Genomic DNA, 57,671 nt, shown 5'->3' on the forward strand with positions numbered 1-57,671 from the left:
CAGGTAGCAGGAACCGCGGCCGAGAGGCACAGTTGCGTAACAGAACATCCTGATCAGTTCAACCGCGCGCTCTCCTGAGCGCGCCCAGAAACCTCATGCTTTTTTCTTGACAGATGACTTACATGGAGGTGGACCACTCGGCAATTACTCATTAAGCAACACGTCAAGCGAATGTGTACCGTGTAGACCCCAGTGAACCTCCAGCTCCGCTGACTGATCAAGTCATCAGAGCCTGCATGGTGAAAACACCGCTCGGAAGATGGCGAGTTGATTTTCAGCGGAATTTGGATGTTCCTTCATGAATCGCAGTATTGGTTCGACTGTATTGGAGGTCAGCGCCAGCGGAACTCAACTCAGCATTAAGCAAAATCGCGCAGCCTTCGCCCGGAATCAGCTCTCCAGATATTCCCAGAAACTGTCGGCCAGCTCAGCGCCCAGTTCGTTCGCCATGCGCCGCGCCGCCCGCTCCACCTCTTCGACGAGTTGGTGTACATAACTGCGCGAACTGGAAATGGCAACAATCCCCAGCGTTGCCGACTGCCACGTCACCGCCTCATCCATCTCGGCCACGGAGATATTGAATCCCTGCCGCAGCTGATCCTTCATCGACCGCACCACCTGTCGCCGGTCCTTCAGCGACTGGGCGTGTTCAATCCGTAATTCGAGTGTCAATTGGGCAACGGGCATGACGTCACGCAGCCTCTTGGGTTTGACTCTCCGGGGTGCCTCATTCTAACCCCATTGTCCTTTGCCATAAATAGGGGTTCGTTGGAATGCGGCTTCATTTTTGTCAAGTGCCCTCGCCCGCGGTTTTCTTCCAGGCTATTGATCTGAAAGAGAAAAATCCTTCCCGCAGATTTGCAGGTAATTTCCTGCTCCCGGCGCACAATAGAAACAGCAATAAGAATGCAGTGCCGGGAACCTGCAGTCTCTCCGTTTCTCAGTCTTAGTCGCACGTTTGTTGCGCCTGTGCTAGGTCGTTTGTTAAGAGATATTTGGACGTAAGTTGATTACGCTCAGATATTTACGGATAGAGAAGCGCCGCAAAGAGCGGGTTCTAGGGCACTTCCTCCCAGAAGCCGGGTGGGGGTGGGGGGGGGTATAACGCAACCAGATGGTTGCATAACAGATTTATGCAATAGCACGAGACGGGAACGGGATGGAATCAAAGCGGGCCGCAAGAGGCGGTCTTCGCTATGCTTTGCACATGGGACTGCCGGCGGGCGATACGCAACTCGTGCAGATTATGGACGCGACGCTGGTCGATGCTGCGCGGCGGGCGGGCCCGTGGCTGGTATGCCGGCCGGGATGCACGCAGTGTTGCCATGGAGCATTTGCGATCAATGCGCTTGATGCCGAGCGGCTGAAGGCCGGGATGACGGCGTTGCATGCTGCTGACCCACAGAAGGCCGAAGAAATTGAGCAACGCGCGAAGGCCTGGATTGCGGAGCACGGGCCGGAGTTTCCGGGCAATGCGGCGACGGGAATGCTGGGGACGTCGGAAGAAGACCAGGCGCGTTTTGATGAATTTGCGAATGAGGCCGCGTGTCCTGCGCTCGATCAGGTGACCGGTTTATGCGATGTGTATGCATGGCGTCCCATGACATGCAGGGTTTTCGGGCCGCCGGTGCGGATGGGCGCCGGAGACGCGCTGGGTTGTTGCGAGCTTTGCTTTGTGGGCGCAAGCGAGGAAGAAATCGCAGCGTGCGAGATGCAGGTTCCACACGAGTTGGAAGAGGAGTTGGTGGAGGAGGCCGGTGGGACAGAAGAGACGGTAGTTGCGTATGCGCTGATGAGACAGGCACCGCGAGCTCCAGCCGCTGCACTCGCGTAGAATTCATTGCGTAGTGCAGGAGGTCGTCTTGCATTTCTTTCTTCGTGCCGCATTGCCGGCACTCGCCTGCCTTGCAATCCCAGCCGCTCTCGCTCAGCAGCCGCGCCTGCTCGTCGCCGAAAAAGGCGCCCAGAGCCTCGCCATCGTCGATCCGGCCAATGGCCGCGTGCTCGCATTAGTCCCCGAAGGCGGCATCACCGGCCACGAAGTCATCGCCTCCGCCGACGGCAAGCTCGCCTTCGTCCCGATCTACGGCAACTCCGGCGTCGGCGCTCCCGGCACCGACGGCCAGAACATCGCCGTCATCGACATCGCCGCTCGCAAAGTGGTCGGCAACATCGCCTTCGACCACGGCATCCGCCCGCACTGCCCCATGATCGGCCCGAAGGACGGCCGCCTCTACGTGACCACTGAACTCGACCAGACCATCACCATCATCGATCCGAAAACGCTCAAGATCGTCGGCACCTTGCCCACCGGCCAGCCCGAGAGCCACATGCTCGCCCTCTCCCACGATGGCCGCCGCGCCTACACCGCAAACGTCGGCCCCGGCACCGTTTCCGTCATCGACATCGCCGCGCGCAAAGTGCTCAAGATTATCACAATTTCCGCGAACACCCAGCGCATCTCCATCTCCCCCGATGACAAGTGGGTCTTCACTGCCGACCAGACCAAGCCGCAAATGGCCGTCATTAGCACCGCCACCAACACCGTCGCCAAATGGATTCCCATGGAAGGTATCGGCTACGGCGCCGCGCCAACCCCCGATGGCCGCTGGCTCCTGGTCGCGTTGCCCGATCAGAACAAGGTCGCGGTCATCGATTTGAAGTCGATGCAAGTCGCGCGCACCGTCGCAGTCGGCACTTACCCGCAGGAAGTCCTCGTCCGCCCCGACGGCAAGGCCGCCTATGTCTCCTGCGAGAAAGCCAACAGCGTCGCCGAAATCGACCTCGCCGCGTCGAAAGTCACACGGACCATTCAAACCGGCAAATACGCCGACGGCGTCGCCTGGGCCGGGCGATAAAGTAGCTGCTTTCAGAAAGAGAGAAACTGAGGTGCGGATTTATCCGACCGCCCGGTCCCACGTCTCCAGCGTCCGCTTGAACTCGCTCATGAATTTCCCCGCGTCCGCCCCATCGATCAGCCGATGATCGAAGCCGAGGCAGTAGTACTGCATCGAGCGGATCGCAATCGTATCGTTGCCCTCGCCATCCGTCAGCACCACCGGTTCTTTCTTCAGCGCGCCAATCGCCAGAATCGCCGCCTCCGGCTGGTTGATAATCGGAATCCCGAACTCATCGCCGAAGATCCCCGGATTGGTCAGCGTAAACGTCGATCCGCCCACCTCATCCGGCAGCAGCCTCTTCGTGCGCGCCCGTCCAGCAAGGTCGGCGATCGCGCGCGCGATGCTCGCAAAATCGCGCTTTTCCGCTTCGCGCACAGTGGGCACAATCAGCCCCCACTCCAGCGCCACAGCGATGCCGAGATTGATATTCGCGTGATAGTGAATCGCATTCTCGATCAGCGAGGCATTCAAAATCGGAAACCGCCGCAGCGCCTCAACCGCAGCCACCGCGATAAACGGCATGTACGTTAGCTTCGCCCCGTGGCGCTGTTCGAACCCCGCCTTTTCCCGCTCGCGCAGGCGCACAATCCGCGTCATGTCCACTCTGTACACCGAGTGCACATGCGGACTGGTGCGCTCGCTTTCCACCATGCGCTGCGCAATGATGGCGCGCATCTTCGTCAACGGCACAACGTCGGCCGTCAATGCCTTTGGCTGTGGAGCTTCAGCCTTCGGCTTCACTACTTGTTGCGGGGCCGGCTGCGCGCTCTCTGCCGCAGGTCCGCTTTCCGCGACGTATCGCAGAATATCTTCCTTGTTGATGCGCCCGTCTGAACCCGATCCCGGTACCATGCGCAGATCGATACCGTGCTCCTTCGCAATCTTCCGCACCAAAGGCGAAGACCGAACTCGCCGATCCGCCACTTGCCGTGAGGACAACTGCGTCTTCGGCGCGCCTTCGACCGCGATCGCGCTCGATCCTTCTGTGGGCTCCGTCAATTGACTCTGTGGTAAACCCTCACCCGCGCCTCCGATGACAGCGACAACAGCATTGATCTCGACCGTCTCGCCTTCGGCCGCTCTGATCTCCGTCAGCACTCCCGCCACAGAAGAAGGAATCTCGGCATCCACCTTGTCGGTCGAAATCTCGAACAGCGGTTCGTCTTTCTCGACCGCGTCGCCAACTTTCTTCAGCCACTTCGTGATTGTCCCCTCGAAGATCGACTCGCCCATCTGCGGCATCACGATTTCGATACCACCGCCCGTCGCTCGCGCCACTGCCGACCGCGCCTTCGTTGCCTGCAGTGGCTTTGCCTCGTCCTTGGCTTGCGGAGCGGAAACAGCCGCCTGCGTAGTCTTCGGTGCAGCAGATTTCTCAGCTCGATCTTCGGGAGCCGCAGCGGCCTTCGCTACTGAACCCCTTTCCCCTAAAACAGCGACCACGGTGTTGACCTCGACCGTGGCCCCCTCGGGAAACTTGATCTCGATGAGCACGCCGGCCGCTTCGGACGGAATCTCCGCATCGACCTTGTCAGTCGAGATCTCGAAGAGCGGCTCGTCCTTCTCCACGGGCTCGCCCACCTTCTTGAGCCACTTCGTAATGGTGCCCTCAAAGATCGACTCGCCCATCTGGGGCATGATCACGTCGGTTGGCATGAATCGTTCACTCCGCCGTGCGGGAGAAGCAGCACCCGTCCGGGTTCCTGCCGGATTATAAATTGCAGCCCATACCGTTCGGCTTGCGCTCGCCCCCGCGGTCTCTGCCTAGGCCCGCACCGGACGCTCCGGACCGCCGTGCAGCCGTTCCACCTCAGCCGGAACCTGCAGCGGTGTATCCTCTGCCGGCAACTCCTGTTTCGCCGCCGCCTGGGCCCGCAGCGCATCCAGGCTCTCCACCGCCAGCACCTGCTGCGCGAAGACCTGCCCGAACTGCCGCGCTGCCTGGTGCGCCATCTCCTCAAGTCCAGGCAAACTCACGCCCTCCGGAATCTCCCGCTCCAGGCTGGTCACCGGTTTGTCCGTAATGCCACACGGATTGATCAGTTGAAAGTCCCGCAAATCCGTCGTTACGTTGAACGCAAACCCATGCGAAGTAATTCCCCGCGAAACATGAATCCCGATCGCGCCGACCTTGCGCGCTTTGGCTGTGCCACTGCCCTCGTCAAATTTGCCCTCGTTCGCAGCAGCGTGAAGACCACACCAAACCCCCGTTAGTCCCGCAATCCGCCCAGCGCGCACGCCGAACACGCCGCACAGCCTGATCAGCGCCTCTTCCATCATCCGCACAAAGTCCACCGGCCCCAGCCGTCCGCCCTTGCCGTTCACCAGGCTGCGCAGATCGAAGATCGGATAACCCACGAGCTGGCCCGGCCCGTGATAAGTCACATCGCCGCCTCGATTGATCTCGTGCAGGGTCACGCCCCGCTTCGCCAGCAACTCATCCGAAGCAAGCACATTCTCCCGCCGCGCATTCCGCCCCAGCGTCAGCACCGGCGGATGCTCCAGCAGCAACAGCGTGTTGTCCACGCGCCCCGCCAGTCGCAAGGCCGCAATCTCGGCCTGCAGCCGCAGCCCCTCGTCGTACGCTACCCGCCCCAGATAGAGATACTCGATCATCGCTCCCTTCCATTGTAGGGATGCAGGCGACAGCACGCGCATCAGCTCCGGGAATCCGACGGGAAGATCAGTGTTGCGGCAGCGGTTCAAAGATGCCCGCGAACGCGCCCTTCACACGCAAAAACACCAGCAGCCACAGGATCGACACTACCGCCGCCAACGGCAATCCGCTGGGCGCCATCGTGATATGGAAGACATCGATGTTCACAATCTCCGCCGCCAGAATTGTCAACGCCAGCGGCACATATCGATTGATCAACAGCAGAATTGCCGGCGCCACCTGAAAGAATCCCACCGCGATACTGTAGTGCGACTCTGCCAGCGCAGTGCTAAAGTTCGCCATCGGTCCCGGCGGCATTGGTGGATTGGGCAGAAAGTGGAACATCAGATTTAAACCGAAAACAAGGAAGATTACTCCCAGCAGATAGCGGGCAATTGTTGCAACAATCTTCACGGGCAGCTCCTGGCTTTAAGATCTATCTCGGCCGAAATTCGCCACATTCGAGTATCCAATGGATGTTCGTCAAACGCCGCCCGATTCACAACTACCTGCACTCTCCGTCCACCCAGACTTGAGCTGTGTCTCGTCGTTCTGAATCTCGTTGCAGAAATGAATCCGCTGGCAAGGGATGCCGGCTTGGGACATGTACGGGCTGGAACCGTCTTCCCCAAGCGCTCCAACCCCATTGGACTAGTTCCCATTGGAGGTCTGGCATCTAGTCCATTTGGTTCCCCCAGACAAGAAGTTGATTGATCCCAAACCTGTTCTTTCGGCTTCAGTCGATTTCAGTGCGTTACCGGAATCGCCGCGTGGCAGGGATTCTGGGGCATCTCTGTCGCACCTGTCCGCACAAAGGACCGGGACTGCTTGAACCAATCAGGAAAATGAGTATCGATCCATTGGCGGCGTCACGGCGCCAATCACGCGCCGTGACACCATGAGAACTCGGCAGAGGGACCTGTAAGCCGAATTCTGTCGTGTGCGGTCATTCCTCTAGGCGCAGCGTTGCCGCATACGCTCATCAGCGACCTACCCGGAGGTTTCGGCCATTGCATGGAGCAGACCTGCGACAAAACATCGCCGCCGGAGAGTTCCACTCGAGCCGCCTGAACGCATCGGGCCGATGCGCAGCGCCGCATGACTCTTTGCGGCCGCTTCCCTCCCTATTTGGTCTTGCTCCGTGTGGGGTTTACCCTGCCTCCGCCGTTACCGTCGGAGCGGTGCGCTCTTACCGCACCTTTTCACCCTTACCTCGGGAACGGTAAGTTCCCGGGGCGGTTTGTTTTCTGTGGCACTGGCCGTCTGCGCGCCTTGAAGCGCACATCCCGGACGTTATCCGGCACACTACCCTGCGGAGTTCGGACTTTCCTCCCCCGGAACGCGCTTGCGCGTATCCCGGCAGCGACCGCCCGGTCCTCCTGCCAGCCCTAGTGTACCTTGAATCCACAACTCCAAACCGTGCCGGCCCGTTACCATGAAACCCATGCTGCGCGTGAAACTCCTTGAAACCGACGCCCGTTTGCCCGTCGTGGCGCATCCCGGCGAAGACCTTGGCTACGACGTTTTCTCTGTCGAAACTGTGCTGCTTGAACCGCACAAGACCATTCGCGTCCGCACTGGAATCTCTGTCGAGGCGCGCCACCCGCAGACCGGCGCACCGCTTGGCCTGCTGGTTCGCGACCGGTCTTCGATGGCTTCGCGGGGCATCGCCACCACCGCCGGCGTGATCGATGCGGGCTATCGCGGGGAAGTGCAGATCGTGATGACCAACCTGAGCACGGCCGCGATTGAGATCAAGGCCGGCGAGAAGATCGCCCAGATGATTCCTGTCCCTGTGCTGACTGGCCCCGTGCAGGAAGCCGAAGTGCTGGAGGAATCGGCACGGCTAGGCAAAGGATTCGGCAGTTCGGGGCACTGATTCCGGTCTCCAACCCTGCTGCCGACGGTTTCCTGCTTCTCCTCTTCACGGTCTCCTGTATCCCCCCACCCGGTATTTGGAACCTGGAGGGAGTGTTTTCAGCGGTTTAGGTTGGGCTGCGGCCTGCAGATATTTCCTGTGCAAGGAGTTGGCCGCAAATATCAGTCAGCAAATGGCTTAAGGGAAGGAGCGGAGGAACCGGGGGACAGGGATCAGGGAATAGGGAGTAACAGACGCGATGGCGGGATACATTCGGTTGCTCCTCGAGCGAGAGGATTCGATTGCAATTTCATTGTGCGCCGATCAGGGGAAATTACCTGCAAACGGGGGCGGCTGGAAGTTGCTGAAAAGTATGAGAGTTGGAAAATATTTTGGGATGCGGGGGTTGACAGGCCCATCCACCAGTTCGACCTGCCTTGATTTGCTGCCGCGCATACGCGCTATGTACGGTGTCGTACATAGTGCATCGGAGTAATCGCGATAGCGCTACGTTAGCCATACGATTTTGTTTGCAATCAACAAATAATTGAGATTATGTTGATTCGGTAGGGGCAAGCATCCCATTAAGTTTGTTGCCGAGGCTGAATTCTATGGGATCACCAAGCGATCCTCACGAGTCCTCTTCTGTCTTGTGCGAACTCCTCCGTCGCACGTTATCGCTCGTTGAGTACTACGGACATCTCGAAACCAATGAGGCCTCGCTGTTCGAGCTCAAGCTGGCGCTGATTCGCACCGTCGAGCGGCTTGAATTCGAGCAAGCCGGCAGAACCGCTGCCGCCCAAGGACGAGAGCCCGACCACGTACTTTCGTCGCGCAAAGCTCCCCACGGCGAAACCATCGATACAACTCACCTGGATAAAGAGCTAGATACAAAGCCACAGGGACTCCGGACTGGATAAGGCATCGGGATGCCGCCGCATTACACATCAGCGTGGATGCAATAACGACCAAGCCAGATAAACACCAATTGCACTGTCCAAAAGGCATAGAAATACTCCGCTCAGAAAAATATTTCCGCCGATGTAATGCGTCGTTTGCGAGGTTGTCACCGTGAATCCCTGTTGAATTGGGTACCACTTCAACAGGGCACCACTTGCCAGGATGACAATCAGATTGAGCAGGAGACAGCGCACAAGTGCCAGGCGCATTCGCAACCTCCTTCGAAGGTTTGGCGTTGAGGAAACGCCCTGAAAAGACCATACATACAACACACCTAGGATAAAGAGCCAGATGAAAGGCCTGATAGTGGCCTGCACCCTGACCGCGATCTCCATCTGTGACAGTGACGGTTGTGGTTCACACGAGTGCCTTCGCACCCGGCGCTTCTTAGAATGGTATGCAAGCAATGAAAAAAGGCACGGACAAGACCGATGTGTTTCCCGGCATTCTTCGGGGAGACGGAGATAAGGTCCAATACAAGTGCACGGTGGCGCTGGTGACAAAGCTCACCCCTGGCACGTCGGCGAATGCTGTCGCGAGCAGCCTCAGGATTGACTCAGCCGGCCAATCGCTGCCGGACGGGATGTATCGCCTCGATGTCCGCGGCCGAATTTTCAAGGTCCGGCGCGAAGGCGGCAAGTGGCCGATCTTGCAGCTCTGAGATTCCCTCTGAACAATTCGAGTGCCTCCGCAGTGCATACAATTTGAGAGTCGGGAGGCGGTATGGGCGTTTGGGCCACAGGCCTATATGCGGGAGACTTTGCGCTGGATCTACGCAGCACGATTGGCGCGGTTGCGAAGCTTCCGTTTGACAGCGACCGGCTGCTGGAGATTCTGTGCGGGAGCGAACCGGCCGCTGCGGACCAGGCTGATGACGCGGACCACACGACGTTCTGGCTGGTGGTCGCAGACCAGTTTGCGAAGCGGGGAATCGGGAGCAAGCGGGCGAGAGAGACTGCGCTGGAGATCATCGACAGCGATCGGGATCTTGCGACGCTGGAGAAGCCCGGGATGCAGCCTGCGGACCTGCGCAAGCGGAAGAAGGTGCTGGACGAAGTGCGCGAGCGCATACTGGCTCCGATCGCGCCCGTCAAGGCGCGCGAGACGATGAAGAAGCCGCAGGAGCTTCTGATGCAAACGGGAGACGTGCTGGTGTATCCGGCATTCGGCGGCAGGTGCAGGAATCCCTATTTCGTTGATCAGGACAAAGACCGGATGGGAACGGCAATGCCGTCGTGGCGCGCCGACAGCTGGGCCGCAATGGTGATGGTCGATTGCGGACGCGCATTTGATTTTCTGGCGTGGTATCGGCCGCTTACGCTGGCCGTGGCGATGGCGGAGAAGCCTGAACTTGCGTGGTTGCGCGGAGATTTGATCTGGAAACTGTGCCGTCCCGGTACCTGCACAGCTCCGCACTTCAAGCGGATGGGACTCGAGAAGACCGGTGCCATCGCCATCGACGGGGAAAAACTCAAGGCGTGCTTCGGGGAACTTCGTCCGGGAATGTCAGCCGCGGTGAGCGATATTTCGATAGCGAACCAGATCAGTGTTGGTCCGTATAGCAAAGCAGAGCGAATCGCCGAGCCGGGGAATCTGGCCAGTGTGAAGCCGGGAAGACCGTATGCGGCGATCGCGGGGCTGGGGCAGATTGTCCTGTAGACCAAATATGCAACCACGAGGTTGCGGATCGGTTTCCGGTGCAGGGGAAAAGGACTTGATCGCGCATTGTCGGCAGCGTTTTGCGCAACGCGAGAAGCCCAGACCTTCTCCGTGTGAGGAGAAGATCTGGGCGCTGCGCGGTGTCTATTTTCCCAATCCGTCGTTCTTGTGGTAGTTCGGGTAGGGTGGAACGGGAATCTCCGGGATCGGATGCTGCTTCAATTCCTCGATCACCATCTGCACGCCGGTTTCGAGCTGCTTGTCGTGGCCGGCGGCAATGTCCTTGGGCAGCTCTTCGACCATCACGTCCGGCGGGACGCCGTGGTTTTCAACTTCCCACTCACCCTTGAGTCCATAGATGGCGTAACGCGGCGCCATCACGAAGCCGCCGTCGAGCAGCGGAGGATATCCGCCGATGCCGACCAGGCCGCCCCAGGTGCGCGTTCCTACAAGCTTGCCGATCTCTGCCTTGCGGAAGTACCAGGGCATGGCGTCGCCGCCGGAGCCGGAGTTCTGGTTGATAAGCATGACCTTGGGCCCGAAGATGGCGCCGACCGGATCGTGAATCGGCTTGCCGTCGCGCTCGATCGCGCCCGAGAGCGGGAAGCGTTTGAGCACGTCGACAACGTAGTCGGCAATCAGGCCGCCGTCGTTCCAGCGCTCGTCGAGCACGAGGGCCTGCTTGTTGAGCTGCGAATAAAAGTAGCGATTGAAGTTGGTGTAGCCCGAGCCGCCGGTGTTGGGCATGTAGACATAGGCCACCTTGCCGCCGGAAAGTTCATCCACCTTGCGAATGTTCCCCTCGATCCAGGCGAGGTTGCGTAACCCTGTCTCATCGCCCACGGGAACCACGGTGACATCGCGTGCATCTTTGCCGTCGGCATTGGGGCCGACGTGAAGGATCGTCTGCTTGCCTGCCGTGCCATCGAAAAACTGGTAGAGATTGTCGTGCGCGTGGAGTTCGCGGCCGTTCACGGCGAGCAGGTATTCGCCCTCTTTGACGTAGACGCCGGGCATGGTGAGCGGCGAAGCGAGACCGGGTGTCCAGTTCTGACCGCCGTAGATTTTCGCGATGCGGTAGCGATCGTTCTCGATTTTGTAGTCGGCGCCCAACAGGCCGGCCTTCGGGCCTTCTTCGTGCGGCCGTGATCCGCCGACGAACATGTGGCCGATGTTGACTTCGCCGAGCATCTCGACCGAGAGGTACGTGAACTCGGCCCGCGAGGCGAGTCCATCGAGATAGGGTTTGTATTTGGCCTCGATCTTGGGGATCGAAAGACCGTGCGTGTTGGGGTCGTAGAGGAAGTCGCGCTGAATGCGCCAGGTTTCGTGGTAGATCTGGCGCCACTCCGCGCGCGAGTCGACCATGGTTTGCATGCCGCCAAGGTTCAGAGGCTTGCCGGGGCTGGCATTGCCGGGCTTAAGTTCGTCGGCCGGCGCGATGGTCCATCCACCTTTGCGTGCGTAGAGGATCTTCGATCCATCAGCCGAAATCTGCATGGCATCGATGTCGCTGAGGACCGACTCGGGCTGGCGTTTTTCAAGCGTGAAGCGCCAGACGGCGAGAATGCCGGAACCCTGGAAGCTTGAGGCGCGTCCGAAGGGCGGGCCCTCGAGCAGGTAGATCACGCCAGCCTTTCCGGTGGCGATGGCGCGATAGTTGCGCGGCGGAATGGGCAGAGACAGGATGCGGTTGCCAATGCCCTCGAGATCGACGGTCACCTTTACGGGCTTGTCTTTGTCCTTATCCTTCTCTTTGTCCTTGTCCTTGTCGTCGGATTTGGCGGTGTCTTTGTCGCTGCTTTTTTTGTCTTTGTCCTTGTCGTCGGCCTTGGCATCTTTTTTATCGTCGGCCACGGGCGGCTTGGGCTCGTCTTTCTTTTCTTCCTTGATTTTTTCGTCGTCGCTCTCGGGCGGAATCGGCGACGCTCCGTCCTTGGCGAGTACGACGACGTAGGGCGCGCTAGTCTGGGCGCGATCGAGCGAAGACAGGTCGATGCCTGCGTGCGACGGTCCATCGTCAGTCGACGCGATGAAGTAGAGATATTTGCCATTCAAGTCGAACGCGGGACTCGAGGCGTCGCTCATTCCATCCGTCACCTGCGTCGATTTATGCGTGTCGAGCGAGTAGAGAAAAATTGCATGGAGCTGATTATCCAGGTCGCGTTCATAGGCAATCGACTTCGAGTCGGGCGACCAGACCTGGCTGAAATTGAAACCGAACGCGCCGTAAATTGCCTTGTCGATTTGAACGGGCTTGCCGGAAGGGACATCGACGAGCCAGAGGCGGTTGTGCTTGTCAGTGAAGGCGATGTGCTTTGAGTCCGGCGACCAGATCGGACCGTAGAAGTAGCTGGGATCAGGTCCGAGATCGATCACGGTCGGAGGCTTGAACCCGGTCTGGTCGTGCAGGTAGAGCTGGTATTCGCCGGATGCATCGGAAAAGTAGGCGATGGTTTTGCCGTCGGGGCTCCACGAAGGATCGCGCTCCGCCACGCCGGATGTGTCGGTCAGGTTGCGGGTATCGCCCTTCTCCGCGGGCACGGTGAAGATCTCGCCATGCGCTTCAAATGCTGCACGCGCACCGGTGGGAGAGATGGTGGCGTTGCGGATTTCATCGGGATGAATGCTCTCGAGGTGCGGCGCAAGGCTTGCCAGCTCCCCATGCACCTGGATCGGCACCACGTGATCGGCGCCGTTGGCGGTATCGACGAGGTGAATGGAGCCGAACTGCTCATACACGAGGCCGTCCGGACCTGCCTGCATCGACTTCAGGTCGTAGCTCTTGTTGGGCTCAACCTGGCTCACCTGCTTCGTGCCGGTGTCGTATTTGAAGAGCGAGATAGGCCCGCTGCGGTCCGACAGAAAATAGATGGAATTGCCGACCCACACGGGGTTCGAGTCGTTGGAGTTTTCGCGCGGCACCTTCACGAGGTCCAGCGTTTTGAGGTTCACGATCCAGATTGGCGTGGTCTGTCCGCCGTGGTACTGCTTCCAGGCTTGCTCCCACTTGGTGATCGGCTGGTAGGCGATGGACTCGCCGTCGCGAGAATAGGAGCCCTGAACGCCGGAAGGCAGCGGCAGAGGCTCGGGGATGCCGGAGCCGTCTGCGTGCACCGTCGAAAGCTTCAGGAAGTCGCGAAAGCTGGTTGCGCCGTTGGTGATCAGCACGCGCTTGCCGTCGGGCGTCCAGCCTACTACCTGGCTCCCGGCGGGATGCCACGTAATGCGCCGCGGCACGCCGCCACCGGAAGGCATCACGTAGACATCGACGTTTCCATTGAGATGGGCAGAGTAGGCGATCTCCGATCCATCGGGCGAAAAGAACGGCCCGGCGACAACCTTGCCGTCGGAGGTGAGCCGCTCGGCCTCGCCGCCCTGCCGGTTCACGGTCCAAACGTCGTCGGCATAGAGAAAGGCGATCTTGTCCTTCGAGAGAGAGGGGTTCCGCAAAAGCAGCGGCGATTGACCGGTGGCAGAACTGGTAGTGGATTGGGCGAATGCAACGATGGGGGAGAGAATGGTCAGCGCCAGCACAAAAAGCGCGAACCGGGTACGAGCGGAAATCATCAGGCCCTCCAAGGCGTGAGGTCAGACAGATTTGGGGACGAACGTAATTTGGAAAAGCTGCGCCACAGTATCGTACGACGTCGGGCGGGAAAACGATCCTCGAATTGTGACGAAGGGTACGGTCCTTTTTCGACGGAATCGGCCGTGCAGAAACAAACCAAATCCCAGCCGAATGGCCGGTTGCTCGGATTGGCAGTGATTCGACGTGCTTTCCGCATCTGCCTGCGAGGAAACCGGTATGTGCGGAAACCGTCATTATTTACGTGAGGGTCGCATGCGTGGCTTTGTCTGTGCATCACTTTTCAGAGTCGCTGCAACCCTGGCGGAAGTTGCGCGGGTTATGCTTGCCACGCGTGTCCCTTGGGCCTGAAATCGTGGTGAATCGATCCAACCCGCAGCGCACAGCTTCCATCGCGTGCCTGATAGCTCTAGGGGCTTGCGCGACCGGCGCGCAAACCCTGCCTTTGCAAGACCGGTCTATTACGCCAAAGCCATTGGCGCCTCTGAGCGGCAACGATGCCGTCGTGCGGGACGGCCTCTTCCGCATCGACGTGGTTGCCGAAGATTCTGCAGGAAACCCGGTTTCGGACCTCGCGCCCCAGGATTTCACTCTTCTCGACAGCGGCCAACGGGCAAAGATTCGCACGTTCCGCAACGCTCTGGCCTCGTCTGAACCGGCGCCCGAGCTGATCTTCGTCCTCGACACCATCAATCTATCGCCTGAGCAACTCACGCAGACCGAAAGCGCAATATCGCAGTTCCTGCGCCGGAATAGTGGACACCTGGAATTCCCGTGTCTTCTTTATCGACTCACGCGCGACGGACTGTTTTCCTCACTGAGGCCGGTGAAGGACGGGGCTCTTCTGGAAGAAGAACTGGAACAGACGAGATCCCAAATGGCAGTGTGGAGATTGGGTCCAAATGATGAATCCAATTTGCGCCGCTCGTTGGAGGGTAGGTTGGTGCCCAATCGCCTCTCTCTACGCGCGCTCGGCTCCACTGCCATCGATCAGAGAGATGTCCCTGGCCACAAGGTTGTGGTGTGGATTGGTCCCGGGTGACCTGTGAATGGCGGCGACACGGGTTTCGACGAGGCAACGGAGTTTTCTACACGGCTGCGGGAGGCGCGCATCACGCTGGACAACGTTAACGTGTGGCTCAATCCAGTCCCGGCCTTCGATTATCACGACTACCTCGAAGCGCCCCGGACGCAAAAGGACATGCGACCAGAAAGGATGGCTCTGCAGGTGATTGCGATGCACACTGGAGGCCTGGTGGTGGACTCGTCGGGCGACCTGGACGGAGACATCGAGCGCTGTGTCCGAGAGTTGCGAAGCTTCTACACTCTCACTTTCAATCCTCCGCACACCTACACGATGGACGAATACCACGACCTCCGTGTGCAGGTCGATCGTCCTGCCCTGACGGTTCGCAGTACCACGGGCTATTACAACGAGCCTGTGTATTTCGACAATCCCCGGCCTGGGATAGAAAAGGTCACCGTCGCGCAGCTTGAAGAACTGGTGCGTTCGCACAGCGACCTCCTCCGAAAGCTGGAGAATGTCGAACTCTCCCAACGGATGAGTAAGCGCCGGCTCGATGCCCTGTTGAGCGTGATCCGCAGCGAACGAGAACGCCAGGCGCTGACGGCGGATGCCGATCTGTCATTCGCGCTTGCGCCGCCGCCCGATGAAATTGTGGATCGCCCGCCGCCTCCGATGGAGGAGCAGCGCGCCATTCTCCGGCGAGCAATCGACTACCTTCAAAATGCCATTCCCAAACTGCCCGACTTCTATGCTTTGAGAAACACCGAGCGCTTTGAAGAGCCTGTCGGGAGCGAAAGTGAGAGCTGGAAGATGCTGCACCAGGACCAGACTCTGCACTTTGCTACCGGGGAGCACGCGACGGTCCTCTATCGGAACGGACACGAGGTGGTTGAGAAGAAGAAGAAACTAAGCAAACGCCGGGTTGTCCGCGGGGTACGCGCGCGCGACCTTGAATCGACGGGCACATTCGGTCCCATTCTTGCGTACGTGATGACGGCCGCGACTGCGAGTTCAAGCACCCTCACGTGGAAGCGCTGGGAGCGCCGCAAGGACGGAGATCTGGCGGTGTTCTCCTACAGAGCCGTCAGCACCAATATCACGCCCGAGCTCACGTATTGCTGCCTTCCTGAAGGTAGCGGGACCACTCCCTACCAAAACAGGCCCGACGACTACGGCGAATTCGCGGTGAATCCCGAAACCGGAGCCATCATGCGCATCGTGACCACTGCAGATCTCGACGAAGAACGGGACCCTGACGTGCCGCTCATCCGGTCGCAAATCATGGTCGAGTACGGTGCGGAGGAGCTGGGCGGCAAGACCTACATCTGTCCCCAGCGAAGCGTGGAGGTCTCCCGCGGCCGCTCCGAGCGCGAACTCCACGAGTGGGGCATGGGCTTCAGTCTGTACGGCTACTTCGAAACCATGATCAACGACGTGAGCTTCGGCGGGTACCACAAGTTCGGGTCGGAATTCCGCATTCTGCCCGGATTCCAAGAGACCCAGTAGATAACGCCGTAGATCACCCATGCCTCGCGATTACCGGCGCTTCGGCTGCCTTTGTCTTCACGCCGATCAGCACCTGTTTTGCGGCGCGTATCCCGGACCGCACGGCCGCATGGACGGTGCCCCAGTGGCCGGTGGTATCGGTATGTTCTCCGGCAAAATAGAGTGTCTGCTCCACCGGCGTTGCCATCTTCAGAACGGCGTCCAGCGCGCCAGCAGGCACATAACTGTACGCTCCGCAGCTCAGCGCATCGGCCTGCCAGTCGTGCGTCGCGCAGCAGACCAGTTGGCTGCGCAGCAAAGAGAGCGGGAGCGCGAAGATCTTCGCAAGTTCCTTGCATGCGGCATCGCCCACCTGTTCGCGCGTGAACTGGTCGAACGAGGCGGATCGCGGCCCACCGATCCAACCGGTCAGCGTATTCGTTTCCCAGGGATTTCCCGTACACCACACCGGGGGCATGGCATCGTCTGCGAAGAGGAAGCTCAGATTTGGCAATTTCACCGGGTCCAGCGTCGCCCACCAGCGCTCGCGAAACACGAGGCTGAAGCGCCGCACCGGTCCCATGGCAAGCTGGTTTGCCGCGAGCAAGGTGTCCGGGATCGGATCAAACAGAACGCCCAGGTGCTGCAAGACCCCCAGCGGCAGCGCAATCACGGCCTGCTCGGCCAGGTATTGGGCCAATTCGCCGCCGTCGCGCGCAAAGACCGAAACCTGCCCGCGCTCCCACTCGATCTTCTCCACGGGCCGCGACAACTCGATGCGGCCACCGGCCTCGCGCACTTTGCCAGCAAGGAACTCCGGCACCCGATCGTATCCCTCGCGGACGCGGAAGAGCTTGTCGCTTCCAATCTCTTCCTCAGCCTGCTGCTGAACGGCGAGGGCGTGCACGCCAATCTTGCGATAATCGGCGGCGTTGAAGCTCTGCACGTAATTGACGACTTCTTCGCGCTTCTCCGGCGGGAGCTTTGCGAGTGGCGGGTAATCGGCAAATGCGAGGTCGGTCCCTTTCCATTTTTCGAGCCCGTGGAGGAAGCGAAAAACCTCGCCCTGCTCCGCGCACTTTCTGAGCTTGCCCCGCCGGTGGCAAACGACCTTTCCATCCAGGGCATAGGCCTCGAGCCCGGCCTCATGGATCAACTCCCAAAGCTCCGGCGGATGCCCATGAATGAACTCCGCGCCGAGTTCGAGAATCTCGCCCCGGTCGCGCAGGGTGCGGATGCGACCGCCGACGCGATCGCGTGCTTCGAGCACGAGCACCTTGCGGCCGGCCTCAGCGAGGAGCCGCGCCGCAGTTAGTCCCGCCATACCCGCGCCAACCACCAGGATGCGCTTCGATCTGCCTTTCATATCGCTTTAGATGCGGCGGCATTTCAGCGGCACGTGAAATCGTAGACCTCCTTCACGTCTCCCGAAACGAAGGAACTCCGAAAATGAATGAACCCCAGACCCCCCATCCCCGTAGATAATGGGGTCGCGGGTCTGCGGTCTTATCCGCTGATTCCGAAGGAGAACACGATGCGCAAGTTTGTCGTTCGATTCGCTGCCTGTGCGGCTCTGGTGCTGGGAGTTGCGGCCCTGGCCGCCCAGACACATGCCGGCAAAGCTGCTCCCGGCCAGATCGTGATCGTCTTTAAAGACGGACACCGCCAGACCTTCAATCTTGCCGACGTTGCGCGCCTCGAGTTCTCCGGAACGGGCGGAGTTCCCATCAGCGAGGTGGCTCCCACACCGCCGGGCGCTCTGCCCCGTGGCCATTTTCTTGGGAAGTGGGAGGTCGGCGATGGTTCCGGAGGCACCTTTTACATCACATTGGACGAGAATGGGAGCGCTTGGCGGAGCCTCCACAGGGTGCATGGACATTGGGCGTATGTGAATGGAGAGGCAAGGGTTACCTGGGACGATGGGGCCATGGACGCGATCCGCAGAATCGACGGGAAAGACCAGAAATTCGCCTATCGCGCAGGCAAAACGTTCACCAGCGAACCAGACAATGTGACCGATGCCCATAACACCAGCCCGCGGCCGATCTAACTGATGCCGATCTAACAAGCCTGGTCCAGTCTGAAAGGGCAAGGTCCAGCCAATCGGCCCGCGTCGTCCGGTCGAAATTGCGTCTACTCCGATCCAGAGCGGGCTGCGGAAACGTATCCGGAACCATGATCCCTGCAGTTGCGTACCAATCTCCGGAAGCAAAGCCGACACCCCGAATCTGAGGCCCGGCAGCGCTCTTGGCCGTCTAAACAATATCGCAGCGAGATTTCAGCAAGTAGTCCCGTCTCCACCATGACGCTGAAGCCTGACTCAGTCTCTTGTCGCCGCCTGATACGCAGCGATGCCTGCGTACACTGAGAGCAGGATCACAAACCGGGGCAGGAAGAGTCGAATCGTACCTCCATGAGCATTCTCGAAGCCTTCAAACTCGCACTGCAATCCCTGTGGGGCAATAAACTGCGCTCCATCCTTACGCTGATCGGTGTCGTGATGGGCGTGGCTTCGGTCATCATGGTGCTTACGCTGGTGCAGGGCGCCAAGCGCTACATCTCCACCAAGCTCTCCGGTTACGGCGCGGATGTGTTTACGGTGAACCGCATGTCGAGCGTGATTCTTTCCGCCGACGAGTACTTCAGCTTTCAAAAGCGCAAGATCATCCGCATCGAAGACTACGACGCCGTCAGGGATGGTTGCGACGACTGCAGCGAAGTGGGCGCATCGCTATTCAAGAACACCAACGTGGTCTACAACGGGCACTCCAGCAACAACACCGGCGTCCGCGGCTACACCGCGTCGATGATGACCCTGAATAACATCGATATTGCCCTCGGCCGCGGCTTTACACCGGCAGACGAGGAGCATGCGTTCCACAGCTGCATCGTTGGCTATGACATCGTCGACAACCTGATTGGCAGCGACGATGCGCTGGGCAAGGAGATTCGGGTCGACGGCATTCCCTTCACCATCATCGGCGTGGGCGACCGGCAGGGCAAAACCTTTGGCCAGTCGCAGGACAACTGGGTCGCCATTCCGATCACAACGTATCAGCAGATTTACGGCTACAACGATTCGGTGGACATTTACGCGCGCGCCGGCGGCGGTTCGCAGGGCATGGTGCGCGCCGAAGACGAGGCCCGCGTGATTATGCGTTCGCGCCGGCATAACGCTCCTGGGGCGCCCGACGATTTCGAAATCCAGACCAACGATACCTTCCTCGACATCGCCAATCAGCTGCTGGGCGTTTTCGCATGGGTGGTGATGGGGCTTGGTTCCATCGCGCTTGTGGTCGGTGGAGTGGTCATCATGAACATCATGCTCGTGAGCGTAACCGAGCGGACGCGCGAGATCGGCGTGCGCAAGGCGCTCGGCGCCAAACAGCGCGACGTGCTGATGCAGTTCCTGATTGAGAGCGCTTCACTGGCTTCAGTCGGGGGTATCTTCGGAATTCTTCTCGGCGTGCTGGTGGGCAAGCTGATCACGGTCTTTGTAGGGTTCCCGACCGCTGTGCCCATCTGGGCAATCTTTCTGGGCCTGTTCCTGGCCACCAGCGTAGGCATTTTCTTCGGCGTCTATCCCGCCAGCAAAGCCGCAAGGCTCGATCCGGTTGTGGCGTTGCGGGCGGAAATGTGAAAAAACAGTCCAAAGTTCAAAGTTCGAAGTTCTTAGTTCGCAGTTGATAAAGAAGCGCCGCCGAGAAAAAGAGAGTGGAATGTTGATCGGATTTCGTGATTTGTAGTTTGGCAGAAATCAATGCAGTTGGCGGTTTCAGTTTACGAATTGACGAAGCAGTTTCCGCGCGAGGAGATTTACGGCCTGACCAGCCAAATGCGACGCTCGGCTGTATCCATTCCCAGCAACATCGCGGAGGGACAAGGTAGGGCAAATTCAGGTGAATTTAGGCAATTCATCGCAATTGCAAGGGGTTCCAACTGCGAGCTTCAGACACAATTGGAACTTGTCCTGGCGTTCAAATTAGGGGATCCAGCAATCATTAACTCGGCGCAACAATTGTCGGACGAGGTTAGGAAAATGCTATTTGGCCTTCATGCCTCCTTGGATCCAAAGTCAAAGCACGCGAGAACTGCGAACTAAAAACTTAGAACTACGAACTCTTTCACCGTTGCGGAGCAACCCATGCGTGGACAACAAACCGGCGAATCCGTCAAGATGGCGCTCAGCACCATTCGCACCAACAAGCTGCGTTCGGGTCTGACCATCCTGGGCATCGTTATCGGTGTCACAACCGTCATCACCATCTCCTCGGTGATCAGCGGATTGAACAACCGGGTACAGGACTTTGTAAGCTCGCTTGGCAGTAATGTCTATTGGGTTTTCCATCTCCCCATAATCGGCGTGCGCCCGACCACGGAGATGCTCAGTCGCCCCAAGCTCAACATCGATGAAGTGTACGCGCTCAGGAAACTGCCGCACATAGTGGCGGCCGATGGCGGTTACCAGCACGTCAGGTCGCAATTTCGGGTTGGCGATGTCAGCGTGAAATACAACGGCAAGAAGATTGCCGGAACCATCCTCCAGGGCTCCACTTCGGAAGTTGGACAAGTTACGGACCTTAACTTTCTTCAGGGTCGCCTTTGGAATGACGCAGAAGACAAGAAGGCCGAGCATGTAGTGGTGCTTGGGCACGACACATGGGAACAACTCTTCGGCGATCAATACGCCGTCGGCAAAGAAGTCAACATCGAGACAGGCCTGTATACGATTATCGGCGTCCTCGACAAGCAGAAGCAGCCCTTTGGCGGCGGCAAGAATCAGGCCGACAATATGGCTTATTTCCCGCTCGGCACCTTCCACAATCTTCACCCCGAAGACAAGGACATGTGGGTGAGCGTGAAATACGACGACCCGAAAAACAAGGCTCTGGTCGAAGAGGAGATCCGCGAATCGCTGCGCATCGCGCGCAAGCTGAAAGTGGATCAGCCCGATAACTTCGAAATCTTCGGGCCCGACTCGCTCTCGAAGTTGTGGAACCAGCTCACGGGCGGCCTCGTGCTCTTCATGATCGCCGTTTCGAGCGTCGGACTGATGGTGGGCGGCGTCGGTGTGATGAACATCATGCTGGTGAGCGTGACGGAGCGCACCCGCGAGATCGGAGTGCGCAAAGCCATCGGCGCAACCAAGCGCACTCTGCTGGTGCAATTCACCACCGAGGCAGTAACGTTGTGTGCTGTGGGCGGGATCATCGGAATTCTTTTGGGCGCGGTTCTCACGTGGATCATCTACTTTCTGCCCATCGGACTGCCTGCCACCATGTCCACGATGTGGGTGGTCACCGGCTTTACCGTTTCGTGCGCAATTGGCCTGATCTTCGGCATCTATCCCGCGTGGAAGGCGGCCAACCTGGACCCGATTGAGGCCCTGCGCTACGAGTGAAAAAGTTCAAGGTTCTTAGTTCTTAGTTCTTAGTTCTGAGTTGGTAGTACTTAGTTAGGAGTTCTGAGTTGGCAGTTCACAGTCGGGCCGCCTATCATCATGCGACCGTGAACTCGTAACTCAGAACTGTGCACTCTTAGAAATCAGGCAAAGCATGGCCCGGGGACAGACGCGGGAGTCCGTCAAGATGGCTCTCGACACCGTGAGAACCAACAAGCTGCGCTCCGGATTGACCATCCTCGGCATTGTCATCGGCGTCACCACGGTCATCACCATCTCCTCGGTCATCACCGGCCTCAACAACCGGGTGAATGACTGGGTCACCTCGATGGGCTCCAATGTCTTCTGGGTATTCCACATGCCGCTCATCGGCGTGGAGCCAACGACGGAAATGCTTACCCGCAAGAAGCTTAACCTCGAAGAAGTTCTCGCGCTTCGCACGCTGCCGCACGTGATCGCGGCCGATGGCTCGTACCGCCACGTCAATGAGACCTTTCACGTGGGCGATGTCGACGTGAAATACAACGGCAAGAAAGTTGCAGGCGCGTTTCTGATGGGCTCCACTGCGGCGTTGGAATCCGTATCCGAACTCACCATGCAGGAAGGGCGTTTGTGGACCGACGCGGAAGATCAGCGCCACGCCCATGTCTGCGCTATCGGCCACGACACCGCCGAAGAGCTGTTCGGCAACCTCGACCCGATCGGCAAAGATGTAACTGTTGGGCCCAGTCAATACACGGTTATCGGCGTAATCGACAAGCGCAAGGAGCCCTTCGGGTCAGGCAAAAACCCCTCGGATAATGGAGTGTATTTCCCGCTCGGCACCTTCCATAACCTCTATCCCGAAATTACGGATATGTACATCAGCGTCAAGTACGACGACCAGCGCAACAAGCCTCTCGTGGAGGAAGAGATTCGCGAAGTGCTGCGCGTGTATCGCAAGGTCAAGGTCGAACAACCCGACAACTTCGATATCTTCGGACCCGACTCGCTCTCCAAACTCTGGAGTCAACTTACAGGCGGTCTCGTGCTCTTTATGATCGCGGTCTCGAGCGTCGGTCTGATGGTGGGCGGCGTCGGCGTGATGAACATTATGCTGGTCAGCGTTACCGAACGAACCCGCGAGATTGGCGTGCGCAAGGCTCTCGGCGCGACCAAGCGCGCGTTGCTGCTGCAGTTCACGACCGAGGCGGTTACGCTTACGGCGCTGGGCGGAATCTTTGGCATCCTGCTCGGCGCCGTACTCACGTGGATTATTTATCTTCTGCCCATCGGTCTTCCCGCAACCATGTCGACCCTGTGGGTCACGATTGGTTTTAGCGTCTCCTGTGTGATCGGGCTGGTCTTCGGCATCTATCCCGCCTGGAAAGCCGCAAACCTCGACCCCATCGAAGCGCTGCGGTACGAGTAAAAGACAGTTCAGAGTTCGTAGTTCTGAGTTCAGCGTGCCGAGGGCAGCAGCAGCAAATCAACTGTGAACTACGAACTCGGAACTCTAAACTCGCTTGGAACTGGCTTCCGCTACACTAACCGTGTGAACACGCACATCCTTGCTCTGGCCGTTCAAACATTGACTACGGTGCTGGCCGTTGCAGGGATCGGATACTTTCTCTTCGCCATCGTCGCTGCCCGCGTGTACATCGCGGCACGCCGCGCACCACTCCCGCCCTTGAATCCGGGCGTGTCGATCCTCAAATCGCTCAAGGGCCTCGACCCCGGCATGCTCGATGCGTTCCGCTCGCACTGCCTCCAGACCTACACAGGCGGATACGAGATTCTTTTTGGCGTCTCGTCACTCGACGATCCCGCGGTGGATGGTGTGCGGCAATTGCAGAGTGAATTCCCCGAGCGCGCCATCCGCCTCATCGAGTGTCCGGCACGCCTCGGAACCAACGGCAAGGTCAGTACGATCGCCCAGCTCGCGCCGCAGGCGCGCTGCGAATATCTCCTCGTCAATGATTCCGACATTACTGTACGCCCGCGCTACCTTGAGCGCGTGATGGCTCATTTCGCGCCGGTGACGCCGCAGCCATACGCGCAGCCGCCCAAACCCGTCGGACTCGTCACGGCGCTCTATCGCGGCCGCGCACACGGCACGCTCGGCTCGCGGCTCGAGTCGCTCGGCATTGCCACTGACTTCATGCCCAGCGTCCTGGTTGCCCGCATGATCGAGGGCGGCCTGCGCTACGGCCTCGGTTCCACGCTCGCCGTGAGCCGCGAGGCTCTCGAGAGGATCGGCGGGTTCGAAGCACTCGTCAATTATCTCGCCGACGACTATGAGTTAGGCGAACGTATCTACAAAGCGGGCTATCGCGTAGCCCTTTCTGCCGAAGTTGTCGAAACCAGCGTGCCCGCCTACGCCTGGCGTGGCTTCTGCGATCACCAGCTTCGTTGGCTGCGCACGGTGCGCGATGCACGTCCCGGCGGCTACGCAGGCTTGCTGTTCACGCAGGGATTCACTCTTGCCGTCGTCAACGTCATCGCCAGCGGCATAAGCCCACTCAGCCTGTGGCTGCTGGCGCTTTGTTTTTTCCTCCGCATCTCGCTGGCCATGACGGTGGGTGCCGAAGTTCTCGGCGATCACCAGGTGCTGCCCAGCCTTCTCCTGCTGCCCCTCCGCGACCTTGTCGCCACCGGCTTGTGGATCGCAGGCTTAGCCGGCAACACCATCGTGTGGCGCGACGAGCGCTTTACCGTGAGGGGCGGCAAATTAAGCACCTGAGATGCCGTTCAGAGTCCGTAGTTCTTAGTTCAAACGCGAATGGAAGTTTCGGCGCACACAGCAACTGTGAACTCTGAACTAAAAACTCTGAACTGCTTCACTCATAGCGCAGCGCGACCAGCGGATCGACCTTGACTGCTTTCAGTGCGGGTCCAAGACTCGCCGTCAGAGATACCGTAACGAGAAATACGGTGATGGCGAAAAACGTGAACGGATCGTAGAAACTCACGCCATAGAGAAAGTCAATGGATCCGGGGAAAGCCAGCGTCCGATGCAATACCAGCGAGAGCGCCGTACCTCCTGCGAGGCCCGCAACCATGCCGACAACAACAGGCCGCAGCCCTTCGACGCCGATGGCGCGGAGAATGCGCCTGGCGTCGCGCCCAGTGCGATGCGCACGCCGATCTCCCGGGTTCGCTGGCTCACTACGTAGGCCATCACGCCATAGATTCCGATGCCCGCCAGCGAAAGCGCCAGCAACGCGAGAATGGCTGCAAGCATGGCCAGGGCGCGGGCCAGCGTTCTTTGCGGATTCAGCAGCATCGTCTGCACATTCCACAAAGAAATACTGGGCAGAATATCACTGTCGAACGAGCGTAGCCGGCTCCAAACGGCTGCAAGCGCGGTCTGCTGATCGCCGCGAACGCTGAAGAAGATGGGATAGATCGACGCCGGATCCGTGGCCAGATAAACATGCGATGGATCGATCCGCGTGAGATTTGTGAATCGTACATCCCGGGCAATACCGATGACTTCAAACTCGGTCAGCTTGCCGTCGAAGTGCAAATCAAGCTGAAAGTGCTTGCCCAGCGGATCCACATTCGGCCAGAACAGCCGCGCCGTGGAAGCACTGATGACGGCAACGTGCGCGCCGGTGATTGATTCCTGCGGCGTGAAATTCCGGCCGCGCAGTAGCGCGATTCCCAGCGTGTTTAGGTAGTTGTCTGAAGCATAGCTCGCCAGCGTGCGCGCCTCGCTCGATCCTTCGAGTACGTCGCGATTCTTCACGAAGATCGGCGGCGTCCACGTGCCCATCATCGGCCCCGTGCCGTAGGAAACGCTCGCTACCTCGGGCACAGTCTTGAGCCAGTCAGCCATGCGATGAAGCGCGACCGCGGCCTTGACAGGGTCGTCTCCGTAGTCGGCGCGCAGCAGGTAGACGCGATGCGTTTCAAATCCCGGCTCCGCCGCCTGCGAACGTAGCAGTCCGCGAATCAGCAGGCCTGCGCTGCTGAGCAGCAACATGGAGATCGCGACCTGGCCGCCGATCAGCAAGCCGCGAAGTCGCGAGCGCGAGACACCACGACCGAATGAAGTGTTCTCATCCTTGAGGGAGGTATTCAGGTCGGGCCGGGTGAATTGCAACGCCGGTGAGAGCCCGAAGATGAACCCTGTCGCGAGCGACAGGCCAAGCGCATAGATCAGGACGCGTCCGTCGGGACTGAGATTCAGGCTGAGAACAAAGTCGCTTCCAAGCTGACGCACGAGTATCTGGTTGAGCGCAACCCACAGGAGCTTGCTGGCAGCGGCCGCAAGGCCAAGTCCCACAACGCCACCACCAAGGGCGAGCAACATGCTTTCAGTTAACAGGTGGCGCACCACGCGCGCACGGCTAGCTCCCAGCGCGAGGCGGACGCTGATCTCCTTTTGCCGCGCAGCGCCGCGTGCAACCAGCATGTTGGTTATGTTGGCGCAGGCTACCAGCAGAACCATGGCGAAGATCACCATCATGGCGCCGACGCCGGCCTGAAAGCGGATGTCATTGGTGTTTCCAAAAAAAGCGGTGCGCTCCAACGCAACAGACAAGGTCCGATCGCGCATCGTGTAGCCTGCGTCAAACTGCCTCACCAGCGCATCCGTCTCGGCTTGTGCCTGCGCGGCAGCAACACCGGGATCGAGCCGCGCCAGCACTTGAAATTCAAAGTCGGTGGCCTTGTGCAGCCAGTCCTGGCCGGGAACAAGTTGCTGCTGCATCGAAACCGGCGCCCAGAGATCAGGAACCTGCGGGTTGAGACTCGTGCCAGTAAACGCGCGCGGCGTAACGCCGATAATGGTGAAGGCAGCGTTGCCAATTCTCACCATGCTGCCCAGCACGCGAGGATCGCCGCGAAATTGCCGCAGCCAGTATGCGTAGCTCAGCACGACAACCGGATCGCCACCAGGTGCTGGATCTTTCTCCGCTGCGAATACGCGGCCGATTTCCGCGTTGATTCCGAGTGCCCCGAAGTAGTTACCTGAGACGATCTGCGCTTGCGCAGGCTCCCATTGGCTGGTGCCGGTGGACTCGTCGCCCGGCGCAGCAACAAGAACCTTCACCAGCGAGCTGGTAGCAATCACGCTCTGAAATACGTTCTGCCGGTCGCGAAGGCTGCTGTATTCCGGGTACGAAAACGCGTACTGGTTATCCGATGAAACCGCTCTGGAGCGTCCGGCGCATCCTGACCACGCTGCCTGCATCGGCGACCGGAAGTGGTTTGAGCGCCACCGCATTGTAAGCCGTGAACAAGGTTGTATTGACGCCCACCCCGAGTGCGATGGTGGCGATGGCGATAAACGTGAATCCCGGGCTGCGTGCCAGAGCACGGCCGGCGTGGCGAAGATCCTGCAAAGTGTGTTCGATCCAAATCAACGTTCGCGCGTCGCGATGCGCCTGCTTCGCCTGCTCAACGCCGCCATACGCGCGATGCGCAGCCATCCGCGCCTCTTCCGGCGACATGCCGCGGCGTTCGAATTCATCCCCGAGCAAAGCCAGGTGCGACGCGACCTCGCGGGCCAGCTCTGCTTCCGCCTTGCTGTTGCGAAAGAGATTCCGGAAACCGGCAACCATTCGTCTCCACTGCGCCATCGTCACAACGCCCCCACGAAATTTCTATCTATCGATTTTGTTGCGCGAATCACTGAAGAGCTCTGCCTACTCTTCGCGAAGCGCGACCATGGGGTCGACCCGCATCGCACGGCGAGCGGGGATTGCACAAGCGGCAAAGGCCACAAGCAGCATCAATATTGAAACGGCCGCGAACGTTGCCGGATCGTTGGGCCGCACGCCATACAGCATGCTCGCCATCAGCCGTGTCACAGCCATTGACGCTCCGATGCCGATGATCGCGCCCACCAGCGCGAGCACCAGTCCCTGCCGCACCACAAGCCGCATCAGGTTGGTTCTCTGCGCGCCGAGAGCCATGCGAATGCCTAGTTCGCGCGTGCGCCGCGCCACTTCATACGAAAGCAATCCGTACAGCCCGATGCACGCCAGCACGAGCGCGAGGATCGCGAAGAAGCTCGATAGGCGCGACATCAGCCGTTCCTTGAAGAGCGTTTGCTCAATCTGCTGCATCTGCGTGCGCACGTCGAAAAGCGGCAGGTTGATGTCGGCCGCGGCAACGGCCCCTCGTACCTGCTTCACCAGCGCCGTGGGATCGCCGGTCGTGCGCAGCTCAAAATGCGCGCTGTTGCCCACCAGCGGCTCGAACATCGTAGGCTGGATCTCGCTTTGCGGGCTCTCGTAGCGTGTGTCGCCAACCACTCCGATAATTCGGTAGCCCGGTTGCGGCGTCTTTGCAGGCTCATCTCCCTGCGAGTTGCCGAAGTGCCTTCCCATCGGATCCTGGTTTGGAAAAAACTTCGCGACAAACGCATGGTTGACGACAACCGGCACAGCCACTCCCTGCGTTGCCGGCAGTGCGGAACTCGCAGCCGCCGCTGCATTCGCTTTCGCTGCGGCCCGCGCCTCCCTGACTTTTTCTGCGTCGGCAAAGTCCTGCGCGGTGAACGATCGGCCGGCCAGCATGGGAATCCGCATCATCCTAAAGAAATCCGCTCCCACTGAGAGCACCTGTGCTTCCACGTTCGATTTCGGCGGCGCGCCATCGAGATGGATATCGGTGCTCGACCAGCTCCGGCTCAGGAGCGCGCTCTCTGAATAGCTCGCCGAGACGACTCCGGGCAAAGCCGCGAATCGTTCCTGCAATTGCCGGTAAAGCTGCGAGGTCTGTTGGTCGTTGTAGCCCGCAAGGTTGGGATTGATGCCGAACAGAAGAATGTTTTGCGTGTCGAATCCAGGATCGATCGACTGCAACTTCTGCAATGTCCGCACCAGCAATCCCGCGCCGACCAGAACCACGATCGAGAGCGCGACCTGCGCGACCACCAGCGCATCTCCCAGGCGAAGACGTTTGCCAGCTTGCGGTGCTGCGCCGGAACTCGACGAGGCGTTTTCACGGAGGGACGGCGTGAGGTCGCCTCGCAATCCGCGCAGCACCGGGGCCAGGCCGCACAGCAGTCCTGTGGCAAGCGTCAGGCCCGCCGTAAACGACAGCACGCGCCAGTCGGGAGTAGTGGTGTACGCGAAAGGCTCGTTCGCCCCGTTCGACACAAACTTCGTGATCGCCTCAACAGCCCATACGGCAAACAGCACTCCCAGTGAGCCACCTGCGAACGATAGCAACAGGCTCTCGGCCAGCAGCTGGCGTGCGATACGCGAACGTCCAGCACCAAGCGCCTGGCGCAAGGCGAGTTCCTTCTGCCGCCTTGTTGACCGCGCGAGGATCAGGCCCGCCACACTCGCGCACGCAACCAAGAGAATCAACCCAACCGCGATCATGATCAGCGTAAGCATGGGTGCAATCTGGCTGCTCTCTCCATCCAGCGCTTCCTGCGCAGGTAGCGCCCGGATCCTCGGCGCATCCGCTTCCTTGAAAACAGGCTTCGCTCCGTGCATCGTTTCCACACGGAACAGCGTTGTGAGTTCCGCTTGCGCCTGCGCCATCGAAACGCCGGGCTTCAGCCGGCCGGCGATCAACACCCACCAAGTGCCCGGATCGGCGAGCCGGTTCTCGTTATCCCACCACTCGCTCCGCACAAGTCGGGCAAGGGACAGCGGCATGAAGAAGTCCTGATGTTTGCCGGGTGTCAGGCTTTTGAAGGCGGGTCTGGCGATCCCAACGACCGTGGCATCGACGCTGTTGAGCCGCACCACGCGTCCGACCACGGATGCATCGCCGCCGAAGGCGCGCTGCCAGTAGCCATAATCCAGAACGATCGCCGGCGACGCGGATTGTGAATCATCGGCGGGCCCCAGCGTTCGCCCCAGGAAGGCGCTTTGCCCAATAGTTTGAAAATAATCTCCGCTGACAAAGAGACCGCGGGTCATGTTTGCCGGCCCGTTGCCGCTGAAGTTTACCTCGATCGGGCCCGCGAACGCGGCAATCTCTGCCAGCGTGCGCGCGTTGCTGCGCAACGCCTGAAAGAACGGCACAGAGAAGGAGCAGTCCTGCCTGCAGTCGCCGTAGCTGCTCCTGCTTTCAATCTTCGCTTTATTCTGCGCGCTCCACTCCAGGATCACGAGATGTTGCGGATCTGCGGCGGGCAGCGAACGCAGCAGTACTGCGTCAATCTCGATGAAGATCGCGGAATTGGCGCCTATGCCGAGCGCCAGCGTCAGGATGGCGACGGCAGCGAAGCCCGGCGATTTTGCCAGTACCCGCAGCGCATAACGAAGGTCCTGCGCGGCTTGCTCGGCCCAGAGAAAGGACCGCTCGTCGCGATGGGCCTGCTTCGCCTGCTCAACGCCGCCGTAGGAACGTTTCGCCGCAAGCCGCGCATCTTCCGGCGACATGCCGCGACGCTCGAAGTCCTCCGCAAGCAAATCCAGGTGTGACGCAACCTCGCGCGCAAGCTCCTGCTCCACGCGGTTGTTGCGGAACAGGCTGCGGAATCTGGCGAGGAGTCTTCGCAGGCGAGCCATGGCTACAGTTCCTCCGCAAGAAGCTTTTCCACCACGCCCGCCATCTGCCGCCAGCGCGCTGTCTCTTCGTCGAGCGCTTTCATGCCGGCCTTGGTGATGGTGTAGTACTTCGCTTCGCGGTTATTTTCAGTTTTGCCCCAGGATCCGCGCGTCCAGCCATGCTGTTCGAGCCGCACCAGCGCCGGATAGATAGTGCCCTGGTTCAGATTCAGCTGGTCGCCTGAAACCTGCTCGAGTCGGCTAGCAATGCCATACGCATGCAGCGGGCCCATGGTGGCGAGAGTGCGCAGGATCATCAAGTCGAGGGTGCCTTGCAGGATTGGTAACGTCATCTTCTTCACTTGGCATCCAAGTAGACGACGTATTGTACTTGAATGTCAAGTGGAAGCTTTGATTTTATGGCGAGTTGCAGCCTGCGTGGGATTTCGCTGAATCGCGCGGCGTGCGACTTCGGATCGACGCAGGAAAAGGTGCGCCGCTCATCCGGTTGCACGACCGCCTTGGCAGGGCTATTCTGCATTCCGCAACAGATTCACATAATCTCGCTTTCTTCCGGGACATTGGTCTGCTAGATTTGCCTTCACGCGGCCTGAGCTTTTTATCCCTCCAATCTCGAATGAAGCGGCCGCGCAAGGAGAGATCGAATGCACATCCCCTCACGAATTGCCACCCGCCTGCTGCTCTGTTGCGCCGTGGCCGCTGCTCCCGCCTTTGCTTTCGCCCAGGCAGCCCCTGCCAAGCCCGCAGTCGGCGCACAAATGACTCCCGCAGCTACCTACGGAAAGCTGCTCAGCGGCATGGAGAAGGAATTTGTCGACGCCGCCGAGGCCATGCCGGAAGACAAATTCAACTTCGCTCCGCCGACGACCATGGGAGACTTCAAAGGCGTGCGCAGCTTCGGCGCGCAGGTAAAGCACGTAGCCCAAGCCAACTGGTACTTCTTCGGCGGCGATATGTCCGAGGCTGACGGGAAGGCGAAGTCGGATGCAATTGAGAAGCTAACCAGCAAAGCCGATATTGTGCAGGCGCTCAAGGATTCCTTCAAACAGGCGCACACCTACATCGGCGGCATTACCAACGAAAATGCGTTTGTGATGACGGCGCACGGCACGCGCGGCGGCATGGCTGCCTTCGGCATTGCCCACATGATGGATCACTACGGCCAGATGGTTGAATATTTGCGCATGAACGGCATCGTTCCCCCGGCCAGCCGCGGCAGCATGTAAATCTGCAACTGTGAATCTCTGAACCTTCGCGGGGCGACGGCGCATCTTGCATTCAATATGAAAGATGTCGCCTCGCCCGTGCGGAAATCACCAATGCGCACCGCCACGCTCGCGCCAAGCGAGAGACTTCGCCCTTACATACAGCGTTTTCTCATTGTCGAGTACACTTCCGGTTGGTCCAACACGTTGCTCCCCGGTCCTGGGATGGTTGCCGCATTCCGGTTCAAAGGCAATTGCCTCGTCAACGATTCTAAGGTTCCCAATGCACTGGTAACCGGCCTTTGGGATAGAACCCGCACCCTGACCCACGCCGGCAGTTGCGCCAATGTGCTCGCCATGTTCACCCCGACCGGCGCGGCCGCGCTCCTGCGCGAACCCCTTGAGCATCTCTTCAACCTGACAATGCCCCTGGATTCCCAGGCGCGGCGCTCGCAACTGTCCCTTGTTGAAGAACAGCTCTACGAATCTTCACACCACCCGCAGCGTGTAAAAGTCGTCGAAGGCTTTCTCCTTGAGCAACTGCGCAGACGCACGCCCGATCTGCTGGTTGCCGCTGCTGTCCAGAGCATCCGCGCAACGCGAGGCTCGCTCCGTATCGATCGCCTCGCCCGCCACATGGGCCTGAGCCAGAGTACGCTCGAGCGTCGCTTCTGCCGCGAAGTCGGTACGTCCCCCAAGAAGTTTGCAGCCCTTGTGCGCCTCCGCCACGTGGTGCAGCTGCGCCGCGCGGGCGTCAGCCTCACTGGCATTGCGCATGCCGCCGGATATGCCGACCAGCCTCATTTCATTAAGGATTTCAAGCGCTTCACTGGGCAGGCACCGGAGTCCTTCTTCGCGACAGCCACCGCCTTCTGTTAAGCAATTGCGGACGATTCCCAAGGCGCCGAATTTGTACAATTCGGCGGCGGCCCTCAGCGCATAGCCTGACAACCTGAGAGGCATATCCGTGCTCGATCGCTACGCAACCCGGATGCACATGCCAAGGCGCGCATTCATTTGTGCGACGGTGTTCGCAGCCGCGGCTGCCTGCATGCCGGCGCAAAGTCCATCCGACACAAATCCAGGAGAACCTATGAAGACGTTTGTCATCATCTTTCGACAGAGCCCGCCATCCCCGACGCCCGAAGAGCGTCAGCGCATCACCGCAGACGTGGTGGAGTGGGCACAGCGCATCAATTCCGAAGGCCATGAACTCGACCCGCGCATCCTTGCACCCGAAGGGTCTGTACGCGGCGAGCACGGAAGCGCATCGCTTCCTGCGAACGAATGGCCGGTTACGGCACTTCTGTTTCTTCAGGCGCACGACCTCGAAGAAGCTGCACGCATCGCGCAATCCCATCCCGCGCTACGGAATCGCGCCGTGGTTGAGGTGCGTCCGTGGAGCCCGCCCGTGCGGCCCGCAAAACAATCCTCGAAGTGATAAGGGTTGCTCTGACGCGCATTGCGATACAAGACTCAATCACCTGGGAGATCACAAAAAAATGAATTTGCTTGTTCTCGGAGCGACTGGCGGGATCGGAATTGAGATTGTTCGTCAGTCCATAACGCGCGGCCATGCGGTAACGGCATTCATCCGCAGACCTGAGCGCCTCAGGCCTTTCGACGGCCGCATCTCCATCGCCACCGGAGACATGCTGAATGCATCGGAACTTGCGCGCGCCATGCGAGGTCAAGATGCCGTGTTATCTGCGTTTGGTCCGCGGGTACCCATCGCGAGCACCGACGCCCATCTTCTGCGCCACTTCGCAGCATCCCTCACCAATGCCATGAACGAGGCCAACGTTCGCCGCGCCATCGTGGTGTCAACGGCCTTCCTGTTCAAGGACGCCCTGCTGCCGCCGGCCTATCTGTTCGGTCGTTTGTTTTTTCCCAGCGTCGTCACGGACGCCACCGGCATGGAAGCCATGTTGTGCGCCAGCGGTCTCGATATCGCGATTGTCCGGCCGCCGCAGTTGACTGACAAACCACACACCGGAAAGTTCCGCGTGCGCGAGGGACACCTGCCCGCCTTCGGGTTCTCCATCCCGCGCGCAGATGTGGCCGACTTTATGATCTCGACGGCCGAAAATGGTGCATTCGCAAAATCCGTCGTCGGCGTCTCAAGCTAAGGTCGCCCTCGCGATATCGGCTTACTGCTCGCGAATTGCGGAAACCGGATTGACCCGCATCGCGCGGTGCGCCGGCAGATAGCATGCCAGCAGTGCCATCGCCCCCAGCAGCGCAACCACAGCGATCACTGTCGACGGGTCCGTTGCGCTGATGCCGTACAGCATTCCATCGATGAAGCGTGTCAATCCGAACGCAAGCGCCAGTCCCAGCGCCAGACCCGCAATCGTCAGCCGCACTCCCTGCATCAACACCAGCCGCAGCACATCGGCCCGCGACGCACCAAGCGCCACGCGAATTCCAATTTCATGCGTGCGCAGTTGCGTGCGATACGCCACTACGCCGTAGATTCCCGTCGCCGCCAGCACCAGCGCAATCATGGCGAACATGCCTGCGAACGTACTCTGCATCACCGCAAACATGCTCGACATCTGCGCGGTCTCGCGCATGGTACGGACATCAAACACCGGCAGCCGCTCGTCGACCTCGTGGATCGCCTGCTCCACAGCCGGAGCCAAATCCGCGGGATTACCCCTCGTCTTCACCTGCACGGTCAGTTCGGGTTCAGACTCCTGGAAATAGCTCAGGTAGATCATGGGTTCAGGCAGCTCGTTCATCAGATTGTGCTTCGAGTTCCGCACCAGACCCACGACCGTGGACAGTTGGCCCCAGATCTTCAGCCTTTTCCCCAGCGGATCCTGCCCTGGCCAATACCGGTTCGCTGCTGTTTGATCCACAACCACCACACGGGGCGCTGTCTCATTGTCGTCCATTGTGAAATCGCGCCCCTCGAGAATCGGTATGCCGAGGGTCTCGAAATACCTCGTCGTCACTTCAGCCCTGCGCAGTTCCAGAGACTCATGGGGACGCGGGACATATCCTTCGGGATATGCATCCACTGTTTTGCGGTTGAAGTTAAATGGAACCCAGTCCGTCAGCGATGCAACCGTCACCCCCGGCACTGCTGACACGCGATCGAGAATCTTGTGCCGGATCACGCGCACTTCTTCATCCGAATAGCCCGCTATGTTCAAGCCGACGGAAGCGGTGAGGATATGGTCCTGCTCAAACCCGGGATTGGCGGAGCTGATGTTTCTGAGCGTATGCAGAAAAAGTCCGGAAGTCACCAGCAGCGCCAGTGAAAGAGCAATCTGCGCCACCACCAGGCCGCTGAGCAAACGGCGATTGTGCGATCCGCCTGATACACTGGCCGACTCTTCCTTCAGCGCCTCGGCAGCCGGCACCCGCGACGAACGGAGTGCGGGAAACGCTCCGCAGATAGCGCTCGCCAATAGTGAAAGCAGCACAATGACAATCACCACATCGTGATCCACCGTGCCGTTGAGGACAACAGGATTTGCGTTTGGCGGAATGAATCGCGCAAAGCTTTTCGCCGTCCACGCCGTCAGCAGCAACGCCAGCGCTCCGCCGGCACACGACACAAAGAATCCCTCCAGCACCATCTGCCGTACCAGTTGAATCCGTCCCGCGCCCAGCGATTGCCGTATCGCGATCTCGCGGCGGCGCGCGACAAAGCGTACCAGCGCCAGCGTGGCCACGTTGGCGCACGTCAGCAGCAGCACCACCCCGGCAATTGCCAGCAGAATCGGCAGTGTTGTGGCCATATAGACGTTGGCGCCAAACGGTGACCGCCACATCGGATCCAGAGTAATGGTGTTCACGCCCAGGTGATCGTTCGGATACGCGGCAACGATCCGCTGCATAATGGTTTGCAGATCCTGCGTTGCTCGATCCCGGCTTACTCCCGGCTGCAACCGTCCAAGTACGTTCAGCCATGTCGCGCTTCGATGCGTCATGCGCCACGCATTTGAGCCGATCGGATTCAGCGTTGCCCACAAATCTTCACGGATGCCGGGCATCGCTCCGATGAACCCCTCCGGCGCCACGCCGATCACAGTTACGGGATGCCGCGCGATCTCTAACGTCTTGCCCACAATCGCCGGGTCTCCTGCATACCGTGTCTTCCACAACGAGTAACTCAATACCACGTAGGGAACGGCATCGGGGCGCGTCTCTTCTTCCGGCAGGAAGAAGCGTCCTAGGATTGGATGGATGCCCAGCAGGTCAAAGAAGTTCGAAGTGACGTTGCCAACGTAAATCCGCTCCGGCGTCGTTCCGCCCGTCAGCGTGAGCCAGTCGTGGTTATACCCGAGGATGCCGACAAAGCTGCGATTCTGCTCCCGAAGGTCTCGGTAGTCGGGATACGAAAGCGGCGGCGAAGGCGAAATATTCCATTGCCCGCGCATCACGCTTACCAGCGCGCCGGTATCCCGCGCCCCGGGGATGGGATGCAGCATCGTGCCATCGATCCAGCTAAAGACCGTACTGTTCGCACAGATGGCCAGCGCCAGCATTAACCCTGCAGTAATTGTGAATCCAGGACTCTTGCGCAGTTGCCGCAAGGCAAAGCGTACATCCTGGAGCAGTCCACTCATGGACGCCTCCTCAAGGAATCTTTGCTCTTGGGGAATTAGAGTACTGCTGGAAGCGGCTGCATGCAGTGCGCCAAAGCACGCTGCAAAGCAACTAGCTTATCTTCTGCTATTTAAAACGAGACACGGGCGCGATGAAAGTCTTCCGCTGTCCATCCCCACTTTATACTGTCGGTTTTCGAACAGCTGCGCGAATCCGAAAACTCTAATTTTTCTCTCCCTGGGTTGTCCAGAACTGCAACTGCGCTGCCCACGCCGCCGCCGGACTCCGCGGAACCGAAGCCAGCCTGCTGGTATTTCCGATCCTTGCCTGCCTCTTTTACCTGTTTCACAAACGCTATCCGAAGCAAGAGATTGATTCCGGAGCGTGCGAAGAGCAAATTGTCGTCCTCAAAAGTATGTCCCCGCCCTGATGACTTAGGACGGGGTGTGAGGGCTGCAATTCAGCCGGGATCAAAGCAGGCTGGGGAAGGTGGTTGAGGTGGTGATGCGGGTTGCCGCAACGACCCCTGTAAAGGTGGCGGCCTTGCTCCCATCGAGGTTATATCCCACCAGCGTGAAGCTACCGGAGTAGCTCTTGCCATCTTCGCTGACAGTTAAGCGCTCGGTGATTTGCGCTCCTCCCGTCGGATTGCCGATGCCGGCGGGCGCATTCGCCGTATCGTTACCGAGCCAGGGCAGGTGGTTGACGTAGTAGGAGCGAGTCCCCGACCTTTGCCAGACGCCCAGGCAGAAATTTCCATCCTGCGGCGGTCGAGCCGATTCCATGATCTCCGTCTTGTCGCTGTGGAAGACGGCGAATGCGTTGTCGATCATCGGGTACGCGTCAGGTGGGATCGCCGTGCCGTTGATCGTGTGCGCGGTGAAGATGACATGCCACATACCGACGATCGAAGGGCCGTCGTTGTCGTCGTCGTCGAACAGCGCGGCATGCATGAACTGCGCCGAGCCAAGCTGGGGATGCCAGGCTGAGGGTTTGACGTAATTCTTATTGAGACCACACTGTGCCAGGACAGTTGGCACCATCACCATCGCGAGCACAAGCGCACTCATCGCCGACATTAGACTGCAATTTCTTGTCCTCATTTGATCTCTCCTCGGCCGGGGAATTTGCCGGCAGTGCACCGAAGCTAATCGCGCGCCATGCTTCTGAGGCAATGAAGAGGTGGTAAAGCCCGAGGTGAAGATTTGGTAAAGGAATATCTGCTTAAAAACGAGCGGAATACGCGCTATGCTTGTAGACCCGTCATCCCCACATCGCGCGCGGAGGGTCCCGTGCCAACTCAAGCCGTCGGGCCCATGTACCAATTCGGCGATTTCCGGCTCGATTGCGGCCGCTTCGAGCTGTTCCGCAACGGCCATTCCCTGCGCGTCGAACGCAAGCCGATGGAGTTGCTCATCCTCCTCGCAACGCGTGAAAGCCAGCTCGTTACCCGCGCCGAAATCGCCCAGCGCCTGTGGTCGAGTGAAGTCTTCGTTGACACCGAGCACGGCATCAACACAGCCATTCGCAAGCTGCGTTACCTCCTGCGCGACGACTCCGAAGATCCCAAATTTATTCAGACCGTCACCGGTATGGGCTATCGCTTTATCTGTGCCATCGAAGTCTCAGAAGAGGCCCGGCCCGACGCGGTCCAGCCGGTAGACCCGCCAGCTCCAGCCAACCCCGTTCCAACCAGCGAGGTAAGAAAGGACGAACGCCGCAAGAGAGTCCCAGCCTGGCTCCTGCCCGCCGCTGGCATACTGGTTCTCTCCCTCGCTGGCGCAGCCTGGTATTTGCTCCGCCCCCTGCCCCAGCCCCGCATCACCGAATACAGGCAGATCACCCACGACGGCGTGCAAAGGTGGGTTGCGGGAACGGACGGAATGAGGCTCTTTGTCGTGAGCCTTGCCGGAAAAGTGAAAGCTGCTCAGGTTGACATCTCCACAGGAGAGGCGACGAACCTGCCAATTGCGATGGAGTTTACCGTGCCTGGTCCCGTATCCCCGGATGGAGAGACTCTACTGGTGTTTCAAGGGACGGATAGAACCCTTTGGACTACCAGCACCCAGGGGGGCTCGCTTCGCCGGCTGTCGGATAAGTCGATAGATTCGGTTGTTTGGTCTCCCGACGGAAAGTCCCTGATTTACACCTTGGAAAACGGAGATGTCTATGTCATGCGAAGCGATGGAACCGACGTTCACAAGTTAACTTCTGTGGGAGGTCCGGTCTTTGACATCGACTGGTCGCCGGATGGCAAGACGATCCGGTACACGAAGGATGATGCGTTGTGGCAGATGACTTCCAGCGGATCCAATCCACATCGCCTGCTCCCCGACTGGCCCGCTTCCCAAGGGATTTACTGCGGCCGTTGGACCCCCGACGGAGAATTCTTTCTCTTCGTGGCGGGACGCGCACGTTTACACGAGTGGGGTTATAAGATGCAAATGGGTCAATTGTGGGCACTCGATGAGCGTCGCAGGTTGTTTCGGCGTCTCCCCGCCGAACCAGTCAAGCTGACTGCGGAGGCGATAGGTTGGTGGGACCCGATTTTCAACAAGGACGGGCAGAAGATATTTGCGCGCGGCCTGACACCGCGGGGCGAACTTCTTCGGTATGACCCGAAAACCAGGATGATCGAACCCTACCTGGGCGGCATTTCCGCGGAGTTCGTGACCTTCTCACCGGATGGCAAGTCCCTTGCCTACGTCACCTTCCCTGAGGGCATTCTGTGGCGCGCCAATCGGGATGGCAGTGGGCGCGTCCAAATGACCGACCCACCCATGTACCCCATCCTGCCCCGATGGTCGCCGGACGGACGCCAGATTCTCTTCATGGCTTCGCCGGGTTTGCATGGCAGTGATGTGATGTTCATCATGCCTGCCGAGGGCGGAAAGCCACAGAGGCTGCTCCCCAGGGAGAATGGATCGGAGGCGGATCCGAACTGGTCTCCCGACGGCCGCAAGGTTGTCTTTTGGGACGGGGTCCATAACGACATCCGCATACTCGACATCACCAGCCATCAGGTCATGGTTCTCCCCGGATCCGACGGTCTATTCTCGCCACGCTGGTCTCCGGATGGCCGCACCATCGCCGTATTTGACCCGCCTAATAACCGAACCAAGCTCTTCGACTTCGCAAGGCAGCGCTGGTCAACTCTGGTAGACATGGGGCCGGGCGAATTTATTGAGTGGTCACCCGACAGCCGCTACATTTACTCCCTCTGTCTCGGCGACAGTCCGGGAGTGTGCCGGATCAATATCGAGAAGAACCGACTGGAGCACGTGGTTGATATGAAGGGGTTTCGCCCGACTGGATTAATCAACGCCTGGATAGGATTGGATCCCTCGGGCGCGCCGCTGATTCTTCGCGACGCCGGCCTGGCCGAAATCTACGCCCTCTCGTTTGAAGTCAAATGAGAAACTGAATCTCAACAGTTCTGCCGATGGAGTTGTTGATCCTCCTCGCCTCACGTCCCGGCCAGCTCGTTACCCACGCCGAAATTGCTCAGCTTGGAAAATACGACCGCGATTTTGACCATGTACCAAAATTATTTGAAAGTCTCCGCCTTCCGTGCTTTCCTCATCCCGCTTTCCCCGCCCCTGTCGCGCCTGACCGCAATTCTCTTGCAAGCCAACAGTCGCTCTTTGTAGTAAAACGGTTCTCTGATACGAAAGATCACCTGGTTCCATTTGGGAGGTTTGGAAATGCTTTCGCGTAGAGAACTGATGATTGCTTTGATTGCGACTGTAAGCACCGCCGGCGCGTTCGCGGCGGCTGACCGTTTGCCGCTGCTCGGCTCGTCCGTGTTTGACTGGAAATCGGTTCCGGCCAAGCCGACGGAAACGGGTTCGGTGAGGTCTTTCTTCAAGGTGCGTACACCAACGCTGGAACAATTGGAGGTGCATGTCACCACGCTGAATCCCGGGAAGTCACCGCATCCGCCGCATCGCCATCCGAACGAGGAGATGATCATTGTGCGTCAGGGCACCGTCGAGGCGCTGGTGAATGGCGACTGGAAGCGGGTTGGACCGGGGTCGGTAATCTTCTTCGCTTCGAATCAATTGCACGGTCTGAGAAACGTGGGCACTGATCCAGCTGTGTATCACGTGATCAACTGGAAGACGGCTGCTACTCCAACTGATACCCATGAATGAGAACTTGTGGCCCTAAAGCAACTGGTCAATCGCCGGGATGAATGAGGGGGCAATGAAAGTGACATCCGCACGTCGTATTTTGGTTTGCCTCAGCAGCTTGATTCTTTCCTTCGAGGCCGGAGCTTGTGTAGCGCAGGCGGGAGTTCGCCGACTCGGATTTTTTGAAGGACAGACAGACATTGGCGCAGTGTCGCCTCCGGGAGTCGGCACCTACGACGCCGGGAACGGAGTCTACACGGTCGCCGCGGCGGGCGCCAACTTGTGGACGACAGTCGATGCGTTTCACTTTGCTTGGAAGAAGGTATCGGGCGATGTTTCGCTGACGGCCGATATGGCGTTTCCTTCGACTAAAGGCAATCCCAGTCCTCACCGGAAAGCGGTGCTTATGTTTCGCCAGACGCTTGATGCAGACGGAGTGTATGTGGATGCGGCGCAGCATGGGTCGGGCATGACGGCATTGCAGTACCGGCGCGAGCGGGGCGTAACCACGCAGGATATCGAACTGAACATCGAGTCGCCCCGACAGGTTCGGCTGGAAAAGCGCGGCGACACGATCACGATGTTTCTGAGCAATCACGGGGAACCGCTGCACCAGGTGGGAGCATCCATCAAGCTGCATTTGGACGGGACCTTCTATGCCGGGATCGGAGTTTGTTCGCATAACAGCGAAGTGGTCGAGACGGCGACGTTTAGCAATGTGAAGCTTGAGAAGCCCGCCGAGACGACTGCGCAACCGGTTCTCTTCAGCACGTTGCAAACAATCGGTATTGAAGACAACTTCCGGCGCGCGATGGTGGTGGCAACAGGACCTGGTCGGATGGAGGCTCCAAACTGGAGCAAAGACGGCAAAACCTTGATCTTCAATCGCGACGGACACATCTGGGCGATTCCGGCTGAAGGCGGACCGGCCAGGATGATCAACACGGGTGCGGCGACAAACTGCACCGGAAGCCATGGATTGTCGCCGGATGGAAAGTGGCTGGCGATCAGTTGCAGCATGCCGGGAAAGCCCGAGACACGCGTGTATATCGTGCCATCTGATGGCGGGGAGCCGAGGCTACTCACGCAGAATCCCTCGTCCTATTTTCACAGTTGGTCGCCAGACGGAAAGACGATCGCCTTCACGCGGCCGAATCACGCGGGAGGCGGCAATATCCTTTCGATTCCTGTCGAAGGCGGAGTGGAAACGGCATTGACGACAGGAAGCGGGATCAGTGATGACCCGGACTACTCGGCGGACGGGAAATGGATCTATTTCAATTCCGATCGCGCAGGCGGTCTGATGCAGATCTGGCGCATGCGCCCGGATGGGAGCGGCGCGGAACAAGTGACATCAGATGAATTCAACAATTGGACGCCGCACCCTTCGCCGGATGGAAAATCCATTGTGATTGTCGGTTACGACAAGGATGTGAAGGGCCATCCGACAAACAAGGATATCGCCCTGCGAATCCTGAACATTAGCGATGGCAAGGTTCGCGTTCTGGTCAACCTGGTGGGCGGCGCAGGCACCGACAACGTGCCCGACTGGGCGCCGGACGGGCTCCATCTGGCTTTTGTAAGTTTTCAGATGCTGCCGGAGGGAGATTCAGGTCCGAGCCAGTGACGGGTGGCGGCTGCGATTCAGGAATATCCACATCTGCAAAGAACCGTGATCGGCCGAATCTTGCGGGAGAGCTTGCACCGGTCAGGGTCGGCATCTAAACTCATCCGGTGCAGTAACATTGGGGAATCGAGGGCTGTCCGGATGCACCGCCGCGTGGCCCTTGTCTGCATGAGTTTTCCCGATGGAATTCGGCAGAGCACAGGTCGCCGAATGAATCGAGAGCGCCAGGATGGTGAGGCCGGAGGTCAAAGGAATGCGCGTCGGCATCTTCACACGTGAGTATCCGCCCCTGGTATATGGCGGCGCCGGCGTTCACGTCGATTACCTGAGCCGGGAACTCGCCAAAGTGATTGCAGTTGAGGTGCACTGCTGGGGTCCCCAGCACTCTGACGTGGGCAACTTACACGTTCGCGGAGCGGAGCCATGGCCTGAGATTTCCAATGGCACTGAAGGAAAATTCAAGGGAGCACTCGAAGCCTTCAGCCTGAACCTTACACAGATCAAGGCTCTCGAGGGAATCGATATCGTACACACACACACGTGGTACGTGTCGATGGCCGGATTCCTTGCAAAAAAGCTCTACGAAGTTCCGTTCGTCCTTACAACACATTCCCTTGAACCGCTGCGGGCCTGGAAGGCCGAACAACTTGGCAGCGGGTATGCGATGAGCTCGTGGATGGAGCGGACGGCTATTCTGGATGCCGACGCCGTCATTGCAGTCTCGCAAGGGACGAAGGAAGACATCCAGCGAGCATACCCAGAGGTCGATCCAGCGCGCATTCACGTTATTTATAACGGGATCGATCTCGCGGAGTATCAGAAGACCGCGGAGACCAAGGCTCTGACGGATTATGGTGTTGATCCGGCTGTTCCCTATGTGCTGTTTGTGGGGCGAATTACTCGTCAGAAGGGCGTCACGCATCTCGTTGATGCCATTCGCTACTTGCCCGCCGAGACGCAGGTAGTGCTGTGTGCCGGGGCGCCGGATACGCCGGAGATCGCAACCGAACTTCGAGACAAAGTGAACGCGGCTCGCAAACATCATCCGCGCATTGTGTGGATCGAAAAAATGGTGACCAAACGGGAGACGATCCAGCTTTACAGCCACGCACGTGCCTTTTGCTGCCCGTCCGTTTACGAACCGTTTGGCATCATCAACCTTGAGGCGATGGCTTGCCGGTCGCCGGTCGTTGCGAGTTCCACCGGGGGCATCAAAGAGGTGGTTGTCGATGAAATGACGGGCTATCTCGTTCCGTTTGAACAGGATCCTGTAACAAGCTTTCCGCGCGATCCGGAGAAATTCGCGAAGGATCTTGGGGCCAGGATTAACGAATTGCTCCGGGACGAGGAAAAATGCAAACGGTTTGGTAATGCGGGCAGGCGTCGGGTTGAGGACATCTTCAGCTGGACGGCGATTGCGCATCAGACCATTGACCTCTATCAGCGCCTGATCGAGCAAAAGAAGAAGCAGTAAATAGGCCACTCGATTGGGTAGATAGAAAAAATACTGCTGTAATGCGGAACGGCGAGAATCTTGCAGAACATGATTGAGCGGTGACAACAATGCGATCGGACGGACGCAGACGCGTCATTATCGAAGGAATTACGCCACAGGTGGATTGCGGGCGCTTCGCGGCCAAGCGGACAGTGGGCGATCAGGTGCACGTCGAAGCCGACATTTTTACGGATGGGCACGATGCGATTGCGGCTTCGTTGCTTGCTCACCGGGAGGGCTCCGACGAATGGACGGAGATTCCAATGAAACCCCTGGTGAACGACCGGTGGGAAGCTTCATTCCGGGTCTCAGAGCTGGGACGCTACGGCTACAAGGTCCTGGGGTGGGTCGATCATTTTGAGACGTGGCGGCGCGACCTGCTGAAGCGCATCAAGGCTGAGAGTGATGCGACCGTGGACTACTTGATCGGTGCGGAACTTGTGACACAGGCGGCACAAAGAGCGTCTGGCGGGGACCAGGTATGGTTGCGCGAGCGAGCTGCTGTTTTGCGCTCGGGATTGTCGGCCAGCGAACTCCGAATTCACGCAACCGATCCCATGCTGCACGAGCTTGCGCTGCGTTATCCTGACAAGCGGTTCGCCAGCGAGTCGACTCCGGAATTGACGATCGTTGTCGATCCTGTACGCGCCCGATTCAGTTCCTGGTACGAATTCTTCCCTCGTTCGACGGCGGAGAAGCCGGGAGCGCATGGTACGTTTGCCGATTGCGAGAAACGGCTGCCGTACATTGCGGAAATGGGATTCAACGTCGTGTACCTGCCGCCGATTCATCCCATTGGGAGGATGTTCAGGAAGGGACGCAACAACAATCCCGAGTCTCAGCCGGGTGATTCCGGCAGCCCCTGGGCTATCGGCGCAAAAGAAGGAGGACATAAGGAAATTCTGAGCGATCTGGGAACGGTCGACGACTTCAGAAGATTTGTCGCCAAAGCGGATAAGCTCGGATTATCGGTTGCATTGGATATTGCATTCCAGGTCGCGCCGGATCACCCATACGTAAAAGACCATAAGACTTGGTTCAAGAAGCGGCCGGACGGAACGATCCAATATGCGGAAAATCCACCAAAGAAATATCAGGACATCTATCCCTTCGATTTCGAAAGCGACGATTGGGAGGGGATGTGGACCGAGCTGAAAAGCGTTTTTATTTATTGGATCGATGTGGGCGTAACGATCTTCCGCGTCGATAATCCGCACACCAAAGCGTTCCCTTTCTGGGAGTGGGCGATTACGGAGATCAAGCGGGATCACCCGGAGGTGCTCTTCCTCGCGGAAGCCTTTACCCGTCCGAAAATCATGTATCGGCTCGCGAAGCTGGGATTCAGCCAGTCGTACACGTATTTTCCATGGCGCAACGGAAAGCATGAGATCACGACTTACCTCACCGAACTGGCGCAGACGCCGGTGCGGGAGTTTTTCCGGCCCAATCAGTGGCCCAATACTCCTGACATCCTGACCGAGTTTCTTCAAATGGGAGGCCGTCCAGGCTTTGTGATTCGGCTGTTGCTGGCGGCGACGTTAGGCGCCAACTATGGCATCTATGGTCCAGCCTTCGAATTACAGGAAAACAAGCCGGTTAGGCATGGCAGCGAAGAATACCTGAATTCTGAAAAATACCAGATCAGAACCTGGGACCTGGAGCGCCCGGACAGCCTTCGCAATCTGATTGCACGGGTGAACGCTATTCGCAATGAAAATCCAGCTCTTCAGAATGATTGGACATTGAAGTTTCATTCCACCGACAACGACCAACTGATTTGTTACAGCAAGGAATCGGACGATCGCTCGAACCTGGTTGTGACAGTCGTGAACCTCGATCCCCACCACACGCAGGCAGGGTTTGTGAACCTGCCTTTGGAAGAGCTCGAAATTCCTCAGGATCGCCCCTTCGAAGCCGAGGATATGCTGACAGGCGAGCGATACTTATGGCAGGGCCCGCGCAATTACGTCGAGCTGAATCCCATGACAATGTCGGGCCACATTCTCAAAATCCATCGTCGTATGAGGGTGGAAACGGATTTCGAATACTTTCTTTAGTTTCGTCGATTTCGATTGGATTGGCTTTTGAGACATCCCAAGCCGCCATCAGGGGCGTCGACTAAAGCTGACTTGCTTTCGCCGCAGCTTCTGCCCCTTCAGCAAACGTCAGTCGTTCAGGTGCATCAAATCAGCTTGGAGACCCTCCGCGTGAAGAAGATTGCAAGCGCCACTGATCCGCTCTGGTACAAGGACGCGATCATTTACGAGCTTCACGTGCGAGCCTTCGCCGACTCCAACAACGACGGGATCGGAGATCTCCCGGGCTTGATATCAAAGCTCGATTATCTGCAGGATCTCGGAGTCTCGTGCATCTGGCTGCTGCCTTTTTTCCCTTCTCCGCTACGCGATGACGGATACGATATTGCGGATTACACGAATGTCAATCCCTCATATGGAACGCTGAGCGACTTCAAGCGGTTTCTCGATGAGGCTCACCAACGCAATATGCAGGTGATGATCGAACTGGTCATTAACCATACGAGTGACCAACATGCCTGGTTCAAAGCCGCGCGTTTGGCGGCTCCAGGCTCACCCGAGCGCGAGATGTATGTCTGGTCACAAACAGACCAGCTTTACAAGGATGCGCGCATCATATTTACCGACACGGAGAAATCCAATTGGACATGGGATGAGACAGCGCAGGCTTACTACTGGCATCGCTTCTTTTCACACCAACCCGATCTGAACTGGGATAATCCGCGCGTGATGGAAGAAGTGCTGAAAGCCATGCGCTTCTGGCTCGACATGGGCGTTGACGCGCTGCGCATGGATGCTATTCCTTATCTTGTGGAGCGCGATGGAACTTCGTGCGAGAACCTGCCCGATACTCACCATGTCATCAAGGCAATCCGCGCAGCCATCGACGCCGACTATGCCAACCGGCTGATTCTGGCTGAAGCGAATCAATGGCCGGCGGATGTGCGCCCTTATTTCGGCGATGGCGATGAGTGTCACATGGCGTTCCATTTTCCGCTGATGCCTCGTATCTACATGGCCCTTCGCCAGGAGGATCGACTGCCGATTACTGACATCATGGCGCAGACTCCTCCCATTCCGGATAGCTGCCAGTGGGGTCTGTTTCTACGCAATCATGACGAGCTGACACTGGAAATGGTGACAGACGACGAGCGCGACTACATGTACTTTGCTTATTCGGCCGACCCCCGCATGCGTGTTAACGTCGGCATTCGACGCAGGCTCGCGCCACTGGTCGACAACAATCGACGCCGCATCGAGCTGCTTAACTCCCTCCTGCTCAGTTTTCCCGGAACGCCGATCCTCTATTACGGCGACGAGATCGGGATGGGCGACAACATTTATCTGGGCGATCGCAATGGCGTGAGAACTCCGATGCAATGGACATCGGATCGGAACGCAGGGTTTTCCAAGTGCGATCCAGCGCGCCTCTACTTCCCGGTAGTGATGGACCCGATCTACGGATACCAAGTGGTGAACGTCGAGGCGCAACAGGCGGATCAGTCCAGTCTGTTGCAATGGACGCGCAACATGATTGCGCTGCGCAAGCTCTTCCAGGTCTTTGGCCGTGGAAGTCTGCTCTTTCTCAATCCGTCGAACAGGAAGATCCTCGCGTATCTGCGGGAACTGGAACAAGACTATGGGACGCATGAGATCGTATTGTGCGTCGCTAATTTGAGCAGGTTTGCACAGCCGGTTTCGCTGGATCTCGCAGCGTACGAAGGCATGGAACCAGTAGAGATGCTGGGCTACGTTCCGTTCCCCACGGTCACGGCCGCGCCATATCGGTTGACGCTCGCGCCGTATTCATTTCTTTGGCTCGAATTGCAGGCTCCGACTTCGGACGCAAAGAACCTGCCCGAGCTTCAAGGCGTGCCGGTGGCAGAACCTCTTGGGACGGAAATGACGGTACTTGACCTGAAAACATCCGGTTGGCCTGAAGTCCTCACAGCCAATGGTTTGGCGCGCATTGAATCCGCATTGCCAAACTGGCTTGCGCACCAACGGTGGTTTGGTGCCAAGAGCAGAAGGATCCAGTCCGTGCGCGTTTCGCACTGGGCCGACCTCTCCTCCATCGCGGAGTCGAATGCGGGAGATTTCCGGTCCGCTAAGTCTGAGGACGATCTCGTTTCTCCGGCCATCCTCTTCGTAGAGGTGACTTACTTTGAGGGTGCACCAGATTCTTATCAGATTCCAGTCGCAATGAGCACCGGGAATCAAGCGGACACCATCGCCCGAGAACGCCCAGACAGCGTCCTGACCACTCTTGCGTTCTCAAGCGGCACGGCCATTCTGCATGACGCTACACTCCGCGAAGACTTTCGCCGAATTGAATTAAAGTTGATCGAATGCAACTCTACGATCCCTCTCGCATGTATCGATATTCCCAAGTCGACGATAGCGGCGCAGGCGACTTCCGCTGAACTGGACGTAGCCAGCCTCAAACCCTCAGGGGAGACTTCGGCCGAATCCATTGGCAGCAAGACCAAACCGAACGTCCTTTCAACACAGCCACTGCCGCTCGATGTGCAACCTGGCGAAGCAGCATCTGAGCTGCGTCCAGACCCAGCAGTGACTCGGGTCGCCAGCGCCGAAAGAATCAAGCCGAGCGAGTCGCCTGCAGCCGGAGAAACCGCAGGATCGACCGCATCTCTCAGCGCCCATGCTTCGTCCACGCTTCGTGATTTAGAAATCTCAAAGACGTTAGAGTCCCGCGTCGGCTCGGCGGAACAGTCCAACACTTCCATCATCTACGGCGATGCGCTGATTCTGAAGATGTTCAGGAGGTTGCAGCCAGGCCAAAATCCAGACGTGGAGATTGGGCGGTTCCTCACTGAAGTTGCACATTTCGATTGCATTCCGCCGTTCTTCGGCGAGATTGCGATGACGTCCGCGTCTGGGGAAAAGACAACAGTCGCGATGCTGCAGGGCTTGGTAGCTAACGAGGGTGACGGCTGGGCGTGGTTCCTTCGGCAGCTAAGCGGTTTTTACAGGCACATTTCTCTCAATTCCAGTGCACCCGTTGTGCCGTCTGCAGAGTTTGGAACTACTCGATCACTCCCGGATTGGATGCCCGAAATCTGCTTCGAAACGATGGTGGCTTCCGCTCTTTTGGGTCGTCGAACAGCGGAGATGCATATCGCGCTGAGTTCCCCCTCCTCTGACCCGGCGTTTATGCCAGAACCATGTTCCCATGACGACCTGCAGGCGGATGCACTCCAGATTGAATCGCAAATACGATCTGCTTTGGAAGCGCTCAAATTGAGGCTCTCGTCTCTTGACGAATCGGCCGCTGACGATGCCGGTCTGCTCCTCTCCAAACGCCTGGAACTCTTCGATCGGAGCCGCTCAATCGTGAATCTTGCGGCGGCGGGGCAGCGCATTCGCATTCACGGCGATTATCATCTTGGACAGACGCTCAGGACCGGTACGGCACACGGCGCCACCGGGAATGGCGACTTCATTTTGTTGGATTTCGAAGGCGAGCCGGCACGGCCTCTTTCTCAGCGCCGTCGCAAGCAGTCGCCGCTGAAAGATGTGGCTGGGATGCTGCGCTCGTTTTCCTACGTGGCTTTCGCGGGATTGAATGAGTACGAACTAAACACCGCCAGGTCGACGCAAACATCGGCAACCACAAGCCTTGGCACGTGGTCCCAGGCGTGGCAAAGGCTCGCCTCGGCCGAATTCCTTCAGGCCTATCACGAGACCATTCAAAGGAAACCGGAGCTTCTGTCCTCGCCCAGCGAAACGCAGACCTTGCTGGAAGCATTTGTGCTTGAGAAGGCACTTTACGAACTGCAGTATGAACTCAACAACCGACTCACGTGGGTGCATATCCCGCTTGCAGGTATCCTGACATTGTGCAAGTGACCGGCATCAAATCCATACAGCCGGCCATTTCGTAGATCACCTTCCTGAGAGAGACGCACAGTTCTAATCCCCTATGGTAACCACGAATTCAACTCCGGACGCTCATTCGACGGAAACTTCCGCGCCAGCGGGAATGCTTGTTTTTGTCGCGCCGATGGCGGCCGAGTCACTTACGAATATCTTTGCGACCTTGGTCGCGCTCTTTCCTGCGGAAGGCCTCCTTATTGCGACTCCTAACGATACGTCAGGAACTACGTATCCGGGTCTGCGCATAATTTCGACGCAAGCTTCAAACGCCGTTTGGCCGTTAACTGCGGCTGATTTTGTGCATGCAGTGAATGCCGCGAAAGAGAATGGAACTCGCGGAGTCCTGATGCTCGGCCCTGGTGCTGACTCTTTGAGTGCCGCGGCACTGCGCGAACTGGCGAACGCCGTATCGGATTCCACCTTCGATCTCGCGGTCCCCCACTACTCGCTTCCACCGAGCGCCGGTCTCGTGAACTCGGCCATTCTCTACCCACTCAGCCGGGCCTTGTTTGGTTCGCGGGCACGATTTCCGCTGTCGATTGATTTGGCCTTCTCTCTCCGCATGGCGGATCGGCTCGCCAGTACAGCGCAACGCTTTGTCAATTCAACTCAGTCTGACGCGATTATCTGGCCGGTAAGCGAAGCCGCGGTTGCTGGGTTGAGTGTCGATGAGATCGACGTAGGAACGAGGATGTTGCCGCAACCCGCTGAACCAAACATCAATGCGATTCTTACCCTGGTTACGGGATCTCTGTTCGCAGACATTGAAGCAAAAGCCGCATTCTGGCAGCGGCCTCGCCGACTTCCGCCGGAAAGGCGGACCTCTCGCCCAATCCCTGGGATCGAGGGAGAGGTTGATGTCGTCCCTATGGTCGAAGCATTTCGCCTGGCATTTTCAAACCTTCAGGAAATCTGGTCCCTGGTGCTGGCTCCAAATTCACTGCTCGGCCTGAAGCGGCTCTCGGTTGTGGAGCCTTCGGCGTTTCGAATGACGGAGAATCTCTGGGCACGAATTGTTTTTGATTTTCTAGTGGCTTACAGACTGCGCACTCTCAATCGCGGACATCTGCTTGGCGCATTGATTCCACTTTATCTTGCATGGGTGGCCGGTCACCTCAATGTTGTGAAGTCGGGCACCAGTTCCGAGGCTCACGTTGAGGCGGTTGCCGCCGCATTTGAATCTGACAAACAGTACATTGTTTCGCGCTGGCGCTGGCCAGACCGGTTTAACTCGTGATGCTCTGCCGCAGAGAGTGCTATTCACCGAAGACCTGGATTGGGTAATTCAAGGAGAGAGTCCGATGGAAAGATTCCTCGCCACAATGCTCCAGACGGTTCAAGACTATAAATCGCAGCCGCCTCCGCTGATCTCCGACAATGGTTCGATTTGGCACCACATGTCTGACGCGCTCCACCAATCTGTTTATCGAGTGCTGTCGCTGTTGATCGCAGTCCTGCCCGGCATTCTTGCGGTTTTTATCGCGCTAACCCTCTTCACATTGATCGGCATGGCCCTGTCCACGATCCTGCGCAAGGGGCTCGGATTTCTCAAGTTCGACGAGAGATTGAATCATGGAAATTCAGAGTGGGCCCCTTCCAGTTCTCCGACGGCCCTTATTGCGCGAGCCTCTTTCTGGGGCTCTGTACTGCTTGGATTGATAATCGGCGTTTCGGCATTCGACGTATCTTATGCAACCGGCGCACCGCTACCGGTTTCGATGTTGCCCTATTTGACGCACTTTGTTGGAGCTGTCCTGCTGCTGATTGCGGGAACCCTGATCGCGCGATTCCTTGCGCGTTCCGTACTCATTGGGGCAGTGAATGCACAACTGCACTATGCGAGGTTTCTGTCCCTCGGCGTGAAATGGCTGGTGCTCGTACTTACCGCGGCAATGGTGCTCGACCATCTTCAAGTTGGCGGAAAAATTGTTGAACTTGCCTTTGGAATCCTGTTTGGCGGCATTGTGCTGACTCTTTCGCTCGCGATCGGCCTTGGCTCACGCGAACTCGTAAGTCGATCTCTCGAAGGGCGAGTCGACTGGTCGGCGGATAAAGCGCATGCACCTCAGAACGAGGCGGTACCGGCCTCCGAAGAGCCCTCCCGGCACGAGACCATCCGTCACTTCTAACGCTGGGGGGAAGTCTTGATGACAGCAATCGACTCAGGCGGCAACGCGATAGCGCCGTTTTCGACAACGACATTCGGTTGCGACCAAAGTATCAGGTTGGCTTCTTGTTCAACTTGCAGAAATACGGCTTTTGCCGCGAGGTTGATTGCGATTACAATCTCTGCGCGTATCACGCTCAGCCACCGTTGTTCTTCGTTATAGGTGACTTCTAAGCTCCCCGGCTCACCGTTGTTGAGGGACGGCGTAGCTCGTCGCAATTGGATCAACTTGCGGTACCAGTCCAGCGTTTCGGCGTGAAGAGGTTCTGACAGTTCATCCCAGTTTAGCTTTGAGCGGTCGAAGGTCGCAGGATTCTCTGGATCGGGGATTGTCGAAGGTTCCCATCCGAAGGCTAGAAATTCTCTCTTGCGCCCTTCTGAAACCTGCTGGGCCAGTTCCCTGTCTCGGTGATCGGCGAAGTACAGAAAGGGCGAAGTCGCGGCCCATTCTTCACCCTGAAACAGCATCGGAATGAATGGCCCGAGCAGCACGAGGGCCGCCGCAATCTTCGCGCGATCGGCTCCGGCGCTTTGGGCGATTCTGTCGCCGAGTGCCCGGTTGCCGACCTGATCGTGATTCTGGATGAAACCCAGGAAGCGATGTTGGGATATATCCTTTACGGCGCGGCCATGCATCCGATTCCGGTATCGGGAAAAGATTCCATCGTAGACAAACGTCTTTTGGAGCGCCTTAGCGAGTTGAGCCAGGGATCCGAAATCTGTGTAATAGCCGGTAAGACCATCCCGTGTTAGTACAGCAAAAAGAGCGTGGTGAAAATCGTCGCTCCACTGCGCGTCCATTCCAAAGCCGCCACATTGGCGTGGAGTCACGATGCGCGGATCATTCAGGTCGCTTTCCGCAATGAGCACCAGTTTGCGGCCAATGGTCGCGCTTAGAGTCTCTATCTCTGCTGCGAGTTCTTCAAGAAAGTGGATAGCCGAGCGGTCCACAAACGAATGCACAGCGTCGATGCGTAAACCATCGATATGGAAATCGCGCAGCCACATTTGCGCGTTATCGCAAAAGAACCGGCGCACCTGGTGCGATCCAGCTTCTTCAAGATTTACCGCGCCGCCCCACGGAGTTCGATGGGCATCCGTTAAGTACGGACCGAACTTTCCAGTGTAGTTTCCAGACGGACCAAAGTGGTTATACACCACATCGAGAAGCACTGCCAGCCCGATGTCGTGTGCTGCATCGACGAATCTCTTCAAGGCATCGGGGCCGCCATAGGCTTCATGCACCGCAAAAAGCGCCACACCGTCGTAACCCCAGCCGTGATCGCCGTCAAAGGCCCCGACAGGCATCAGTTCAACATGCGTGATACCAAGTTCATGCAAGTATTCCAGCTTTGCAATCGCAGAATCCAGAGTGCCTTCGGATGTGAATGTACCGATATGCAACTCATAGATAATTGCACTGGCCAGCGGAGGCGCTTGAAATCCTTGGTCTTTCCATCGAAATGCGTGTTGATCGTAGACACGGGAGAGGCCATGAACGCCGTATGGCTGCCACAAAGACTTGGGATCGGGCACCGCCTTGGAATCGCCGTCGATCAGAAAGCCATAGTCGGTTCCATGACCGGCAGATGCAACGGCAAGGTCCCACCACCCTTCATCATCCGGTCCAGACATGGGAAGAGATTTTCCGCCGACTTCCACTGAGAGCGTCGCTGCGCGCGGAGCCCAAACATTGAACAGGTGCATGCTTCAGCTCTCCGCTTTCACGAGGAGCGCTGCAGGAAAGCGGCCGAGGATGTTCTGCAGGGGCATGCAGCCACCATGCAACGTGTCATCGGTAAACAGGTTCGTCCAGCGGTCCCCTGGCAGTTCAACTGTAGTGTTCGACCAATGCCCGCCGAGTTTCACGGGCCACCTGGGAACGATTGTCGCCAATTTCCCGGCTCGCAGATAGCCCATCGCATGATCAGCCTTTTTTCCCTCAAACGAAAGCGGTTCGAAATCTGCTTCCGCGCCAAACAATTCCGGCCGGCGCCTGCGTAGATTGAGTGAGCGGTAGAGCACCCATAGCTTGGGAAGACCGCTGTCCATTCTGTTAACAATCTCTTCGACGGGAATTTCAGATTTAAGCTCTGAGAGAAGCGACTGTCTTACAGCGTAATCGATCGGTCCGCGGTTGTCGGGATCGACCAGGTGCAGGTCCCACAACTCGCTGCCTTGGTAGGTGTCCGGGACACCCGGAGCAGTGCACTTCAGCAGGGTTTGCGCAAGGCTGTTCACTCTTCCCGGCATCAGGATCCGTCCTACGAACTCCTCAATCGCGGCCATAAACTCATTGCTGGCGTAGATGCGCTCGATAAACCCTGTCAGAGCGTCCTCAAATTTCCTGTTCTGCTGCGTCCAGCTGGTTTGCTGCTTCGCTTCTCGGACGGCCTTCTCCATATAACCGGTCAGCCGATCGCGCTCAATGGGCCACGCACCGATCATGGTTTGATATAAGAAGCATTCCGTGTTGCGATCCGGTTGGGCGTCCGTCTTGAACGTAGCATTCAGGCGAGACCAACGCCGCAGGAATCCTCTCCATTGAGTGGGGACCTCGGTGATCACGGCAAGACGGGCCCGCACATCGTCAGACCGCTTGGTATCATGGGTGGAAAGCGTAGTCATTGTGGCGGGATGAGAGGCTTGCATCTTCATGCAGCACTCGAGGAACCCCGAGGTCGTGGGCCCTTCTCGATCAGGCGCGGAGCCCACTTCGTTTAGCCCGATCATGCGGTTGAAGCAGTAGAAAGCTGTATCTTCCACGCCCTTGGCCATCACCGGTGAACTGAATTGTTGAAATCGGTAGACAAATTCGGTTTCAAGTGGCCCACGAGACCGCAAGAGCAGCACATCTCCCATGAAGTCGAATAGACCCGCGTCAACATCCGGTCTTTGGCTCTTCGCTCTCTCAACGGCTTCCACAATTTCATGGCGATCCTCATCCACGATCTCATTCCGATCGGGTACAACATAGGTCCTGTAGACCCGAAATGCGGAGCCAACTTCGCGGATGGCGCGCCTGATCTCAGCCCGCGTATAGTCACGCCGATCGCGGTTGTTTTCGCAGATTTCGACGAACAGGCTGGCAAGCCGGTTCACGTCGCTGCCGAGGGCTTCATGCGCTACACTCAGTTTCTTCTCGCGGGCAATTTCTGCGAAGTCCGTTGGCTCATTGGTGAAATCTTTGTAAATCTGGGTGATCTCTTTCAACCCTTCCGGATATGTAAGCCATCCGTTGCAAAGGTTCAGGAAGTCGTAGCCGCTTGTGCCTTGGATCGGCCAATTCTCGCGAAGAGACTCTCCAGGCTCGAGTATCTTTTCGCCAATGATCCACGCCTCAGGACATTGTTGCCGCAAGCGCGTGAAGTACTGCAATGGATCGCGCAAGCCGTCGGGATGGTCCACGCGCACTCCGTCGAGAACACCCTCGTGTAGCCAATCGAGAATCCGGCGATGGGTGGCATCGAAGACGTGTGGCCGCTCAACGCGCAGTCCAACAAGGGAGTTTACGTCAAAAAATCGGCGATATCCAAGCTCTTGGTCAGCGGTGCGCCAATATGCCAATCGATAGTGCTGCAGATTCAGTAACTCATCCAGGGCATCGTAATCCCCATTGATTTCGCAAACTGCTCGGTCGACCGCCTGCACCGCCGCTGGGTGCTCTTCACAGAATCTCCGCAGAAGATCGTAGATGACTTCCTTATCCCGATGTCGTGAATTAATTCCCTCAGTGTCGGTCGCTTCCGGTAGAGGCAAACGCATCAGGCTATCGGACAGGAAGCTGAGGGTTGAACTATTCGCGTATCGAGCCGCGCGATCCAGGATCACGGGGACAGACCTCGGTGCAAGCGGATAGAGATGTTCGGAGTATCGGACGCACAACGAGCCGCTCTCTTGATCAATCTGAATCTGGCCTGCGGTAAGGACCCGGCCGTATTGATCTCCAAGAACTGGTATTAGCACCTTGTTCTGTAGTTTGACCTCGGATGAGTGCCAGTCGATATCGAACCAAGTTGCGAATCGGCTCGAAGGACCGTTCTCGAGAATATCCCACCAGTTCTGATTGCGTGCTCCGATGGCCATATGATTCGGAACGATATCGAGTACCTGTCCGAGTCCTAGTTCCGCGAGACGAGCACAAAACCGATGATGTCCTTCCTCACCGCCTAGTTCCTCATTCACCCGCTGATGGTCGACCACGTCATACCCGTGCATGCTGCCAGGAGCAGCTTGAAGATATGGCGAGCAATAGACGTGCGATATACCTAGATCCAAGAGATAAGCAGCCATGTCCGCCGCATCGTCGAAAGTAAAGCTTGCATTCAACTGAACTCGGTATGTCGAAGTGGGAACGCGCGCCATATCTCTCTTGGCACCAGGTTAGTGCGGGATTGGAAAAACGAATAACTCGGCCGTAAGGCAATTAGATGCTGTAATTGTCGGGGGAGGATGTATTCCAAATGCATTGCTGCATAGCTTCAGATCAGCAAGGCAGCCAGAATGGCGAAGACGAGTGAGATCGGCATAATAATCACGCCGAGCTTGAAGAATTGCCAGCCACTGACATCCAGACCTTCACGCCGGATTGCAGTCAACCAGAGGATTGTAGCAAGCGAGCCCGTGATGGAGAGGTTCGGACCGAGGTCGATCGCGATCATGATGACCTTTGCGAACATCGGCTGAAGCGGAACCGTGCGCAACGCAGCGCCCGTGATAAGCCCTAGCGGGAGATTATTCACAATGTCCGTCCCGAGACCCACCAAAATTCCAAGCGCGAGAGCAGCTCCGGATTGGGGAAAATGAAGGCAGCTCTCGAACACATTGTGAAGCAGTTGCATGGCTCCGGCGCTCTTCACAGCTTCCACGATAACGAAAAGCGCTGCAACGAGAGGCAAAATGCTCCAGCTGATTTGCCGTATCAGCCGAATCGGGTTCGACCGGCTCTGAACTGCCACGATCGCTGTTACCGCCGTCGATGAGAGAAACGTCGGCAGACCGAGGCTAATCTCCATTGCAGACGCTGTAAGCAACGCGATCACAACTGCAATGATTCCGATTAGGCTCGTTTTTCCCATAGCCGATAGGCGGACATCCGAGATCGAACCGTTACACGGTGCGGAGATTTCTTTGTGGCAATACCACCGAAGAAGCGCATAGGTGACGATGATTGCGACCAGAGAGGGAACACTGAACCCGGCCAGCCAGCGAAGCAGAGGCGGCATAGTTGAGTTGAATACCACCAGATTCGCAGGATTGGAGATGGGCAGAACAAAGCTGGCCGCATTCGCGACCAACGCACACGAGAAGAGATAAGGGAGTGGCGGCGCCTTGGCGCGCTTGACCGCCGTTAGCACGGCCGACGTAAGAACAATCGCCGTGGCGTCGTTGGACATGAATATGGTCACGAGCACGCCGACTACAAAAATCGAAGTAAATAGCCTCGTCGAAGATCGGTTCGCCGATTTGACGGCAACATGTGCCATCCAGGCAAACACACCATAATCACTCGCAAGCTCAGATAGTAGCATCATGCCGGTTAGGAAGAGATACACATCCAACCCTTCTGCAACCGCCTTGCCGGCTAAGGCAAGCGGCATCAGGCGCAACAGGCACAGCAGCAATGCTCCGGCCGAAACCCAAACGGCCTCCGGCGTTTTGAACGGCCGCAAAAGCATCAGGATGATACTGGAAGCCGAGATTGTCCAGATGAGGATGTGTGCCATTGTTCTTTCGCGTCAGACGAGGAGTTGATTTCCAGCTTGTGCCGCTTAGAGAAAAGACGAACTCCTGATTGGAGCTTCCGGACGATGGCGCACCGCTTCCGCAATCACCTTTTTTGCTTCAGCCAGTTCTTCCCCTTCAACCTGGAGCCGCGGTGGACGTACACGCGCTGAGCCTATTCCGAGCTCTTCCTGCACGAGCTTGATCAGCTGGACAAATTTGGAGACGGTGTCCATGCGCAACATGGGCAGAAACCAGCGATACAGATCGTAGGCGGCTTGCTTGTTGCCTGCACTCGCAAGATTGAACAGCTCGACGGATTCACGCGGAAAGGCATTCACCAGCCCTGCGATCCAACCGGTGGCGCCAGCCTCAATTCCTTCCACAATTGCATCATCGACACCGACAAAGACGGCAAGGCGGTCGCCAGTGAGCGCGCGAATCGCGGTAACGCGGCGGATATCGGTCGAGGATTCTTTCACCGCGACTAGATTCTCAAATTCTCCAGCAAGCTCTCGAATCTGGTCGGGAATGAAATCTGTTCCGTATGCGATTGGGTTGTTGTAAAGCATGGCAGGCAGCGCAGTGGCGCGTAGGATTGCCGCGACGTGTGCTTTCATCTCATGCCAGTCGCCTCGGTACACGTATGGCGGCAAAATCATCAATCCCTGCGCACCCGCGTCGGCAAGCGCCTTGGCAAGCCGCACTGCCTCTTCTGTCGACAGCGCCGACACTGCTCCAACCACAGGGACCGACGACGAAACTGCTGCAACTACTTTGCGGACGATGTTTATCTTTTCGTCAAACCCAAGGGTTGCCGCCTC

44 protein-coding genes and 1 other RNA gene (1 of these 45 running past the window's edge) are annotated in these 57,671 nt (G+C 58.2%); 26 read left to right on the forward strand and 19 right to left on the reverse strand.

Going from position 1 to position 57,671, the window contains the following annotated elements; genetic code table 11:
- Positions 1 to 390: 390 nt before the first annotated feature.
- Positions 391 to 687: a DUF503 domain-containing protein gene (locus WCA10_RS25455; RefSeq protein WP_472825363.1), complete on the reverse strand. Its 297-nt coding sequence runs from the start codon at positions 685 to 687 to the stop codon at positions 391 to 393.
- A 472-nt stretch (positions 688 to 1,159) separates the two neighbouring features.
- On the opposite strand from WCA10_RS25455, the gene WCA10_RS25460 reads away from it, so the two are divergent.
- Positions 1,160 to 1,834 carry a YkgJ family cysteine cluster protein gene (locus tag WCA10_RS25460; RefSeq protein WP_472825364.1) on the forward strand — a complete coding sequence of 225 codons (675 nt, stop codon included), beginning with the start codon at positions 1,160 to 1,162 and terminating at the stop codon, positions 1,832 to 1,834.
- A gap of 28 nt (positions 1,835 to 1,862) precedes the next feature.
- Positions 1,863 to 2,858, forward strand: coding sequence for a cytochrome D1 domain-containing protein (locus tag WCA10_RS25465; protein ID WP_472825365.1), 996 nt, complete (start codon positions 1,863 to 1,865; stop codon positions 2,856 to 2,858).
- Positions 2,859 to 2,897: 39 nt separating this feature from the next.
- On the opposite strand, the gene sucB is transcribed toward WCA10_RS25465, so the two are convergent.
- The 4 genes from sucB to rnpB all read right to left on the reverse strand — a co-directional run bounded on the left by sucB (position 2,898) and on the right by rnpB (position 6,938).
- Positions 2,898 to 4,556 (reverse strand): 2-oxoglutarate dehydrogenase, E2 component, dihydrolipoamide succinyltransferase, encoded by a 1,659-nt coding sequence (gene sucB, locus WCA10_RS25470; protein ID WP_472825366.1) that lies wholly within the window; start codon positions 4,554 to 4,556, stop codon positions 2,898 to 2,900.
- Between the two features lie 108 nt (positions 4,557 to 4,664).
- Positions 4,665 to 5,558: a lipoyl(octanoyl) transferase LipB gene (gene lipB, locus WCA10_RS25475; RefSeq protein WP_472825367.1), complete on the reverse strand. Its 894-nt coding sequence runs from the start codon at positions 5,556 to 5,558 to the stop codon at positions 4,665 to 4,667.
- 25 nt (positions 5,559 to 5,583) lie between these two features.
- The gene (locus WCA10_RS25480) at positions 5,584 to 5,970 is read right to left on the reverse strand and encodes a hypothetical protein (RefSeq protein ID WP_472825368.1); all 387 of its coding nucleotides are present in this window, start codon (positions 5,968 to 5,970) and stop codon (positions 5,584 to 5,586) included.
- 492 nt (positions 5,971 to 6,462) lie between these two features.
- Positions 6,463 to 6,938: RNase P RNA component class A (gene rnpB / locus WCA10_RS25485), an RNA gene on the reverse strand.
- A gap of 53 nt (positions 6,939 to 6,991) precedes the next feature.
- Here rnpB and WCA10_RS25490 point away from each other — a divergent pair.
- Both WCA10_RS25490 and WCA10_RS25495 read left to right on the forward strand, forming a co-directional pair.
- On the forward strand, positions 6,992 to 7,435 hold the full coding sequence (locus tag WCA10_RS25490; RefSeq protein WP_472825369.1) for a dUTP diphosphatase: 444 nt from the start codon (positions 6,992 to 6,994) through the stop codon (positions 7,433 to 7,435).
- A gap of 590 nt (positions 7,436 to 8,025) precedes the next feature.
- Positions 8,026 to 8,334 (forward strand): hypothetical protein, encoded by a 309-nt coding sequence (locus tag WCA10_RS25495; protein WP_472825370.1) that lies wholly within the window; start codon positions 8,026 to 8,028, stop codon positions 8,332 to 8,334.
- Between the two features lie 27 nt (positions 8,335 to 8,361).
- Here the strand turns inward: WCA10_RS25495 and WCA10_RS25500 are convergent, their stop codons facing one another.
- Positions 8,362 to 8,583, reverse strand: a complete 222-nt coding sequence (locus WCA10_RS25500; RefSeq protein ID WP_472825371.1) for a hypothetical protein — start codon at positions 8,581 to 8,583, stop codon at positions 8,362 to 8,364.
- Positions 8,584 to 8,780: 197 nt separating this feature from the next.
- Between WCA10_RS25500 and WCA10_RS25505 the strand changes: the two genes are divergently transcribed.
- Both WCA10_RS25505 and WCA10_RS25510 read left to right on the forward strand, forming a co-directional pair.
- Positions 8,781 to 9,035: a hypothetical protein gene (locus tag WCA10_RS25505; RefSeq protein ID WP_472825372.1), complete on the forward strand. Its 255-nt coding sequence runs from the start codon at positions 8,781 to 8,783 to the stop codon at positions 9,033 to 9,035.
- A gap of 62 nt (positions 9,036 to 9,097) precedes the next feature.
- Positions 9,098 to 10,033: a hypothetical protein gene (locus WCA10_RS25510; protein ID WP_472825373.1), complete on the forward strand. Its 936-nt coding sequence runs from the start codon at positions 9,098 to 9,100 to the stop codon at positions 10,031 to 10,033.
- 144 nt (positions 10,034 to 10,177) lie between these two features.
- Here the strand turns inward: WCA10_RS25510 and WCA10_RS25515 are convergent, their stop codons facing one another.
- A complete protein-coding gene (locus tag WCA10_RS25515) occupies positions 10,178 to 13,603 on the reverse strand; it encodes a S41 family peptidase (RefSeq protein ID WP_472825374.1) in 3,426 nt (1,141 codons plus the stop codon).
- A gap of 377 nt (positions 13,604 to 13,980) precedes the next feature.
- Here WCA10_RS25515 and WCA10_RS25520 point away from each other — a divergent pair, with 377 nt between their 5' ends.
- Both WCA10_RS25520 and WCA10_RS25525 read left to right on the forward strand, forming a co-directional pair.
- Positions 13,981 to 14,664: a vWA domain-containing protein gene (locus WCA10_RS25520; protein ID WP_472825375.1), complete on the forward strand. Its 684-nt coding sequence runs from the start codon at positions 13,981 to 13,983 to the stop codon at positions 14,662 to 14,664.
- 3 nt (positions 14,665 to 14,667) lie between these two features.
- On the forward strand, positions 14,668 to 16,155 hold the full coding sequence (locus WCA10_RS25525; RefSeq protein WP_472825376.1) for a vWA domain-containing protein: 1,488 nt from the start codon (positions 14,668 to 14,670) through the stop codon (positions 16,153 to 16,155).
- A 13-nt stretch (positions 16,156 to 16,168) separates the two neighbouring features.
- On the opposite strand, the gene WCA10_RS25530 is transcribed toward WCA10_RS25525, so the two are convergent.
- Positions 16,169 to 17,500 (reverse strand): flavin monoamine oxidase family protein, encoded by a 1,332-nt coding sequence (locus WCA10_RS25530; protein ID WP_472825377.1) that lies wholly within the window; start codon positions 17,498 to 17,500, stop codon positions 16,169 to 16,171.
- A gap of 168 nt (positions 17,501 to 17,668) precedes the next feature.
- Between WCA10_RS25530 and WCA10_RS25535 the strand changes: the two genes are divergently transcribed.
- From WCA10_RS25535 to hpnI, 6 genes are all read left to right on the forward strand, one after another.
- Complete coding sequence (locus WCA10_RS25535) at positions 17,669 to 18,184, forward strand: hypothetical protein (RefSeq protein ID WP_472825378.1); 516 nt, start codon at positions 17,669 to 17,671, stop codon at positions 18,182 to 18,184.
- Between the two features lie 363 nt (positions 18,185 to 18,547).
- Positions 18,548 to 19,774, forward strand: coding sequence for an ABC transporter permease (locus tag WCA10_RS25540; RefSeq protein ID WP_472825379.1), 1,227 nt, complete (start codon positions 18,548 to 18,550; stop codon positions 19,772 to 19,774).
- Between the two features lie 120 nt (positions 19,775 to 19,894).
- Positions 19,895 to 20,236, forward strand: coding sequence for a four helix bundle protein (locus WCA10_RS25545; RefSeq protein ID WP_472825380.1), 342 nt, complete (start codon positions 19,895 to 19,897; stop codon positions 20,234 to 20,236).
- Between the two features lie 42 nt (positions 20,237 to 20,278).
- Complete coding sequence (locus WCA10_RS25550; RefSeq protein WP_472825381.1) at positions 20,279 to 21,535, forward strand: ABC transporter permease; 1,257 nt, start codon at positions 20,279 to 20,281, stop codon at positions 21,533 to 21,535.
- A gap of 187 nt (positions 21,536 to 21,722) precedes the next feature.
- Positions 21,723 to 22,946 (forward strand): ABC transporter permease, encoded by a 1,224-nt coding sequence (locus WCA10_RS25555; RefSeq protein ID WP_472825382.1) that lies wholly within the window; start codon positions 21,723 to 21,725, stop codon positions 22,944 to 22,946.
- 63 nt (positions 22,947 to 23,009) lie between these two features.
- Positions 23,010 to 24,257 (forward strand): bacteriohopanetetrol glucosamine biosynthesis glycosyltransferase HpnI, encoded by a 1,248-nt coding sequence (gene hpnI, locus WCA10_RS25560; protein ID WP_472825383.1) that lies wholly within the window; start codon positions 23,010 to 23,012, stop codon positions 24,255 to 24,257.
- Positions 24,258 to 24,354: 97 nt separating this feature from the next.
- Here hpnI and WCA10_RS25565 read toward each other — a convergent pair whose 3' ends face one another.
- The 5 genes from WCA10_RS25565 to WCA10_RS25585 form a co-directional block, all read right to left on the reverse strand.
- Entirely contained in the window at positions 24,355 to 24,597 is a 243-nt protein-coding gene (locus WCA10_RS25565; protein WP_472825503.1) for a hypothetical protein, read from the reverse strand.
- Positions 24,483 to 26,747, reverse strand: a complete 2,265-nt coding sequence (locus WCA10_RS25570; RefSeq protein WP_472825384.1) for an ABC transporter permease — start codon at positions 26,745 to 26,747, stop codon at positions 24,483 to 24,485. Before WCA10_RS25570 ends, WCA10_RS25565 begins: the two co-directional genes overlap by 115 nt.
- Positions 26,659 to 27,084: a permease prefix domain 1-containing protein gene (locus WCA10_RS25575; RefSeq protein WP_472825385.1), complete on the reverse strand. Its 426-nt coding sequence runs from the start codon at positions 27,082 to 27,084 to the stop codon at positions 26,659 to 26,661. Before WCA10_RS25575 ends, WCA10_RS25570 begins: the two co-directional genes overlap by 89 nt.
- 84 nt (positions 27,085 to 27,168) lie before the next feature.
- Positions 27,169 to 30,000, reverse strand: coding sequence for an ADOP family duplicated permease (locus tag WCA10_RS25580; protein WP_472825386.1), 2,832 nt, complete (start codon positions 29,998 to 30,000; stop codon positions 27,169 to 27,171).
- Between the two features lie 2 nt (positions 30,001 to 30,002).
- Positions 30,003 to 30,332: a PadR family transcriptional regulator gene (locus WCA10_RS25585; RefSeq protein ID WP_472825504.1), complete on the reverse strand. Its 330-nt coding sequence runs from the start codon at positions 30,330 to 30,332 to the stop codon at positions 30,003 to 30,005.
- Between the two features lie 312 nt (positions 30,333 to 30,644).
- Here WCA10_RS25585 and WCA10_RS25590 point away from each other — a divergent pair, with 312 nt between their 5' ends.
- From WCA10_RS25590 to WCA10_RS25605, 4 genes are all read left to right on the forward strand, one after another.
- Positions 30,645 to 31,226, forward strand: coding sequence for a DinB family protein (locus WCA10_RS25590; protein ID WP_472825387.1), 582 nt, complete (start codon positions 30,645 to 30,647; stop codon positions 31,224 to 31,226).
- Positions 31,227 to 31,319: 93 nt separating this feature from the next.
- A complete protein-coding gene (locus WCA10_RS25595) occupies positions 31,320 to 32,084 on the forward strand; it encodes a helix-turn-helix domain-containing protein (protein WP_472825388.1) in 765 nt (254 codons plus the stop codon).
- Between the two features lie 214 nt (positions 32,085 to 32,298).
- Entirely contained in the window at positions 32,299 to 32,646 is a 348-nt protein-coding gene (locus WCA10_RS25600; RefSeq protein ID WP_472825389.1) for a YciI family protein, read from the forward strand.
- Positions 32,647 to 32,707: 61 nt separating this feature from the next.
- Positions 32,708 to 33,334, forward strand: coding sequence for an NAD(P)-dependent oxidoreductase (locus WCA10_RS25605; protein ID WP_472825390.1), 627 nt, complete (start codon positions 32,708 to 32,710; stop codon positions 33,332 to 33,334).
- Positions 33,335 to 33,355: 21 nt separating this feature from the next.
- Here the strand turns inward: WCA10_RS25605 and WCA10_RS25610 are convergent, their stop codons facing one another.
- Complete coding sequence (locus WCA10_RS25610; RefSeq protein ID WP_472825391.1) at positions 33,356 to 35,788, reverse strand: ABC transporter permease; 2,433 nt, start codon at positions 35,786 to 35,788, stop codon at positions 33,356 to 33,358.
- A gap of 450 nt (positions 35,789 to 36,238) precedes the next feature.
- Complete coding sequence (locus WCA10_RS25615) at positions 36,239 to 36,871, reverse strand: hypothetical protein (protein WP_472825392.1); 633 nt, start codon at positions 36,869 to 36,871, stop codon at positions 36,239 to 36,241.
- A gap of 189 nt (positions 36,872 to 37,060) precedes the next feature.
- On the opposite strand from WCA10_RS25615, the gene WCA10_RS25620 reads away from it, so the two are divergent.
- The 8 genes from WCA10_RS25620 (at position 37,061) to WCA10_RS25655 (ending at position 51,085) form a co-directional block, all read left to right on the forward strand.
- On the forward strand, positions 37,061 to 39,184 hold the full coding sequence (locus tag WCA10_RS25620; RefSeq protein ID WP_472825393.1) for a winged helix-turn-helix domain-containing protein: 2,124 nt from the start codon (positions 37,061 to 37,063) through the stop codon (positions 39,182 to 39,184).
- Positions 39,185 to 39,472: 288 nt separating this feature from the next.
- Positions 39,473 to 39,922, forward strand: a complete 450-nt coding sequence (locus tag WCA10_RS25625) for a cupin domain-containing protein (protein WP_472825394.1) — start codon at positions 39,473 to 39,475, stop codon at positions 39,920 to 39,922.
- A gap of 52 nt (positions 39,923 to 39,974) precedes the next feature.
- The gene (locus WCA10_RS25630; protein ID WP_472825395.1) at positions 39,975 to 41,528 is read left to right on the forward strand and encodes a hypothetical protein; all 1,554 of its coding nucleotides are present in this window, start codon (positions 39,975 to 39,977) and stop codon (positions 41,526 to 41,528) included.
- A 253-nt stretch (positions 41,529 to 41,781) separates the two neighbouring features.
- A complete protein-coding gene (glgA, locus tag WCA10_RS25635; protein ID WP_472825396.1) occupies positions 41,782 to 43,002 on the forward strand; it encodes a glycogen synthase in 1,221 nt (406 codons plus the stop codon).
- Positions 43,003 to 43,091: 89 nt separating this feature from the next.
- A complete protein-coding gene (locus tag WCA10_RS25640) occupies positions 43,092 to 45,080 on the forward strand; it encodes an alpha-1,4-glucan--maltose-1-phosphate maltosyltransferase (RefSeq protein ID WP_472825397.1) in 1,989 nt (662 codons plus the stop codon).
- Positions 45,081 to 45,230: 150 nt separating this feature from the next.
- Positions 45,231 to 48,929, forward strand: a complete 3,699-nt coding sequence (gene treS, locus WCA10_RS25645; RefSeq protein WP_472825398.1) for a maltose alpha-D-glucosyltransferase — start codon at positions 45,231 to 45,233, stop codon at positions 48,927 to 48,929.
- Between the two features lie 133 nt (positions 48,930 to 49,062).
- Positions 49,063 to 50,193 carry a hypothetical protein gene (locus tag WCA10_RS25650; RefSeq protein ID WP_472825399.1) on the forward strand — a complete coding sequence of 377 codons (1,131 nt, stop codon included), beginning with the start codon at positions 49,063 to 49,065 and terminating at the stop codon, positions 50,191 to 50,193.
- Positions 50,194 to 50,257: 64 nt separating this feature from the next.
- Positions 50,258 to 51,085 (forward strand): hypothetical protein, encoded by an 828-nt coding sequence (locus WCA10_RS25655; protein WP_472825400.1) that lies wholly within the window; start codon positions 50,258 to 50,260, stop codon positions 51,083 to 51,085.
- On the opposite strand, the gene treZ is transcribed toward WCA10_RS25655, so the two are convergent.
- The 4 genes from treZ to WCA10_RS25675 all read right to left on the reverse strand — a co-directional run.
- Positions 51,082 to 52,830, reverse strand: coding sequence for a malto-oligosyltrehalose trehalohydrolase (gene treZ / locus WCA10_RS25660; RefSeq protein WP_472825401.1), 1,749 nt, complete (start codon positions 52,828 to 52,830; stop codon positions 51,082 to 51,084). The genes WCA10_RS25655 and treZ overlap by 4 nt on opposite strands.
- A 3-nt stretch (positions 52,831 to 52,833) precedes the next feature.
- On the reverse strand, positions 52,834 to 55,488 hold the full coding sequence (gene treY, locus WCA10_RS25665) for a malto-oligosyltrehalose synthase (RefSeq protein WP_472825402.1): 2,655 nt from the start codon (positions 55,486 to 55,488) through the stop codon (positions 52,834 to 52,836).
- A gap of 116 nt (positions 55,489 to 55,604) precedes the next feature.
- Complete coding sequence (locus WCA10_RS25670; protein ID WP_472825403.1) at positions 55,605 to 56,849, reverse strand: SLC13 family permease; 1,245 nt, start codon at positions 56,847 to 56,849, stop codon at positions 55,605 to 55,607.
- A gap of 45 nt (positions 56,850 to 56,894) precedes the next feature.
- Positions 56,895 to 57,671: the 3' portion of a dihydrodipicolinate synthase family protein gene (locus WCA10_RS25675; protein ID WP_472825404.1), read on the reverse strand. It continues 141 nt past the right edge of the window; 777 of the gene's 918 nt are visible here — the last part of the coding sequence; its start codon lies beyond the right edge, outside the window; its stop codon occupies positions 56,895 to 56,897.

The organism is Occallatibacter sp. (assembly GCF_049582745.1).
In the GTDB taxonomy this organism is placed as follows: domain Bacteria; phylum Acidobacteriota; class Terriglobia; order Terriglobales; family Acidobacteriaceae; genus Telmatobacter.

Bases quoted from the DNA above. Each gene is read 5' to 3' on its own strand.
- treZ (WP_472825401.1), bottom strand. From the start codon at position 52,830: ATGCACCTGTTCAATGTTTGGGCTCCGCGCGCAGCGACGCTCTCAGTG.
- WCA10_RS25515 (WP_472825374.1), bottom strand. From the start codon at position 13,603: ATGATTTCCGCTCGTACCCGGTTCGCGCTTTTTGTGCTGGCGCTGACC.
- WCA10_RS25540 (WP_472825379.1), top strand. From the start codon at position 18,548: ATGAGCATTCTCGAAGCCTTCAAACTCGCACTGCAATCCCTGTGGGGC.
- WCA10_RS25670 (WP_472825403.1), bottom strand. From the start codon at position 56,849: ATGGCACACATCCTCATCTGGACAATCTCGGCTTCCAGTATCATCCTG.
- WCA10_RS25595 (WP_472825388.1), top strand. From the start codon at position 31,320: ATGCGCACCGCCACGCTCGCGCCAAGCGAGAGACTTCGCCCTTACATA.
- WCA10_RS25610 (WP_472825391.1), bottom strand. From the start codon at position 35,788: ATGAGTGGACTGCTCCAGGATGTACGCTTTGCCTTGCGGCAACTGCGC.
- WCA10_RS25535 (WP_472825378.1), top strand. From the start codon at position 17,669: ATGCGCAAGTTTGTCGTTCGATTCGCTGCCTGTGCGGCTCTGGTGCTG.
- WCA10_RS25555 (WP_472825382.1), top strand. From the start codon at position 21,723: ATGGCTCTCGACACCGTGAGAACCAACAAGCTGCGCTCCGGATTGACC.
- WCA10_RS25545 (WP_472825380.1), top strand. From the start codon at position 19,895: ATGCAGTTGGCGGTTTCAGTTTACGAATTGACGAAGCAGTTTCCGCGC.
- glgA (WP_472825396.1), top strand. From the start codon at position 41,782: ATGCGCGTCGGCATCTTCACACGTGAGTATCCGCCCCTGGTATATGGC.
- WCA10_RS25655 (WP_472825400.1), top strand. From the start codon at position 50,258: ATGGAAAGATTCCTCGCCACAATGCTCCAGACGGTTCAAGACTATAAA.
- WCA10_RS25630 (WP_472825395.1), top strand. From the start codon at position 39,975: ATGAAAGTGACATCCGCACGTCGTATTTTGGTTTGCCTCAGCAGCTTG.
- treY (WP_472825402.1), bottom strand. From the start codon at position 55,488: ATGGCGCGCGTTCCCACTTCGACATACCGAGTTCAGTTGAATGCAAGC.
- lipB (WP_472825367.1), bottom strand. From the start codon at position 5,558: ATGCGCGTGCTGTCGCCTGCATCCCTACAATGGAAGGGAGCGATGATC.
- WCA10_RS25550 (WP_472825381.1), top strand. From the start codon at position 20,279: ATGCGTGGACAACAAACCGGCGAATCCGTCAAGATGGCGCTCAGCACC.
- WCA10_RS25510 (WP_472825373.1), top strand. From the start codon at position 9,098: ATGGGCGTTTGGGCCACAGGCCTATATGCGGGAGACTTTGCGCTGGAT.
- WCA10_RS25505 (WP_472825372.1), top strand. From the start codon at position 8,781: ATGAAAAAAGGCACGGACAAGACCGATGTGTTTCCCGGCATTCTTCGG.
- WCA10_RS25570 (WP_472825384.1), bottom strand. From the start codon at position 26,747: ATGCGGTGGCGCTCAAACCACTTCCGGTCGCCGATGCAGGCAGCGTGG.
- WCA10_RS25615 (WP_472825392.1), bottom strand. From the start codon at position 36,871: ATGAGGACAAGAAATTGCAGTCTAATGTCGGCGATGAGTGCGCTTGTG.
- WCA10_RS25590 (WP_472825387.1), top strand. From the start codon at position 30,645: ATGCACATCCCCTCACGAATTGCCACCCGCCTGCTGCTCTGTTGCGCC.
- sucB (WP_472825366.1), bottom strand. From the start codon at position 4,556: ATGCCAACCGACGTGATCATGCCCCAGATGGGCGAGTCGATCTTTGAG.
- WCA10_RS25580 (WP_472825386.1), bottom strand. From the start codon at position 30,000: ATGGCTCGCCTGCGAAGACTCCTCGCCAGATTCCGCAGCCTGTTCCGC.
- WCA10_RS25500 (WP_472825371.1), bottom strand. From the start codon at position 8,583: ATGCGCCTGGCACTTGTGCGCTGTCTCCTGCTCAATCTGATTGTCATC.
- WCA10_RS25460 (WP_472825364.1), top strand. From the start codon at position 1,160: ATGGAATCAAAGCGGGCCGCAAGAGGCGGTCTTCGCTATGCTTTGCAC.
- WCA10_RS25640 (WP_472825397.1), top strand. From the start codon at position 43,092: ATGCGATCGGACGGACGCAGACGCGTCATTATCGAAGGAATTACGCCA.
- WCA10_RS25625 (WP_472825394.1), top strand. From the start codon at position 39,473: ATGCTTTCGCGTAGAGAACTGATGATTGCTTTGATTGCGACTGTAAGC.
- WCA10_RS25650 (WP_472825399.1), top strand. From the start codon at position 49,063: ATGCTTGTTTTTGTCGCGCCGATGGCGGCCGAGTCACTTACGAATATC.
- WCA10_RS25575 (WP_472825385.1), bottom strand. From the start codon at position 27,084: ATGGTTGCCGGTTTCCGGAATCTCTTTCGCAACAGCAAGGCGGAAGCA.
- WCA10_RS25490 (WP_472825369.1), top strand. From the start codon at position 6,992: ATGAAACCCATGCTGCGCGTGAAACTCCTTGAAACCGACGCCCGTTTG.
- WCA10_RS25455 (WP_472825363.1), bottom strand. From the start codon at position 687: ATGCCCGTTGCCCAATTGACACTCGAATTACGGATTGAACACGCCCAG.
- WCA10_RS25600 (WP_472825389.1), top strand. From the start codon at position 32,299: ATGAAGACGTTTGTCATCATCTTTCGACAGAGCCCGCCATCCCCGACG.
- WCA10_RS25530 (WP_472825377.1), bottom strand. From the start codon at position 17,500: ATGAAAGGCAGATCGAAGCGCATCCTGGTGGTTGGCGCGGGTATGGCG.
- WCA10_RS25495 (WP_472825370.1), top strand. From the start codon at position 8,026: ATGGGATCACCAAGCGATCCTCACGAGTCCTCTTCTGTCTTGTGCGAA.
- WCA10_RS25585 (WP_472825504.1), bottom strand. From the start codon at position 30,332: ATGACGTTACCAATCCTGCAAGGCACCCTCGACTTGATGATCCTGCGC.
- WCA10_RS25605 (WP_472825390.1), top strand. From the start codon at position 32,708: ATGAATTTGCTTGTTCTCGGAGCGACTGGCGGGATCGGAATTGAGATT.